General features: G+C 75.1%; 51 protein-coding genes and 1 pseudogene (1 of these 52 only partly in view). 30 read left to right on the top strand and 22 right to left on the bottom strand.

Annotated elements, in window-relative coordinates; all coding sequences use genetic code 11:
* Positions 1-119: 119 nt before the first annotated feature.
* Positions 120-2,321: an MMPL family transporter gene (locus ACQKM2_RS04055; RefSeq protein WP_427706325.1), complete on the bottom strand. Its 2,202-nt coding sequence runs from the start codon at positions 2,319-2,321 to the stop codon at positions 120-122.
* A 254-nt stretch (positions 2,322-2,575) separates the two neighbouring features.
* Between ACQKM2_RS04055 and ACQKM2_RS04060 the strand changes: the two genes are divergently transcribed.
* The 3 genes from ACQKM2_RS04060 to ACQKM2_RS04070 all read left to right on the top strand — a co-directional run bounded on the left by ACQKM2_RS04060 (position 2,576) and on the right by ACQKM2_RS04070 (position 4,774).
* Positions 2,576-3,757 (top strand): sensor histidine kinase, encoded by a 1,182-nt coding sequence (locus ACQKM2_RS04060; protein WP_427706327.1) that lies wholly within the window; start codon positions 2,576-2,578, stop codon positions 3,755-3,757.
* Positions 3,754-4,422: a response regulator gene (locus tag ACQKM2_RS04065; RefSeq protein WP_427706329.1), complete on the top strand. Its 669-nt coding sequence runs from the start codon at positions 3,754-3,756 to the stop codon at positions 4,420-4,422. Before ACQKM2_RS04060 ends, ACQKM2_RS04065 begins: the two co-directional genes overlap by 4 nt.
* 142 nt (positions 4,423-4,564) lie before the next feature.
* Positions 4,565-4,774 (top strand): hypothetical protein, encoded by a 210-nt coding sequence (locus ACQKM2_RS04070; protein WP_427706331.1) that lies wholly within the window; start codon positions 4,565-4,567, stop codon positions 4,772-4,774.
* Here the strand turns inward: ACQKM2_RS04070 and ligA are convergent.
* Positions 4,771-6,828 (bottom strand): NAD-dependent DNA ligase LigA, encoded by a 2,058-nt coding sequence (gene ligA / locus ACQKM2_RS04075; protein WP_427706333.1) that lies wholly within the window; start codon positions 6,826-6,828, stop codon positions 4,771-4,773. The genes ACQKM2_RS04070 and ligA overlap by 4 nt on opposite strands.
* Before the next feature lie 146 nt (positions 6,829-6,974).
* Between ligA and ACQKM2_RS04080 the strand changes: the two genes are divergently transcribed.
* Positions 6,975-7,328: a hypothetical protein gene (locus tag ACQKM2_RS04080; RefSeq protein ID WP_427706335.1), complete on the top strand. Its 354-nt coding sequence runs from the start codon at positions 6,975-6,977 to the stop codon at positions 7,326-7,328.
* A 34-nt stretch (positions 7,329-7,362) separates the two neighbouring features.
* Here ACQKM2_RS04080 and ACQKM2_RS04085 read toward each other — a convergent pair whose 3' ends face one another.
* Both ACQKM2_RS04085 and ACQKM2_RS04090 read right to left on the bottom strand, forming a co-directional pair.
* Positions 7,363-8,100: a hypothetical protein gene (locus tag ACQKM2_RS04085; protein WP_007268016.1), complete on the bottom strand. Its 738-nt coding sequence runs from the start codon at positions 8,098-8,100 to the stop codon at positions 7,363-7,365.
* 63 nt (positions 8,101-8,163) lie between these two features.
* Positions 8,164-9,471, bottom strand: a complete 1,308-nt coding sequence (locus ACQKM2_RS04090; RefSeq protein ID WP_427706337.1) for an MFS transporter — start codon at positions 9,469-9,471, stop codon at positions 8,164-8,166.
* A 113-nt stretch (positions 9,472-9,584) separates the two neighbouring features.
* Here ACQKM2_RS04090 and ACQKM2_RS04095 point away from each other — a divergent pair, with 113 nt between their 5' ends.
* From ACQKM2_RS04095 to ACQKM2_RS04105, 3 genes are all read left to right on the top strand, one after another.
* Positions 9,585-10,688: an AI-2E family transporter gene (locus ACQKM2_RS04095; RefSeq protein WP_427706339.1), complete on the top strand. Its 1,104-nt coding sequence runs from the start codon at positions 9,585-9,587 to the stop codon at positions 10,686-10,688.
* 59 nt (positions 10,689-10,747) lie between these two features.
* Complete coding sequence (locus ACQKM2_RS04100) at positions 10,748-10,993, top strand: DUF6158 family protein (protein WP_427706341.1); 246 nt, start codon at positions 10,748-10,750, stop codon at positions 10,991-10,993.
* Positions 10,994-11,253: 260 nt separating this feature from the next.
* The gene (locus ACQKM2_RS04105) at positions 11,254-12,765 is read left to right on the top strand and encodes an MFS transporter (RefSeq protein WP_427706343.1); all 1,512 of its coding nucleotides are present in this window, start codon (positions 11,254-11,256) and stop codon (positions 12,763-12,765) included.
* A gap of 31 nt (positions 12,766-12,796) precedes the next feature.
* On the opposite strand, the gene ACQKM2_RS04110 is transcribed toward ACQKM2_RS04105, so the two are convergent.
* Positions 12,797-14,155, bottom strand: coding sequence for a helix-turn-helix domain-containing protein (locus ACQKM2_RS04110; protein ID WP_427706345.1), 1,359 nt, complete (start codon positions 14,153-14,155; stop codon positions 12,797-12,799).
* A 174-nt stretch (positions 14,156-14,329) separates the two neighbouring features.
* Between ACQKM2_RS04110 and ACQKM2_RS04115 the strand changes: the two genes are divergently transcribed.
* Positions 14,330-15,676, top strand: coding sequence for a M64 family metallopeptidase (locus tag ACQKM2_RS04115; RefSeq protein WP_427706347.1), 1,347 nt, complete (start codon positions 14,330-14,332; stop codon positions 15,674-15,676).
* Between the two features lie 7 nt (positions 15,677-15,683).
* Here ACQKM2_RS04115 and ACQKM2_RS04120 read toward each other — a convergent pair whose 3' ends face one another.
* A complete protein-coding gene (locus tag ACQKM2_RS04120; RefSeq protein ID WP_427706349.1) occupies positions 15,684-17,360 on the bottom strand; it encodes a carboxylesterase/lipase family protein in 1,677 nt (558 codons plus the stop codon).
* Positions 17,361-17,603: 243 nt separating this feature from the next.
* On the opposite strand from ACQKM2_RS04120, the gene ACQKM2_RS04125 reads away from it, so the two are divergent.
* Positions 17,604-18,701 carry a hypothetical protein gene (locus tag ACQKM2_RS04125; RefSeq protein WP_427706351.1) on the top strand — a complete coding sequence of 366 codons (1,098 nt, stop codon included), beginning with the start codon at positions 17,604-17,606 and terminating at the stop codon, positions 18,699-18,701.
* A 159-nt stretch (positions 18,702-18,860) separates the two neighbouring features.
* A complete protein-coding gene (locus ACQKM2_RS04130) occupies positions 18,861-19,061 on the top strand; it encodes a hypothetical protein (protein WP_427706773.1) in 201 nt (66 codons plus the stop codon).
* Between the two features lie 23 nt (positions 19,062-19,084).
* Here the strand turns inward: ACQKM2_RS04130 and ACQKM2_RS04135 are convergent, their stop codons facing one another.
* From ACQKM2_RS04135 to ACQKM2_RS04150, 4 genes are all read right to left on the bottom strand, one after another.
* Entirely contained in the window at positions 19,085-19,492 is a 408-nt protein-coding gene (locus tag ACQKM2_RS04135) for a hypothetical protein (RefSeq protein WP_427706353.1), read from the bottom strand.
* A gap of 204 nt (positions 19,493-19,696) precedes the next feature.
* A complete protein-coding gene (locus ACQKM2_RS04140) occupies positions 19,697-20,719 on the bottom strand; it encodes a PHP domain-containing protein (protein WP_427706355.1) in 1,023 nt (340 codons plus the stop codon).
* 59 nt (positions 20,720-20,778) lie between these two features.
* Positions 20,779-21,543, bottom strand: coding sequence for a VOC family protein (locus ACQKM2_RS04145; RefSeq protein WP_427706775.1), 765 nt, complete (start codon positions 21,541-21,543; stop codon positions 20,779-20,781).
* A gap of 105 nt (positions 21,544-21,648) precedes the next feature.
* Positions 21,649-22,218: an HPP family protein gene (locus tag ACQKM2_RS04150; RefSeq protein WP_427706357.1), complete on the bottom strand. Its 570-nt coding sequence runs from the start codon at positions 22,216-22,218 to the stop codon at positions 21,649-21,651.
* A 326-nt stretch (positions 22,219-22,544) separates the two neighbouring features.
* Here ACQKM2_RS04150 and ACQKM2_RS04155 point away from each other — a divergent pair, with 326 nt between their 5' ends.
* From ACQKM2_RS04155 to ACQKM2_RS04170, 4 genes are all read left to right on the top strand, one after another.
* Complete coding sequence (locus ACQKM2_RS04155; protein ID WP_427706359.1) at positions 22,545-23,048, top strand: hypothetical protein; 504 nt, start codon at positions 22,545-22,547, stop codon at positions 23,046-23,048.
* Between the two features lie 292 nt (positions 23,049-23,340).
* Positions 23,341-24,306 (top strand): isopenicillin N synthase family dioxygenase, encoded by a 966-nt coding sequence (locus ACQKM2_RS04160; RefSeq protein WP_427706361.1) that lies wholly within the window; start codon positions 23,341-23,343, stop codon positions 24,304-24,306.
* Between the two features lie 70 nt (positions 24,307-24,376).
* A complete protein-coding gene (locus tag ACQKM2_RS04165) occupies positions 24,377-24,910 on the top strand; it encodes a GNAT family N-acetyltransferase (RefSeq protein WP_427706363.1) in 534 nt (177 codons plus the stop codon).
* 137 nt (positions 24,911-25,047) lie between these two features.
* On the top strand, positions 25,048-26,409 hold the full coding sequence (locus tag ACQKM2_RS04170; protein ID WP_427706365.1) for an FAD-dependent oxidoreductase: 1,362 nt from the start codon (positions 25,048-25,050) through the stop codon (positions 26,407-26,409).
* 49 nt (positions 26,410-26,458) lie between these two features.
* Here the strand turns inward: ACQKM2_RS04170 and ACQKM2_RS04175 are convergent, their stop codons facing one another.
* Entirely contained in the window at positions 26,459-26,920 is a 462-nt protein-coding gene (locus ACQKM2_RS04175; protein WP_427706367.1) for a hypothetical protein, read from the bottom strand.
* A 209-nt stretch (positions 26,921-27,129) separates the two neighbouring features.
* On the opposite strand from ACQKM2_RS04175, the pseudogene ACQKM2_RS04180 reads away from it, so the two are divergent.
* The 12 genes and pseudogenes from ACQKM2_RS04180 to ACQKM2_RS04235 all read left to right on the top strand — a co-directional run.
* Positions 27,130-27,801 (top strand): annotated as a pseudogene (locus tag ACQKM2_RS04180) (NADPH-dependent F420 reductase); the annotation flags it as partial.
* 169 nt (positions 27,802-27,970) lie between these two features.
* Positions 27,971-28,174: a cold-shock protein gene (locus ACQKM2_RS04185; RefSeq protein ID WP_007268031.1), complete on the top strand. Its 204-nt coding sequence runs from the start codon at positions 27,971-27,973 to the stop codon at positions 28,172-28,174.
* A gap of 127 nt (positions 28,175-28,301) precedes the next feature.
* Entirely contained in the window at positions 28,302-29,726 is a 1,425-nt protein-coding gene (locus ACQKM2_RS04190) for a VWA domain-containing protein (RefSeq protein ID WP_427706777.1), read from the top strand.
* Between the two features lie 107 nt (positions 29,727-29,833).
* Entirely contained in the window at positions 29,834-30,508 is a 675-nt protein-coding gene (locus ACQKM2_RS04195; RefSeq protein ID WP_427706369.1) for a hypothetical protein, read from the top strand.
* On the top strand, positions 30,505-30,876 hold the full coding sequence (locus tag ACQKM2_RS04200; protein ID WP_427706371.1) for a peptidase inhibitor family I36 protein: 372 nt from the start codon (positions 30,505-30,507) through the stop codon (positions 30,874-30,876). The genes ACQKM2_RS04195 and ACQKM2_RS04200 overlap by 4 nt, the downstream gene beginning before the upstream one ends.
* An 84-nt stretch (positions 30,877-30,960) precedes the next feature.
* Positions 30,961-31,563 carry a HutD/Ves family protein gene (locus tag ACQKM2_RS04205; RefSeq protein WP_427706373.1) on the top strand — a complete coding sequence of 201 codons (603 nt, stop codon included), beginning with the start codon at positions 30,961-30,963 and terminating at the stop codon, positions 31,561-31,563.
* 76 nt (positions 31,564-31,639) lie between these two features.
* Complete coding sequence (locus ACQKM2_RS04210) at positions 31,640-32,425, top strand: carbonic anhydrase (RefSeq protein WP_427706375.1); 786 nt, start codon at positions 31,640-31,642, stop codon at positions 32,423-32,425.
* 75 nt (positions 32,426-32,500) lie between these two features.
* A complete protein-coding gene (locus ACQKM2_RS04215) occupies positions 32,501-33,352 on the top strand; it encodes an RNA polymerase sigma-70 factor (protein ID WP_427706779.1) in 852 nt (283 codons plus the stop codon).
* Between the two features lie 132 nt (positions 33,353-33,484).
* On the top strand, positions 33,485-34,756 hold the full coding sequence (locus ACQKM2_RS04220; protein WP_427706377.1) for an SGNH/GDSL hydrolase family protein: 1,272 nt from the start codon (positions 33,485-33,487) through the stop codon (positions 34,754-34,756).
* Positions 34,757-34,891: 135 nt separating this feature from the next.
* Positions 34,892-35,851, top strand: coding sequence for a PLP-dependent cysteine synthase family protein (locus ACQKM2_RS04225; protein WP_427706379.1), 960 nt, complete (start codon positions 34,892-34,894; stop codon positions 35,849-35,851).
* A gap of 94 nt (positions 35,852-35,945) precedes the next feature.
* On the top strand, positions 35,946-38,504 hold the full coding sequence (locus tag ACQKM2_RS04230; RefSeq protein WP_427706381.1) for an ATP-grasp domain-containing protein: 2,559 nt from the start codon (positions 35,946-35,948) through the stop codon (positions 38,502-38,504).
* On the top strand, positions 38,501-39,763 hold the full coding sequence (locus tag ACQKM2_RS04235; protein WP_427706383.1) for an MFS transporter: 1,263 nt from the start codon (positions 38,501-38,503) through the stop codon (positions 39,761-39,763). The genes ACQKM2_RS04230 and ACQKM2_RS04235 overlap by 4 nt, the downstream gene beginning before the upstream one ends.
* 222 nt (positions 39,764-39,985) lie before the next feature.
* Here the strand turns inward: ACQKM2_RS04235 and ACQKM2_RS04240 are convergent, their stop codons facing one another.
* Positions 39,986-40,219 carry a DUF6296 family protein gene (locus tag ACQKM2_RS04240; RefSeq protein ID WP_427706385.1) on the bottom strand — a complete coding sequence of 78 codons (234 nt, stop codon included), beginning with the start codon at positions 40,217-40,219 and terminating at the stop codon, positions 39,986-39,988.
* A 99-nt stretch (positions 40,220-40,318) separates the two neighbouring features.
* On the opposite strand from ACQKM2_RS04240, the gene ACQKM2_RS04245 reads away from it, so the two are divergent.
* Positions 40,319-40,744 (top strand): MmpS family transport accessory protein, encoded by a 426-nt coding sequence (locus tag ACQKM2_RS04245; RefSeq protein WP_427706387.1) that lies wholly within the window; start codon positions 40,319-40,321, stop codon positions 40,742-40,744.
* Between the two features lie 11 nt (positions 40,745-40,755).
* Here ACQKM2_RS04245 and cynR read toward each other — a convergent pair whose 3' ends face one another.
* Complete coding sequence (cynR, locus tag ACQKM2_RS04250) at positions 40,756-41,661, bottom strand: transcriptional regulator CynR (RefSeq protein WP_427706389.1); 906 nt, start codon at positions 41,659-41,661, stop codon at positions 40,756-40,758.
* A 126-nt stretch (positions 41,662-41,787) separates the two neighbouring features.
* On the opposite strand from cynR, the gene ACQKM2_RS04255 reads away from it, so the two are divergent.
* Both ACQKM2_RS04255 and cynS read left to right on the top strand, forming a co-directional pair.
* Entirely contained in the window at positions 41,788-42,369 is a 582-nt protein-coding gene (locus ACQKM2_RS04255; protein ID WP_427706781.1) for a carbonic anhydrase, read from the top strand.
* 27 nt (positions 42,370-42,396) lie between these two features.
* A complete protein-coding gene (gene cynS / locus ACQKM2_RS04260; RefSeq protein WP_427706391.1) occupies positions 42,397-42,867 on the top strand; it encodes a cyanase in 471 nt (156 codons plus the stop codon).
* Between the two features lie 31 nt (positions 42,868-42,898).
* Here cynS and ACQKM2_RS04265 read toward each other — a convergent pair whose 3' ends face one another.
* Positions 42,899-44,152, bottom strand: a complete 1,254-nt coding sequence (locus ACQKM2_RS04265) for an amidohydrolase (protein WP_427706393.1) — start codon at positions 44,150-44,152, stop codon at positions 42,899-42,901.
* Between the two features lie 151 nt (positions 44,153-44,303).
* Here ACQKM2_RS04265 and ACQKM2_RS04270 point away from each other — a divergent pair, with 151 nt between their 5' ends.
* Positions 44,304-44,477 (top strand): thiazolylpeptide-type bacteriocin, encoded by a 174-nt coding sequence (locus ACQKM2_RS04270; RefSeq protein WP_007268044.1) that lies wholly within the window; start codon positions 44,304-44,306, stop codon positions 44,475-44,477.
* A 125-nt stretch (positions 44,478-44,602) separates the two neighbouring features.
* Here ACQKM2_RS04270 and ACQKM2_RS04275 read toward each other — a convergent pair whose 3' ends face one another.
* The 8 genes in view from ACQKM2_RS04275 to ACQKM2_RS04310 are tightly spaced (at most 49 nt apart) and all read right to left on the bottom strand, a layout consistent with a single transcriptional unit that may run on beyond the window.
* Entirely contained in the window at positions 44,603-46,576 is a 1,974-nt protein-coding gene (locus tag ACQKM2_RS04275) for a TOMM precursor leader peptide-binding protein (protein ID WP_427706396.1), read from the bottom strand.
* On the bottom strand, positions 46,573-47,328 hold the full coding sequence (locus tag ACQKM2_RS04280; RefSeq protein ID WP_427706398.1) for an ABC transporter permease: 756 nt from the start codon (positions 47,326-47,328) through the stop codon (positions 46,573-46,575). Before ACQKM2_RS04280 ends, ACQKM2_RS04275 begins: the two co-directional genes overlap by 4 nt.
* The gene (locus tag ACQKM2_RS04285; RefSeq protein WP_427706400.1) at positions 47,325-48,311 is read right to left on the bottom strand and encodes an ABC transporter ATP-binding protein; all 987 of its coding nucleotides are present in this window, start codon (positions 48,309-48,311) and stop codon (positions 47,325-47,327) included. Before ACQKM2_RS04285 ends, ACQKM2_RS04280 begins: the two co-directional genes overlap by 4 nt.
* 49 nt (positions 48,312-48,360) lie before the next feature.
* Positions 48,361-49,449 carry a peptidase M50 gene (locus ACQKM2_RS04290; RefSeq protein ID WP_427706783.1) on the bottom strand — a complete coding sequence of 363 codons (1,089 nt, stop codon included), beginning with the start codon at positions 49,447-49,449 and terminating at the stop codon, positions 48,361-48,363.
* A gap of 14 nt (positions 49,450-49,463) precedes the next feature.
* Positions 49,464-50,522 carry a lantibiotic dehydratase C-terminal domain-containing protein gene (locus ACQKM2_RS04295; RefSeq protein WP_427706403.1) on the bottom strand — a complete coding sequence of 353 codons (1,059 nt, stop codon included), beginning with the start codon at positions 50,520-50,522 and terminating at the stop codon, positions 49,464-49,466.
* Positions 50,510-53,284: a lantibiotic dehydratase gene (locus ACQKM2_RS04300; protein WP_427706405.1), complete on the bottom strand. Its 2,775-nt coding sequence runs from the start codon at positions 53,282-53,284 to the stop codon at positions 50,510-50,512. Before ACQKM2_RS04300 ends, ACQKM2_RS04295 begins: the two co-directional genes overlap by 13 nt.
* Before the next feature lie 30 nt (positions 53,285-53,314).
* Positions 53,315-54,865, bottom strand: coding sequence for a SagB family peptide dehydrogenase (locus ACQKM2_RS04305; protein WP_427706407.1), 1,551 nt, complete (start codon positions 54,863-54,865; stop codon positions 53,315-53,317).
* A gap of 27 nt (positions 54,866-54,892) precedes the next feature.
* A protein-coding gene (locus ACQKM2_RS04310) for a TOMM precursor leader peptide-binding protein (RefSeq protein WP_427706409.1) crosses the window boundary here: on the bottom strand, positions 54,893-55,130 show its 3' end. Its footprint extends 1,673 nt past the window's final position; only the last 238 of its 1,911 coding nucleotides appear in the window; its start codon lies off the right edge, out of view; the stop codon is at positions 54,893-54,895.

Below are 55,130 nucleotides of genomic sequence, written 5' to 3' on the forward strand. Positions count from 1 at the left end.
CGGGGGGGCCGGGCGGGCGCCCCCCCCCCCCGGGGGGGGCCGCCCCGCCCCCCCGCCGCGCGGCGGGGGGCGGCGCCCCCCCGGGGGCCCCCGGGCGCCCCGGCGTACGCGTACGCGGCTCAGCCCACCGGCATCCGGTCCGCTTCCGGCCGGGCGGCCCGCGGCTCTTCGCCGCGCACCCGCGGGCGCAGCGGCCACCACAGGGATCGGCCGAGCAGCGCGGCCAGCGCCGGCACCAGCACGGCCGACAGGACGAACGCGGACAGCAGGATCCCGACCGCCGTCGCGAAACCGGTCTGCTGGGTCCCGGCGTGCGGGCTCACGGCCAGGCTGCCGAAGGACGCGGCGAGCACCAGCCCGGCCGTCGCGATCGCCGGCGCGGTGTGCCGCACCGCGCGGGCCACCGCCGCGCGGGCCGGTCCGGGCCGTTCCATCTCCTCCCGCAGCCGGTCGCTGATCAGGATGTTGTAGTCGGTGCCCAGCGCCACCACGAACAGGAACAGCACCAGCGGCAGCGTGAAGTCCACGCCCGGCCGCCCCAGCCCGTGCTGGAAGACGAGGGCCGAGGCCCCCAGCGTGGCCGCGAAGCCGAGCCCGACCGCGAGCATCAGCACCACCGGCGCGAGCACGCTCCGCAGCAGCACCAGCAGGATCACCCCGATCAGCACCGCCGCCACCGGGAAGATGACCCTCAGGTCCTTGTCCACGGCCACCGCGATGTCCGCGAACACCGAGGCGGTGCCGCCGACATGGGCCTCGGTCCCGGCCGGCAGGTTCGCCCGGACCGCCGCCCGGACCGGCCCGGAGACCAGGTCGCGGGCCTCCTGCCCGCCGGACTCGGTGTTCAGCAGCAGGTCGATCCGCGCCGCCTTGCCGTCCCCGCTCAGCACCGTCGGCGCGACGCCGCCCACCCCGGGGACCCGGGCCAGGGCCCCGGCCAGCCCGGCCACCCGTCCCGCGTCCAGCTTCGTGCCGTCCTTCACGGCGACCAGCACGCTCGTCGGGTCCGAGACCCCGGCGGGCAGGGCGCGGGAGATCTCCTCGGCCGTCTCCACCGCCGCGGTCCGCTCGCCGCCCGCGCCGGACTGCCCGTAGTCCATGCGGATCCCGGCCAGACCCGCCGTCAGCGCGCCGAGCAGCACCAGCGAGGCGAGCACCAGCGCCACCGGGCGCCGGGCCGTCAGCCGGCCGAGCCGGCCCGCCGCACCCTCGCGGGGCGCCCGCCGCAGGGCGCGCGAGGGCCAGAACATCTTCCGGCCGGTCACGGCCAGCAGCGCCGGCATCAGGGTGAGGCTGCCCAGCAGCATCACCAGCACCGACACCGCGATCGCCGGGCCCAGCACCCGGAACTGGCCGAAGGAGGCGATCCCGAGGGTGGCGAACGCGGCCACGATCGTCAGCGCCGCCGAGGTGACGGCCGTGCCCACCCGGCCCGCGACCTCCGCGGCGGCCTCGCGCCCGCTCTGCGCCGGGTTCTGCCGCAGCTGCTCGCGGAAGCGGAACAGCAGGAAGAGGAAGTAGTCGATGCCGATGCCCATCAGCACCACGTTGATCAGACCGGGGGTGGAGGGGGCCAGCCGGATGCCGCTCGCCATCGACGCCATGACCACGGTCCCGGCCGCCGCACCGCCGATGACCGCCATCGCCAGCAGGGGCAGCAGCGCGGCGAACACGCTGCGGAACACCAGGACGTGGAGCAGCACGATCAGCCCCATGACCACCGCGCCGACCACCGTCGAGCGGGTCTTCTCCGCGTCCGCGGTGTCCACCGCGGCGGCGAGCCCGCCCGTGAACCCCGTCCGCATGCCCGCTTCCCCGAACGCGGCCCGCGCCCGCTCGCGGAACTCCTTGTAGGTGCTCTGCACCCCCGGGTCCTGCGGATTGCCCCTCAGCTCCACGGACAGCAGCCGGAAGGACCGGTCGGGGGCCGTCATCCCGGCGCCGATCCGGGGCGTCTGGGAGTGGTCCTCCATGAAGGGCGGATCGTCCTTCTTCTTCGGCATGACCACCCGCTGCCCGGCCAGCCGCCGCGACACCTCCTCGACCCGGCGCTCGTCGGGAGCGGTGAGCGCCGCCCCGTCGCCGCGGGCCACCAGGACCGTCAGCGGGTCGGAGTCCGGCCGGCCCCCGAAGCTCTCCTCGGCGATCCGCAGCGCGGCCGCCGAATCGTAGGAGGCGGGCAGGAAGCCGTCGTTTCCGGGCTGGGTGGCTCGGAAGACGAACACCTGGCCCAGGATCGTCAGCCCGATGCCCAGCACCGCCCACAGGGCGATCACCTTCCACGGGTTCCTGGTCGAGCATCCCGTCAGGGCGCGGATCACTGTTCTCCTCCGGTCTGTCCGTGCGGCCCGGCCCGGTTGGCCGTCCGGTCTCCAGACCATCAGCCGCCGGAACGGAAAACGTCCTGGTGGAGAAGGAGAACGCCGCCGGGACCACGGTCCGGGATCCGGTCCCGACCAGGACCCTGGTCCTGGTCGGGACCGGTCCCCGCGGCCGGTGTCAGCGGTCCGGCCCGATGGGAGAATGGACCCACGAGGACGGCCCCACGGCGGTCCGTGGGAGAGGGGCCGAGGGGATGGGCACGCGCGCCGAGAGGCTGACGTGGACGCGCAACGACGCACTGGTGGCGGTCGGCGCGGCCGCCGTGGACCTCACGGGCTTCGCCTTCGACACCCAGTTCCAGGGCACCTCGCTGGGGGTCACCGCCGCGTTCCTCGTCGTGGCCTCCGCGCTCGCCCTGCTGGCCCGGCGCCGCCACCCGGTGGCGACGCTCGCGGTCGTCCTGCTCCTGGGCGCGGTGGTGAACCTGACCACCACCGTCTCCCCGCACTTCGGACTCACCCCGGCCGTCGCCCTGTACTCGGCCGCGGTCGCCTGCCGGACCCCCGCGGTGGTGTGCGCCGCACTCCTGACACCGCCTCTGACCAGCCTGGGACAGGGCGGCCGGCTCCTCGACCCCGGCTACGGCCTCCTCGCCAACACGGCCGCGACCCTGCTCGTCGTCACCACCGGCCTCGTCGCCCGGCGCTGGCAGGCGGACGCCGAGGCCAAGCGGGCCCTGCTCGCCGAACGGGCGGTCGCCGACGAACGCCGCCGCATCGCACGGGAGCTGCACGACATCGTCGCCCACCACATCACCACCATGCAGCTGATGGCCGGCGGAGCCCGCGCCAACCTCGCCCACGACCCCGAGACCGCCCGCGAGGCACTGATGACCCTGGAGGCCTCCGGCCGGATGGCCCTCGGCGAGATGCGGCAGCTGCTCGACGTGCTGCGGGCCGGCGAGGAACCGGAGACCGCCGTCCCGGCCCCGCAGCCCGGAGCCGGGGACCTGGAACGGATCGTCGCCGAGTCCCGGGCCGCCGGGTCGGACACCGAACTCACCGTCAGCGGCCCCGCCCGCCCGCTGCCGCCCACCGTCGGCCTCACCGTGTTCCGCGTCGTCCAGGAGGCCCTGACCAACGCCCGCAAGCACGCCGGGAACGCCCCGGCCCGGGTACGGCTGGCCTACGGACCGGACGAGGTCGCCGTGGAGGTCTGCGACGAGGGCCCCGCCGACGGCGCCGCCCGGCGCCCGTACCGCGGCGGCGGGTACGGCCTGATCGGCATGCGGGAACGCGTCGCCCTGCACGGCGGCACCCTGGAGGCCGGACCCCGCGAGGAGGGCGGCTTCCGGGTCGCGGTCCGCCTCCCCGTACCGTCCGCCCCCGAAGCGCACCACCAGCCCCACCCGCAGCGAGAGGAACTCCGCCGATGATCCGCGTGCTGATCGCCGACGACCAGCCGTTGGTCCGGCGCGGCCTGGCCCTGATCCTGACCCCCGACCCCGGCATCGAGGTCGTCGGCGAGGCCGCCGACGGCGCCGAGGCCGTCGCCCTCGCGCAGGAGCTGCACCCCGACGTGGTGGTCATGGACATCCGCATGCCGGTCCTCGACGGAGTGGCCGCCACCGCACGGCTGGCCGAAGTCCGGCCCGCGACCCGGGTGCTCGCGCTGAGCACCTTCGACATGGACGAGTACGTGGTCGCCGCGCTGCGCGCCGGCGCCTGCGGGTTCCTGCCCAAGGACGTCTCCCCGGAAGAGCTGATCGCGGCCGTCCGCACCGTCCACACCGGCGAGGCCGCGGTCGCGCCGAGGCTCCTGACCCGGCTGCTCTCCACCTACGTACGGACCGTCCCGCGCGAGCCCCGGCCCGCCCCGGCGGCCCCCGACGGACTCACCCCGCGCGAGCTGGAGATCTGGCGGCTGCTCGCCCGGGGCCTGGACAACGCCGCGATAGCCGCCGAACTGGACATCAGCGTCTCCACCGTCAAGAACCACCTCACCGCCGTCTTCGGGAAGCTGGGCGTCCGCGACCGCGCCCAGGCGGTCATCGCCGCGTACGAGACGGGGCTGGTCGAGGCCGAGCGGAGGAGCGGTTGAGACCCAAGTGCCCGCAGACACCCGGAATTCCCCGGGCCCTCGCATCCCTGACCAGCCAGAACACTGGATGATCCGCCGGTGCGCGGGGGGCTTCCCGCATGGCACAGTGCCAGGAGCACAGCCGCCGGACCAGGGAGCCCCCATGCGTGAACCGCACACCGCGCCGCCGGTACTCGCCGCGCCGGCCTCCCCGCTGCCGGCCTGTCCGCGGTGCGCGGACGCGCCGGAACGGATCTCCTGGCGCCAGCGCCCGGGCGAACCGGTCGTCCTGGTCTTCGACCCCTGCGGCCACCGCTGGACGTCCCCCGCTCCGCCCGTCCTGGCCGTCACCCCCTTCCAACGCCCCTTCTAACGCGCTTCGAGCAGCGCGGCGATCCGCAGGGCGAACGCCTCCTCGCCGAGGATCTCGATCCCGGCGGCCTCGGCCTTGGCCACCTTGCTCCCCGCCTTCTCCCCGGCCACCAGCAGGGTCGTCCTCCCCGATATGGAGCTGGAGGACCGGCCGCCCGCCCGCTCGATGAGTTCGCGGACCCGGTCGCGGGTGTCGTACGCCGCCAGCGCGCCGGTCATCTTCCCGGTGACCACCACGTTCTGGCCGGCCAGCGGCCCCGCTTCGTCCCCGCCCGCCGGGACCGCGGCCGGAGCCTGCGGTTCCACCGGGCGGACGCCCGCCGCCGCCAGCTTGTCGATGACCGGGCCCAGTTCCGCGACCTGGGCCACGATCGCCGCCGCCTTCGTCTCCCCGACCAGCTCCACGGCCGTCATCGCCGCCGCGTCCGCCGCCCGGACCGCCTCCATCGTCCCGAAGTGGCGGGCGATCCGCCGGGACATGCCCCGCCCGGTCCCGACCACGCCCAGCGCACAGAACACCCGGGACAGCGGCAGCGCCTTCGCCGCCTCGATCCGCTCCGCCAGCTTCACGGCCCGCTTCCCGCTCCCTGCGGCCCGCTCCAGCGCCGCCAGGTCCAGGGCGAACAGGTCCGCCACGTCGCGCACCCCCTCCTCCTCGACCAGGGCCCGCACGTACCGCTCGCCCAGCCCGTCGATGTCGAGCTGGTCCCGGCCGGCGGCGTACAGGATCGCGGCGATCCGCCCGCAGTCGGCGGGCTGCGCGCACCGCCACCGCTCCTGCGAGCGGTCGATCTCCCCCTGGCAGCCGGGGCAGACCTCGGGCACGACGACCGGCCGCTCCGCCCCGGTCCGCAGCTCCACCACCGGCGCCTCCACCCGGGGGATCACGTCACCGGCCTTGTAGACCGTCACCGTGTCGCCGATCAGCAGGCCCCGGCGCGCGATGTCGGCGGGGTTGTGCAGGGTGGCGTGCCGCACCACGGAGCCGTCGACCTCCACCGGCTCCAGCACGGCGGTCGGCGCGAGCACGCCCGTACGGCCCACCGCCCAGGTCACGTCCAGCAGCCGGGTCCGCCGCTCCACGGCCGCCAGCTTGTACGCGGTCGCCCAGTGCGGGTGGCGGGAACCGGTGCCGGCCGCCGCCTGCTCGGCCAGCGAGTCCAGCTTGACGACGACCCCGTCGATCCCGAACGGCAGCCCGGCGCGCAGCCCCGCGATCCGGTCCACCTGCTGCTGCGCCCCGGCCGCGGTGGCCGCCACCGTCAGCCCGGCCGCCGTGTCCGCGGCCGTGCGGACACCGGCCGCCGCCACGTACGCCATGACCTCGGAGTGGGTGGTGCCGGGCAGGGCCGTACCGCCCTCCGTCTCCACCGCGCCGAAGGCCCAGAAGCTCATCTCCACCGTGTACGCGCGCCCCTTGGCCCGCAGCGTGCCCGCCGCGCCGTTGCGGGCGTTGGAGAAGGGGCCCGCCCCGTGTTCCGCGCGCATCCGGTTCGCCCGCTCGAACTGCTCCGCCGTCAGCAGCACCTCGCCGCGCACCTCGAAGGTGGCGTCCACGGCCAGCTCCAGGGGCAGCCCGACGATGGTGCCGATGGCGTGCGAGACGTCCTCGCCGCTGGTGCCGTCGCCCCGGGTGACGAGCCGGACCAGCCGGCCCGCGCGGTATCGGGCCGCCAGCGAGGCCCCGTCCAGCTTCGGCTCCACCGCGTACCCGCCGGTGACGGGCCCGCCCAGGCGCCTGACCAGCGAGGCCTCCCAGTCCAGCAGGTCCTGCGGGCCGAAGGCGTTGGCCAGCGAGAGCATCGCCGCCGTGTGCGCCACCTCCCCGCCCGCCACGGCCCCGCCCGCGACCTTGCCCGTGGGGGAGGCCGGGTCCACGTGGTCCGGGTAGGCGGCCTCGTACGCCTGGATCAGGGACACGAGCAGGTCGAACGAGGCGTCGTCGAGCGGGGAACCGCCCGAGCCGTAGTAGGCCGCGGAGGCCTTCACGGCGGTGGCGATGGCGTCGGCGTACTCGTCACGGTCGGCCAGTGCCGACGCGGTGGTGATCGTCATGCCGTGATCGTCGCGCACGGGTCTGACAACGGCGGGGTCCGGCCGTCCCCGGCGACCTCGTATCCTGCACCTGACCACACCTGTGATCAGTAACGATGAGCCGTGCCGCGCGACGGGCGCCGGCCGGCGGGAACGGGAGAACCCTGATGGACGTGCAGCACTTCGAGCGGATCACCGCGTTCATCGAGGCCCGGCTGACCCCGCTGTTCGACGCGGAGACCGGCAGCGAGCGCGGCTTCGCGATGGACGACACCTCCCGTGCCCTGCGCGCGCTGCGCAACAGCGTGCTGGAGGCCTCCGCCGTGAAGGGGCTCATCGCGACGCGGGAGACCGCCGAGCCGCTCCTGCGCAAGGTCATCGACCAGTCGGTGGAGCACCACTGGGACGTGCTGCGCGGCATCGCCCGCCAGTGGGAGGACCACGCGGACTTCCAGCGGGAGTTCAAGCGCCACGCGTGGGAGCTCGACGGGACCCCCGCCGCCGCCCCCGCCTCCGCCTGAGCCCGGACGCGCGGCGCGCCCGCACGCCGGCCGGCTACCGGCTGGGCGCGCCGCCGATCAGGTAGCCGACGCGGCGCTCCAGCCCGCCCCAGCGGCGGTCGTGCCGGTAGGCCCGCTTGATGGTGCGGGCCCGGGTCCTGGGGCGGTGCCCGTAGAAGCGGCGCGCCCACGGCGAGGCCGGGCGGGCCAGCCGTACCGCAGCGAACAGGGCGATCATCGGGACGACCATCCCGAACACCGCGAGCCGGGGCTTGCCCTTGAACAGGGCCACCGCCGCCAGCAGCAGGTTGAACAGCACGGTGGCGCCGAGGAACAGACGGTTCGCCTGCTGGTCCTCGGTCAGCCCGTCCACGCCCAGCGGCAGGAACCCGCACAGCAGCAGGCCGGCCAGGGCGGAGGTCATGACCACCACCTCGACGCTGAGGGTGCCCTCCTCGGTCCAGTAGACGTCGCTCAGGTGCAGGATCAGCGCGAACTCGTCCAGGACCAGGCCCGTCCCCATCCCGAACAGCACGGCCGCCACCCAGGACCCCCACCCCGTACGGCCGCCCGCGATCGCGGTGAACCCGCCGACGGTCATCAGGATCACCCCGGGGACGCAGTGGTGCACGTGCAGGCCGCCCGGGGTGACGTTGCGGAAGGGGCCCTTGCCGGCCCGGATCATCCGGGTGATGACCCGGGTCACCATGAAGGTCACCACGAAGGCCGACAGCGCCAGGAGCAGGGGCAGTTTCCCCGGCTCCAGGATGTTGCGGTACCACCAGTCGCCCATGCCGTCACCCTCCCGGCCCCGGCCGCCCCGCGCACCGCGAGCACCGCCGTTCGGGCGCCCGGGTCAGGCCTTCGCGCCCGCCGGGTCCGGCTGCGGGTCCTGTGCCTCCCGGGCGGCCCGGCGGCGCTGCGCGTCCTCGTCGGTGTCCGCGTCGTAGGAGATCAGCTTCGGCAGCAGCGCGGCCAGCAGCGCCACGGACGCCACGCATGCGAGCCCGCCGCTCCAGAACGCCGGCCGGGTGCCCGTCCAGCCCGCCATGGTGCCGGCCCGTACCTGACCGAGCTGCGGGCCGACGCTGTACGAGAGCACCTCGATGCCGGCGAGGCGGCCCCGCAGCTCCTCCGGGATCGTCTGGTTCCAGATCGTGGAGCGGCCCAGCCCGCTCAGCATGTCGCCGGCGCCCGCCGCCGCGAGGCACAGCAGCACCAGCCAGATGTCCGAGACCCAGCCGGCCGCCGCGATCGCGAGCCCCCAGGCGGCGGCCCCGAAGACCACCAGCAGTCCGTGCCGGCGCACCCCCGACACCCAGCCGCTGGTCATCCCCAGCACCAGCGAGCCCACGGCGCCCGCCGCGTACATCAGGCCCAGCGCCCACACGGCGTCCAGCTCGTCGGCCAGGAACGGGAAGATCGTGTTCGGGAAGGCGAAGAACATGGCCGCCAGGTCGACGGCGTACGTGCCCAGCAGCACCGGCCGGCTCCACGCGTACCGGGTGCCCTCGGCGATGCCCCGCAGCGAGGGCCGCTCGGCGCCCCCGGCCGGCGGCGCCGGGCTGAGCCGCGCGCACAGCACCACCGAGACGGCGAAGCCCGCGACGGTCACCGCGTACGCCGACGCGTAGCCGGCGTACGCCACGACCACACCGGCGAGCGCCGGACCGGCGATCGCCCCGAACTGGTAGCGCAGCGCGTTGAGCGCGGCGGCCGCGCTGAGCTGGTCGTGCGGCACGATCCGCGCCATCAGCGAGTCCAGTGCCGGACGCTGGAGGCCCGTCAGCGCCGACACCCCGGCCGCCACCACGTACAGCGGCCACAGCAGCGGGCCCGGCAGCAGCGAGTTCACCAGGAGCACCAGCGCGAGCAGCCCGAGCCCGGCCTCGGTCAGCAGGATCAGCCGGCGGCGGTCCACCGCGTCGGCCAGCGCCCCGCCGTACAGCCCGCAGACCACCAGCGGGACCAGCTCCACCGCGCCCATGGCACCGACCGCCAGCGGCGAGTCCGTCATGTGCTTGATCTGCAGCGGCAGCGCGATCATCGCCATGAAGGAGCCGAAGAAGGTGACCGTCCCCTGGAAGAACAGCAGCCGGAAGTCACGGCTGGAACGCCAGGGGGCCAGGTCGGGCAGTACGGAGGCCAAGCGGGATCTACTCACGGCCGACCATCCTGCGCGGCCGCCGGGCACCCGGGCAACGCATTTTCGCCCCGGACGGGTCAAAACGGCACCCGGCGCGTGGCAGCGGCCGCCGCCGGTGGCACCCATGGGTCATGCCGCCGGTGTCCCCGTTCCTGCGTACGGCCGCCGCCTACGCCTGGCGCCTGCTGGTCGTGGGCGTGGCGGTCTACGCCGTGTTCTCGCTGCTCGGCCGCTTCCACGAGATCGGCGTGGCGCTCTTCCTCGGCCTCGTGGTGACCGCCCTGCTGTCGCCGCCGACCCGGGGCCTGGCCCGGATCCTGCCCCGCTCCGCGGCCGTCGCGGTCACCCTCGTCAGCAGCACCGTCCTGCTGCTGGGCATCCTCGCGCTGGTCGGCGAAGCGGTGGCGGGGGAGAGCGCCACCCTGGTGCGGGAGTTCCGCGAGGGCCTCGCCAGCATCGAGAAGTGGCTGGAGCGCCCGCCCTTCCGGCTGGACCCGGGAGCGCTCACCGGCCTCCAGGCCAAGATCGGCGAATACCTGTCCACCCACCGCTCGACCCTGCTGAGCACGGCGGTGAGCGGAGCGGGCCACGTGGTGCAGGTGCTCGCCGTGCTGGCGCTCGCGGTGTTCTCCTCGGTCCTCTTCCTGCACGGCGGCGGCCGCCAGTGGGCGTGGTTCTGCGCCCAGCTGCCCGAGCGGGCGCGCGGCCGCACGGCCCTCGCCGGGAGCGCCGCCTGGCGCACGTTCACCGGGTACACGCACGGGATCGTGCTGGTCGCGGCGACCAACGCGGTGCTCGTCGGGGTGGCGCTGTACTTCCTCGGGGTGCCGCTCGCCCTCCCGCTGGCGCTGCTGGAGTTCTTCGCGGCCTTCGTGCCGCTGGTGGGGTCGCCCGTCGCCCTCGCGGTCGCCTCGGTGGTGGCGCTGGCGGCGCGGGGGCCGGTCATCGCGGCGGTGGTGGTCGCGCTGATCGTGGTGATCGGGCAGATCGAGGGGCACCTGCTGCACCCCCTGGTGATGAGCTGGGCCGTGCGCCTGCACCCGCTCGTGGTGGCGGTCTCGGTCATCGCCGGGGCCATCGCGGCCGGGGTGGTCGGCGCGGTGGTCGCGGTGCCGCTGGTCTCGGTGGCCTGGTCGGTCCACTGCGCGCTGCGCTCGGAGGCCGGCGGGCCCGGGGACGAACCGCGCCCGGAGCGGCCCCCGGAGCCCGAGCCGCGGCCCGGCCCGGACGGCTGATCCGCCCGCACGGCTGATCCGACCGGACGCGTCTACCGTGGGACGTGGAGGTGGTTGCCATGGCAGAGCACGCCGCCGGTGCGGCGGCGCGGAAGCTGGAGGACGGCCGGCTGCTCCGGGAGCTGGAGACCATCCACCGCACGCGCCACGAGACCCTGCTGCACGGCTCGGACGACGCGCTGGCCACGCACACCCAGCGGCTGAAGGAGCTGGAGGACGAGTACCTCCGCCGCCACCCGGACCGCGCCCGCACCGCGGGCCGTACCCGCTCGGGAGCCCGCGCCCGCACCCCGGGCGAGGGCTGAGGCCCCCCCGGGGCGAGGACTGGGGCCGCCCCCCCCCGCACGTTGGTCCGCCCCGCGAATGCGCGGGGCGGCATTGGGCTTGTGCCCGGGGGCGGCCGGGTGAAACCCGGGGAACGGCCGACTCCCCCTGCCCACCGGACGAGGACCCTCCTATGAGTCTTCGTTGCTCCGAGTGAGACATCCTTGTATCATTCGGGGCGACGGAGACTCATTCTGGTGCCCGAAGGCGCCCCCTCGAACGGAATCCCATGCACACCCCCATGCGGGACCCTCGCCGCTGGATCGTCCTCGCGATCCTCTCCGGCAGCCTCCTGCTCATCTCGATGGACACCACGATCCTCAACGTGGCCTTCCCCTCGCTCGTCGCCGACCTCCAGCCCGGAGCCGTGCAGCAGCTGTGGATCATCGACGTCTACGCCCTCGCGCTGTCCGGACTGCTCGTCACCGCCGGAGCCCTCGGCGACCGCTGGGGCCGCAAGCGGCTGCTGATGGCGGGCTTCGGCATCTTCTCCGCCGCCTCCCTGATCGCCGTGTTCTCCACCGAGGCCTGGCACGTGATCGCCGCCCGCGCCCTCCTCGGCGTCGGCGGCGCGGCGATCATGCCGGCCACCCTCTCGATCCTGCGCAGCGTCTTCACCGACGCCAGGGAACGCGCCTTCGCCCTCGCCGTCTGGGCCGCCGTGTTCGGCGGCGGCATGGCCTTCGGCCCCGTCGTCGGCGGCCTCCTCGTCCAGGACCACGGCTGGCACTCCGCCTTCCTCCTGAACCTCCCCGTCGCCGCCGTGATCGTCGCGGCCGGCCTGCGCTACCTGCCCGAATCGCGCGCCCCGCGCGGCGACGGCGCCTGGGACTGGTGGGGCGTCGGACAGTCCGTCGTCGGCATGCTCGCCCTCGCGGGCGGCATCAAGCAGCTCGGCAAGAGCGGCATCGCCGACCCGCTGCCCTGGGCCCTGCTCGCCCTCGCCGCCGTCGCGCTCACCGTCTTCGTCCGCCGCCAGCTGCGCCTGGACAACCCGCTGCTCCAGGTGCGGCTGTTCGCCAAGCCAGCCTTCAGCGTCGCCGCCACCGCGATCTTCCTGCCGATGGTCGGCATGGGCGCGGTCCTCTTCCTCGTCACCCAGTGGTTCCAGTACGGCCAGGGCTACACCCCGCTGGAGGCCGGACTGCGCCTGCTGCCCGCCCCGCTGGCGCTGATCTGCGCCTCGATGGTGGCCCCGGCCCTGATGCAGCGCCACCCCATCCGGCACGTGCTGGGCGCCGGACTCGTGGTCCTCGCGGCCGGCATGGCGATGCCCTGGACCGTCCAGCAGTTCACCGAGCCCGGCTACCCGGCCTTCGCGGCGGGCCTGACCGTCATGGGCCTCGGCGCCGGCATCGCCACCACCGTGGCCTCCGTCACCCTGGTCTCCGCCGCCCCCGCCGACCAGGTCTCCAGCGCGGCCGCCATCGAGGAGACCTGCTACGAACTGGGCTCCGCCATGGGCGTCGCCATCCTCGGCAGCACTGCCGCCGCGCTCTACCGGGGCAACCTGCCGGTGCTCGACCTGGACGGCCCCGCCGCGAGCGCCGTACGGGACTCGGTCGGCGAGGCGGCGCACACCGCCGAACGGCTCGGCGGCGCCGTCGGCCAGGCCCTCATGGAGACCGCCACGCACGCCTACACCCTGGCGATCACCCCGGCGTTCCTGCTGGCCGGCGCCCTCGCCGTCACCGCCGCGGCCACCACGTGGGCGCTGATCCCGCGCGACCTCCGGCCCACCGAGAACCACTGACCTCCGGCCCGCTCCCGGCGCCGCCCCCGCCTCAGCGCGGCGGCGCCGGGAGCGGCGCCGTGTACGCCGGGGCCGCCGGCGCCGGGCCCAGGGTGGTCGTGCCCGGCGCCGCGCGGTGTCCGAGCCCGGTGCGGTAGGCGTTCATCGCCGCCTCCGTACGCCCCTCCCGGCGCAGCAGGTCGCCCAGCAGCCGGCACAGGTCCGCCAGGTCCCCGCCCGCCCCGCTGCGCTCCAGCAGCGCCAGCGCCCGTACGTAGTGCTCCTCGGCCGCCTCGGCGTCCCCGCGCTCCTCGGCGATCAGCCCCAGCAGCCGGTGCGCGCCGCCCGCGTGCACCGCGCCCGGGCCCGAACCCTCCTCCAGCAGCCCCGAGACCAGCCCCGCGGCCTCCTCGCACCGGCCCAGGCGGCGCAGCACATCGGCCAGCTCCACCTCCACCTGCGCGGTGTACAGCGCCGCCCGCCGAGCCGCCAGCATCTCCCGGGCGATCCGCAACTCCCGCTCCGCCGCCGCCAGTTCCCCGTGCTGCGCCTGGACGTAGCCGCGCATCCAGTGGCAGTGCGCCAGATCGGTCCGCAGCCTCAGCTGCCGGTAGACCGCCTGGGCCTTCGCGAGCGAGGCGTCGGCGTCGGCCACCCGGCCCTCGGTCAGGAAGGTCCGCGCCACCTGCCGGTGCATCCCCGCCACCAGCGCCGGATCCCCGACCTGCGGAGCCAGCGCCAGCGCCAGCTCCGCCGCGTGGGCCGCGCGGGCGTGGGCCCCCATGTCGATGTACGGGCCGATGACCGCCGAGTACAGCAGCACCAGCGCCTCCGGGTCCCCGAGCCCGCCCGCGTTCAGCGCGTCGATCGCCGACTCCAGCAGGTAGCAGGCGTACCGCAGCTCCCCGGCCAGCAGGTGGGCGACCGCCCGGCCCCGGACCGCCCGGGCCCTGCGGGGCAGCGGCTGGTCCGCCAGCAGCAGCTCCGCCGCCTCGAAGTGCCGTGCCGCGTCCGCCAGCTCCCCGGCCTCCAGCGCGCAGTCGCCGAGCCCGAGCAGCGCCTCTGCCCGCTCGTCGGCCAGCTCCAGCCGCTCGGCCTCGGCCAGCAGCCGCCGGAACTGCGCCGCGGCCTCCCGCGCCGGGCCGGTGGCCAGGACGCGCTGGGCGTCGGTCAGGGCGAACCGCAGCTCGGTGGCCAGGTGGGCCGGACGGCCCGTGGCGAGTTCCTCGTACGAGGTGCCGAGCCGCCCGGCGAGGAAGCGCAGCGCGGTCTCGGAGGGGCGCACCTTGCCCGACTCCAGGGTGGACACGTACGCCGGGGTGTAGGCGGGCTCCGCCAACTGCCGCTGGGTCAGCCCGCGTTCGGCGCGCAGCCGCTGCACCCGGCGTCCGATCTCGGCCGGCTCGTCCATGAAATCCCCCATGAAATCCCCTGTTGTCACCCTGGTCGCACCAACTCCCCAGTATCGAACCGGAGTCGGCCATTGCGCACCCTCCGGCGCGCCGCCTAGTTTAAGCAGCCGGTTCAGCAGAGTTAATCGAATGCTTAACACCCTGCCCGACTCCTTTTCCCCACGGAGGACTTCATGAGGCGAACCGTCCGGCCGACCCTGCGCACGGCGCTCGCCGCGGCCTGCGCGAGCGCCGCGCTGCTGGCCGCCGCGACCGCCCCCGCGGCAGCCGCCGACCCGCCCCGCCCGGCCGGCGTGCGCGTCGAGATACCCGGGCCGGAACACGGCGGCGACGCCGGATCCGGCCACGCCCTGGTACCCGCCGCCGGGCGGGCCAAGGCCGCGCCCCGCCTCTCCGAGGCCGCGCGCGCCGCCGACGGCCAGGTCACCAAGATGATCGACAACGGCCCCGTCGCGGACCGGCTCGACGTGGTCGTCGTCGGCGACGGCTACACCGCCGGCGAACTGGACCGCTTCCACGCGGACGCCCGCGCCAAATGGGCCGAGATCACCGCCGTCGAGCCCTACACGACCTACCGCGACCTCTTCAACGTCTGGACCGTCGACGCGGTCTCCGCCCAGTCCGGGGTCTCCGGCGACCCCGGCCCCGACACCGTCCGGGACACCGCGCTCGGCTCGTACTTCTGGTGCGAGTCCATCGAGCGGCTGCTCTGCGTGGACCAGCCCAAGGTGGACGCGTACGTCGCCAGGGCACCCGCCGCCGACCTGGTCGTCGTCCTCGCCAACAGCGCCAAGTACGGCGGCGCGGGATACAACGAACCCAGCCCCACCCTCGGCTACGAGGGCATCTCCACCGCCTCCGCCGGCCACCCCAAGTCAGGGCAGGTCGCCATCCACGAGACCGGCCACTCCCTCGGCAAGCTCGCCGACGAGTACTTCTACCCCGGCGTCCCCGGCTACGAGAAGTACACCGGCACCGAGCCCGGCGACCCCAACACCTCCACCCTCGACGCCACCCGGATGGCGGCGGAGCGGGCCAAGTGGTACCGCTGGCTCGGCGAGACCTCGCCCGACGGCGGCACCGTCGGCGCGTACGAGGGCGGCGGCTACTACGTCACGGGCCTCTACCGGCCCACCGACAACTCCCTGATGCGGGTCCTCGGCAAGCCCTTCAACCTCCCCGGGGTCGAGGCGATGACCACCGGCTTCCACCGGCACGCCCGCCTGGCCACCCCGCTCACCCCCACCGGCCGCACCCTGCGGCTGCCGCACACCGCCAAGGCGGCCGTCCCCCGCCTCCACGGCCCCGACGGACGGCAGTTGGACGTCCGCTGGTACCTCGACGGCCGCGAGCTCAAGCGGTTCGCGGGCCGCACCGAGGTCCGGGTCGCCGAACTGTGGCTGCTCGACCTGCGCGGCCACAAGCTGTCGGTGGGCGTCACCGACCGCACCCCCTCGGTCCGCGACCCCGAGGCCGCCCGCGCCCTGACCTCCACGCTCACCTGGGACGTCCGGCTCTGACGCCCCTTCACCGGGCAGACGGCTTCGCGAAGTCGAGCCCGTCCCACAGGGCGCAGTGGTGCTCCGCCGCCGCGTCGACCGGGCGGATCCCGCCCGGTCCCGGCGCCAGCTCCAGCACCGACGGTCCCCCGCCCGGCGCGAACCGGGGCCAGGCGGGGGCGCCGGGCGCGTCCGGCGCCCCGGTGCGGGCGAAACGCGTCCAGTAGCCCGCCATCCGCCCGGCCAGGGCCCGCTGCGGCTCCGCCAGCGCGACGGTCGTGAACAGGTAGGGCAGTTCGAAACCGTGCGCCGCGCCGAACGGGAAGCCGGCGAGCTCCGGCAGCCCGGTGAAGTTCGGCGCCCCCCGGTCGGCGAACAGGTACTGGTACGCCGGCACGTGCCGGGCCAGCGCCCGCCCGTCCCGCAGCGTCGGGCAGGTGAAGGAGGCGTCCGAGAGCAGTGCGGCCCACGCCAGCGCGGGCGTCGTGAAACCGTCCGGCGGGTACGCCGCCCCCACCTCGGCGGCCGCCGGGCCGAAGGAGGCCCGCAACCGCGCCCGGTAGCCCTCCTCGCCGCCCACCGGATACGCCGTCAGCGTCTGCGCGAGGAAGAGCCGCATCTCGTCGAGGTTGTCCCCCTGCACCACCGGCACCCGGTGGAACCGCCCCGCCGCCAGCGCCCGGGACGGCTCCAGCGGCAGCAGGGCGTTGCCGTACGCGACCCCCGAGAACCGCTCCATCAGCTCCGCCGTCAGCAGCCGGCCCGTGTCCAGGGCGCGCAGGCAGTCCAGCACCCGGCCCTCCGGCCGGCCGCCGCACCCGAGGGAGGACGCCGCGGTCCTGCCGGCCGCGACCGTACGCTCCTCGGGCACGAAGGGCTCGTACGTCCCCACCGACGGCAGCACCGAGTACGGCGGCATCGTCGTCGAACACGACCCGCTCTGCACGACCGCCCGGTGGAACAGGCCCGCCGAGGCGGGGGAGACCAGGTGCGCGCAGACGCTGAGCCCGCCCGCCGACTCCCCGAAGACGGTGACCCGCCCCGGATCACCGCCGAACCCGGCGGCGTTGGCCCGCACCCAGCGCAGGGCCGCCTGCTGGTCGGCCAGCCCGAAGTCGGGCGCGCCGCCGAGCTCCGGGTGGCCGAAGAAGCCGAAGACGCCGAGCCGGTAGTTGACCGTCACCACCACCACGTCGCCCGCCGCCACCAGCGGCTGCGGCCGGTACGCGTCCCCCGAGCCGAAGCGGAAGCCGCCGCCGTGGAACCACACCATCACCGGCCGCGCCCGCCCCGGGCCTGCCGGGGCGGTCACGTTCAGGAACAGGCAGTCCTCCGAGCCCTCCGGCCCGCCCGGCCCGAGCGCCGGCAGCTGCGCGCAGCGCGCGCCCGGCGCCCCGGCGTCGAGCACCTCCGCCCGGTGCGGCGCGGGCCGCGGCGGACGCCAGCGCAGCGGGCCGGTCGGCGCCGCCGCGTACGGGATTCCCTCGAACGTGTCGTACCCCCCGTGCGCGCGCCCCCGTACGGGGCCCTCGGCGGTCCGTACGACCGGGCGCTCGCCGTCCCCGGCCACCGCCACGGCGGCGGGCGGCCCCGAACCGGCGGCGCAGGGCATCAGCAGGACCAGCGCGGGCAACAGCGCGCGCAGCAGTCCGCGCTGGAGCCCGCGCTGGACGCGCCCGCTGCGGACGGGACGGGGATCCGGCATGGCCGCGGCCCTCCTCGACGAGTCGGTCAGGCCACTGTGCGCGCCCCCGTCACCCCCGGCCGGCCTCCGCCGCGGCGTGTCCGGCGCGGTGGTGCGGACACGCCGGGGAGCACCCCGTTTGCCCGCCCCGAATGGCGCAGTCGTGGCCGGTGCCGCTGAATGTAACAAAGCGTGCGATTCCCATGACGCACGATGACCGGCGCGCGATGCCGTAGACCCGCGCGTCGGCGAACGGAGCTTTCCATGAATGACCCCAGCACCCTCGCGGCGACGGACCACGGCGACCGCGACGGGCTCCCCGCCACCCCGGACCCCACCGACGGACCCGCCACCCCCGCGCCCCCCACCCCCGACGCCGCCCCGGACCCGCCGTCCGCCGGCCCGGCCCCCGCCGCACCGGATCCCGGAGCCGGCCCCGAACCGCACCCCGCCCCGCACCCCGAGCCGGTCCGCACCCTGCTGGAGACGGCGGCCACCTGCCGGCCCGTCGAGGAGGTCACCGCGCTGGTCAGCCTCCTCAAGGAGAGCGGCCGGCTCGACAGCCCGGGGCACGACGCGCTCCGCGCGGCCGCCGTCACCCGGCCCGTGGACGACGTCCGCCACATGGTCGCCCTGCTGGGCGAACACCCCCTGGAGGAGGCCGAGGCGGACATCACCCTGAGGGCCGCGGCCGTCGGCCGGCCCATCGAGGACGTCGCCCTGCTGGCCAGCATCCTCGGCCCCGACGGCACCCCCCGCACGGACCGGCCCCCCGCACCCGCGGCCCAGCCGCCGCCACCGCAGGACCCGCCGGCGGCGGCCCCCGCGCCGGAGCCGGTGCGGGCCCCCGCCCCGCCGGTGCCGGTGCCGGTGCCCGTGGCCGTCGCCGCGACCGCACCGCCCGTGGTGGCCCGGATCCCGGCCGAGGAGGACTGGCCGGCCGCCGAGCCGGACCGGGTCCCCGCCGCCCCGGCGAGGGGCGCGCTGGGCCACGTACTGCGCTGGCCGACCGCCGCCGCACTGCTGCTGTGCGGGGTCCTCCACCTCCCCGGCAACCCGGCCCGGCCCCCGGCGCCGGAGACCCTGGCCGCGCTCGCGGTGTCCCTGCTCTGCCTGGCCCTCGGAGCCCTGCTCGCCGTACGCGACACCCCGGCGGTCTGGCGGGTCGCGGCGGTGGCCGCGCTCGCCGTGGTCACCCTGCACGTCGTGGGCGGCCTGGTGCTCTTCGACCCGCTCGACGGCGCCCTCGGCGGCCCCTACGCGTGGTCCGGGGCCACCGCCGTGCTCTGCGCGGGCGCCGCGGCCGTCCTGGCCGGCCTGGCCCTCACCTACCGCCGCCCACCCGCCGGAACAGGAGACTGACCCGCCCGGACCCGCCAGACGGGGCCCCGGCCGCTCACCGCGCGGCCGGGGCCCCGTGCCGTTCGGGCACGTGCGCCTGACGCGGCCTGTCGTTCAGGGGCCCTGGCGTGGCCCCATGACGATCAATCAGGAACCTGGACGGCGAGCGGCCGTGGTGCTCTGCGCGACGGCGGCGCTGATGGGACCGGGTGTCCCGGCCGGAGCGTCGGCCGCGCCGTCCCCGCGGCCCAGGTCCACGTCGGCAACTTCGACTCGGACACCCTGTCGGGCATCGACACCGCCCCCGCCCGCGTGACGGACACGGTGGCCGTGGGCGACGGACCGACCGGCGTGGCGGCGGCACCGCGGAAGAAGCCCTGACCACCCGGTCGAACCGGCAGGCCCTAGGGGCGGGCGTCCATGCGGTGGATCAGCCGTCCGTCGGGGCCGAAGACGTCGATGAAGTAGCCCTTCCTGAAGGACGCCCCCTCCTTCGTCGTCAGGTGAGCGGTGACCGAGGTGTTCTGCCGGCGGAAGATCGCGTCCTCCTGATCCGCGTTGCGCGTCCGGATCACCACCCGGGGCACGCCTTCCGGCCCGTCCTCGATCTGGATCCCGTACACGTCCGGGTCCCCGCCGGCCTCCCGGTAGCGCTCGGCCAGGGCCGCGGCGTCCTGGGGAGCGGCCGTGGCCGTCGCCGTCGGGCCCGGCATGACCTGCTTTCGGGGTTCCTCCGTGCAGCCCACCAGCAGCACGGCTCCCGCCACCGCCGTCACTGCCGCGCGGGCGCCCCGCCGTAATGTGTGCCCCATCGCCAACTCCCTTGATGGATAAGGAATCCGACGACCCTACGCGAGGCCGCCGCGCCGCGGAGCCCGGCCGGGCCGGGGGTCGGCACCGCAACACCGATCGGCCGGACACATGTGTTCATGGGGACGCCGCCGTGGGGTGCCAAGCAAGACGGCGGGCATGTCCTCGGCCGCCGCCGCGCGACCCCTCCCGGTCCCGTCCTCCCCCTAGGACCGGGTCCAGGCGAGCAGCCGCTCGGCGGGCCAGGTGTTGACCACCCGGTCCGGTGGCACCCCGCACTCCGCCGCCCGTGCGCAGCCCAGGATCTGCCAGTCCAGCTGGCCCGGGGCGTGGGCGTCGGTGTCGACCGCGAAGAGGGCGCCCGCCGCGACGGCCGTCCGCAGCAGCCGCCGGGGCGGGTCGAGGCGCTCCGGGCGGCTGTTGACCTCCACGGCCGTGCCCGACTCCGCGCAGGCCGCGAAGACGGCCTCGGCGTCGAACACCGACTCGGGGCGCGTCCGGCCCGTGACCAGCCGGCCCGTGCAGTGCCCGAGGACGTCCAGCAGCGGATTGCGCACCGCCTTGAGCAGCCGGCGCGTCATCGCGGGCGACTCCATCCGCAGCTTCGAGTGGACGGAGCCCACCACCAGGTCCAGCCGGTCCAGCAGCTCCGGCTCCTGGTCGAGCGAGCCGTCGAGGAGGATGTCGCACTCGATGCCGGTGAGCAGCCGGAACGGGGCCCACCGCGCGTTCAGCTCCGCCACCACCCGCAGCTGCTCGCGCAGCCGCTCCGGTGACAGCCCCCGGGCGACCTTCAGGCTCGGCGAGTGGTCCGTCAGCACCGCCCACTCGTGCCCCAGCTCCGCCGCGGCCCGCCCCATCGCCTCGATCGGGCTCCCCCCGTCGGACCAGTCCGAGTGCAGGTGGCAGTCCCCGCGCAGGGCTGCGCGCAGGGCGGTGGCGGCCGGCGAGGGGGGCGGGCCCGGCGGCACCGCCGCGGCCTCCTCCTCCAGGGCGCCCAGGTACTCGGGGATCCGGCCGGCCAGCGCCTCGCGCACCACCTTGGCGGTCTTGGGGCCGATGCCCCTGACCGCCTCCAGGGAGCCGGCCGCGGCGCGCTCGGCGGTTTCCCGTGCGCCCAGGTGCGCCACGGCCGCCGCCGCCGTACGGAAGGCCCGCACCCGGTAGGGCGGTGCCTGCGCGCGCTCCAGCAGGAACGCGATCCGGTCCAGTGCCGCCACCGGGTCCATGGCGTACCTCCTCCCGGACCCAGTCTCCCCGCGGGGCCCGGGACCGGCGAGCGGACCCGTCAGCGCGGGCCGTCCTCCCGCGCGGCGGGCGGTCCCGCCCGCTCCGTCAGGGTGAACAGGGCGCCGTCCGGGTCGCGGAGCAGCAGGGAGCGCTCGGTGCCGTCCGAGGTGACCACCGACACGGCGCGCCCGCCGAGGTCGAGTGCCGACTCCACGGCCGAGTCCAGGTCCGCCACCCGGAAGTGCACGTGCCAGCGGGGCCGCGTGTGCGGGGCGTAGGCGCCCTGCTCCACCGGGCCGCTGTCCAGCCGGGCCACCGGATCCCCGCCCTGCCGCAGCACGACCCGCTCCTCCTCGTACGCGACCTCGCAGCACCCCTCGCGCCCGGTGGCCCACTCCAGCACCTCGCCGTAGAACAGCGCGGCGTCGAAGGCGTTCCGGGTCCGCAGCTCCAGCCAGGCCGGGGCCGGTCCCACGCCCACGCGCCAGCCCGAGGAGACGGGCCCCTGCCAGACACCGAAGACCGCGCCGTCCGGGTCGGCGACCAGCGCGGCCCGCCCGCCCCCGGGGAAGGAGACCGGGCCCACCGCGACCGTGCCGACGCGCTCGCGGATCCGGGCGGCCGCCACGTCCACGTCGTCGACCGCGAAGTACGGGGTCCAGGCCACCGCCACCGCCAGGTCCGTGGCCAGCGCCCCGATCCCGGCGACCGGTACGCCGTCCAGCACGGCCACCGAGAAGGCCGAGCCCAGCCGGGCCCGGCGGAAGCTCCACCCCACGACGGCCGCGTAGAAGCGCTGGGACGCCTCCAGGTCGCGGGCCATCAGACTCACCCAGCAGGGGGCCCCGAAGACGTCCTTCGCAGAAATTTCCACACCACAAGGAGTAGCGTCCGCGGCCCCTCGCCGCAGCGCAGGCGCGCCCGCAGGTCACCACCAGTACGCGGGGTACCTCGGGGCGGTGCGGCGGATGCGGGAACCGGCGTAGCCGGTGAGGACCAGCAGCACGGTCGACCCGAACAGCAGCGGGACGAACCGGGCGGGCTCCGGGCTCTGGAGCACGGTCACCACGGCCGTGGCCACCGCCGGGGAGTGCGGGGTGCGGGCCAGTGTCAGCAGGGCCAGGGTGAGCCCGGCCGCCAGGGCCGCCGCCCAGGCGCTGCTGCCCGCCAGGGCCAGGACCGCGAAACCGGCGGCGGCGCCGATCAGGTGCCCGATGACCACCCCGCGCGGCTGGGCCAGCGGCAGGGTGGGGGCGCTGTGCACCAGCGCGGCGCTCGCGGCCAGCGGCGGTATCAGCACCGGCTCGTGGATCATCGCGCCGATCCCGACCAGGCCCAGCAGGACCGTGGTGGCGGCGCTGACGCTGTGGACGGCGGCGGCCGTGCTCGGCCGGGCGGGGGCCCGGGGCGTGATCAGGCGCCTGCGCGGGGAGGGGACGGAGGCGGGGGCAGGGGCGTCGCCGGGGGCGTCGGCGACGGTGGTGGTGCTGGGGTGCATGCGGGGGCGGGTTTCCGGTACGGGCGGGGCAGGGAGGCAGGAGCGGCCGCGCCCGGACGGTGATCGGCCGTCGGCCGGGCCCGGGCCGTGTCTTTCGGATCAGGGGTGTCCGCGGACGCCCCGTCGCGCCCGATCCGGGTGAGGACGGCGCAATCCGGACACGACCCTATCGCCCGGGCCCGCGGGCGGCGCCGCCGGGGTGTGGCCGGGGTGTGACGGGAGGGACTGCGGGCAGTCGGAGCACAAACAGCGGATCGGCCGGAAACGGTCGCCCGTGATCGTGTATGACTGCGGAGGCACGAGCTTGCGGCAGGGAAGGACCAGCCATGACGACGCACCCCCACCTCGCCGGGATCCTCACGGACCTCGACGCGGTGATCGCCGAAGCCCCCGCCGACGCGACCGGCGCCCTGTGGCGGCTGACCGGAACCGGGCGCGGTCTGGACGCCAACCTGATCCGGCTGCGTCCGGGAACGGTCATCGCGGAACACGCGGAGCCCGCCCTCGACGTCCTGCTCGTCGTCGTGGAGGGCGGCGGCCGGATCGACACCGAGGACGGACCGCACCGGCTGCGCCCGCACACCGCCTGCTGGCTCGCGCGCGGTGCCCGGCGCTCCCTGACCGCCGGCCCGCAGGGGCTGGCGTACCTCACCGTCCACACCCGGCGCCCCGGCCTCGGCATCGGCACCGGCACCTCCGTCCGGGCGGAGGGCGCCGAGGGCGGGGAGACGGCGTGCCTGCTGCACCGGGTCTGCCCCGACTGCGGCCGCCTCGCCACGGAGTCCGGCGCCCGCTTCTGCAGCCGCTGCGGCACCGCCCTCCCGGACTGACCCCATGGGCGGCGCCGGCCCGGGCCGCCCCTTCCGGACCACGCGGCCCCGTTCGGCGGCCGCGGACACCCCCTGCCCCCTGGGGCCTGTCTGACAATTCCCGCCGGGGCCGGCCCGCCCGGCACGCACGATCGCCGCACGGCCGAAACGCCCAAGTAGCTCCGCTACGAGGGCGCCCCGGCCGCACGCCGATCGCACGCACCGAACGACCCGGCCTGATCCGGCGGGAATTGTCAGACAGGCCCTACGCTCGGAGCGGACACCCGGCCCCCTTCCCGTAAGGCAGGTCCCCATGCCCAGCACCCAGGTTCCCGTCATCGACCTCGGGCCGTGGCGCTCCGGCGACCCCGCCGCCCGTGCCCGGACCGCCGCCCGCGTCGACGAGGCGCTCAAGGCGGCCGGCTTCCTGCTGGTCACCGGGCACGGGGTCGACCCGGGGCTGCCCTCCCGGATCCGGGAGGCCGCCCGCACCTTCTTCAGGCTGCCGCCGGAGGCGAAGCAGCCGTACGCCGTGAGCGTCGGCGGGCGCGGCTGGCTCGGTCCCGGCGCGGAGGCCAACAGCTACGCGGAGGGGACGGCCTCGCCGCCCGACCTGAAGGAGTCCTGGTCCTGGGCGGCCGAGGATCCGACGGGGGTGCCCTCGGTGGACGCCGAGTGGTTCCGGCCCAACACCTGGCCCGCCGAGGTGCCGGCGCTGCGGCCGCCGGTGGCCGAGTACCTGGCCGCGATGCGGGACCTCTCGGACGAACTGCTGGAGCTGCTGGCCGTCGCCCTGGAGCTGCCCGAGGACCACTTCACCCGCCACACCGGCCACCCCACCTGGGGGTTCAACGTCAACTGGTACCCGGGCACCGAGGTGACCGGCGAACCGCTGCCCGGGCAGTTCCGGATCGGGCCGCACACCGATTTCGGGACGGTGACCGTCCTGGACCGCGAGCCGGGCGCGGGCGGCCTGCAGATCCACACCGACGAGGGGGGCTGGCAGGACGCCCCCTGGGACCCGGCGGCGCTCACCGTCAACATCGGAGACCTGCTGGCCCGCTGGACCGGGGACCGCTGGCGGGCCGGCCGCCACCGGGTGCTGCCGCCGCCCGCCCACGCCCCGGCCGAGGAACTGATGTCGCTGGTCTACTTCTACGAGTGCGACGCGCACACCCGCGTCGAGTCCCTGCCCGCCCCCGTCGGCAGGGTGGCGCACGAGCCGGTCGATTCGCACGTCTACCTGCGGGCGAAGCTGGACGCCATCACGGTGCCCTGAGGGCGGCCTCCCCAGCGGTCCGGGCGGGCCCGATTACCCCTGGTCGGACCGCGTTCGGCAGGATGTGGGCATGACCGAGATCCGCACCCCCCGCCTCCTCCTCCGCCGCTGGACCGACGACGACCTCGTCCCCCTCTCGGAGATCAACGCAGACCCGGACGTGATGCGCTGGACCGGCGACGGCTCCGCACTCGACCTGGAGCAGACCGCCGAAGCCATCGAGCGCTGGGAGGAGGAGTGGGACGACGAGGGCTTCGGCCTGTTCGCCGTCGAGCTCCTCGCCTCCGGCGAGCTGATCGGAGCCGTCGGCCTGTCCGCCGCCGACGAGCTGCCCGAGACGCGGCACCAGGTGCAGATCAGCTGGCGCCTGGGCCGGCCCTTCTGGGGCCAGGGCTACGCCTCCGAAGCGGCCCAGGCGGCCCTGGAGTTCGCCCTCCAGGACCGGGGCCTCGACCGTGTCGTCGCCGTCAACCGGGTCGGCAACGAGGAGTCCGCGAACGTGATCCGCAAGCTCGGCATGGGGAGCGACGGGGAGACCTCCGACCCGGAGACCGGGGCCCGGGTCACCCTCCACAGCATCGACCTCACCGAGTACGAGGCCTGATCCACCCCCAAGCAGGACTTTGGAGAGCCATAAGATCCGATTATGGGGTCATAACCCGGGGGCGGGTGCCGGGTTAGGGTGGCCTTAGTTTAGGGTTTCCTTGATCAGTCAGATTGTCGGTCGAAGGGAACCCAGTCATGCCTCGCTCTCTGCGGGTAGCAATCGTCGGTGCCGGCCCCGCCGGTATTTACGCGGCCGACGCGCTGCTGAAGTCCGAGGCGGCGGCCGACCCCGGTGTCTCCATCGACCTCTTCGAGCGGATGCCCGCACCCTTCGGCCTGATCCGCTACGGGGTGGCCCCGGACCACCCGCGGATCAAGGGCATCATCACCGCCCTCCACCAGGTGCTCGACAAGCCGCAGGTCCGCCTCTTCGGCAACGTCGACTACCCGGGCGACATCTCGCTGGACGAGCTGCACTCCTTCTACGACGCCGTCGTCTTCTCCACCGGCGCCACCGCGGACCGCGCGCTCGGCATCCCGGGCGTCGACCTCGACGGCTCCTACGGTGCGGCCGACTTCGTCTCCTGGTACGACGGCCACCCGGACGTGCCCCGCACCTGGCCCCTGGAGGCCGAGAAGGTCGCCGTCCTCGGCGTCGGCAACGTCGCCCTCGACGTCGCCCGCATCCTCGCGAAGACCGCCGACGAGCTGCTCCCGACCGAGATCCCGCCGAACGTCCACGAAGGCCTCAAGGCGAACAAGGCCCTGGAGGTCCACGTCTTCGGCCGCCGCGGCCCGGCCCAGGCGAAGTTCAGCCCGATGGAGCTGCGCGAGCTCGACCACTCGCCGAACATCGAGGTCATCGTCAACCCCGAGGACATCGACTACGACGAGGGCTCGATCGCCGAGCGGCGCAAGAACAAGCAGACCGACATGGTCGCCAAGACCCTGGAGAACTGGGCGATCCGCGACACCGGCGACCGCCCCCACAAGCTGTTCCTGCACTTCTTCGAGTCGCCGTCCGAGATCCTCGGCGAGGACGGCAAGGTCGTCGGCCTGCGCACCGAGCGCACCGAGCTGGACGGCACGGGCAACGTCAAGGGCACCGGCCGGTTCACCGACTGGGACGTCCAGTCCGTCTACCGGGCCGTCGGCTACCTCTCCGACGAGCTGCCCAAGCTGCCCTGGGACGTGGAGTCCGGCACGGTGCCCGACGAGGGCGGCCGCGTCATCGAGAACGGCGGGCACCTCGCCTCGACGTACGTCACCGGCTGGATCCGGCGCGGCCCGATCGGTCTGATCGGCCACACCAAGGGCGACGCGAACGAGACCGTCGCCAACCTGCTGGCCGACCACGCCGAGGGGCGCCTGCTGACCCCCGCCACCCCCGAGCCGGAGGCGGTCGAGGCCTTCCTCGCCGAGCGGCGGGTCCGCTACACGACCTGGGACGGCTGGTACAAGCTCGACGCCGCCGAGAAGGCGCTGGGCGAGCCGCAGGGCCGCGAGCGCGTGAAGATCGTGGAGCGCGAGGAGATGCTCGGCGCCAGCGGCGCCTGAGACCACGGGTGGGGCCCGCCGTCGGCGGGCCCCACCGGCGCGTCCGGGGTCAGTCCCGGATCGCGGTGATCTTCCTGGTCGCCAGGTCGGCCTGGACGTGGACCGTGGTGGTGGTGTTCGCGCTCCAGGTCAGCGTGACCGCGGCGTTGGTCTTGCCCATCCCGCTGTCCACCGACGTCACCTTCCACTTGAGCGGCACGTTCTGGGCGCGCAGCACCCCGTCGGCGTGGTTGGCGTCCTCCCACTGCCGCAGCTCCCGCCGGAGGGGCTCGGAGAGGTAGAACTCGCGCAGCCGGTCGGCCGTGGCGCCGTCCCCGTCGTAGACCGCGTCGATGTACGAGCCGTAGAAGTCGGCGATGCGGGTGAACGCCCCCTCCGGGCTGCCGGAGACGGACGGCGGCGCGGCCGCGGTCGCGGAGGTCCCGGCGGCGACGGCCAGGGACAGGGCGGCCGCCCCCGCGGCGGCGGTGAGGGCGATGGAGGTGACGCGCTTGGTCGGGAGCTGGAGCATGGGTCGTTGCCTTTCCCCGGGATCGCGTGCCGGTACGGTTCCCGGCTGCCCTGGATGACGGGCTCAGAACGCCAGTCGGTTCTACTTGTCCCGGAAATGGCAAGATTTCGCCCGTGCGGGCGATCCGTTCCGCCGCGTCCCCGTGACGGCGGAATGCGGCGCCCCGGCGGGAGGTTGCGACGGACGCGACATCCGACTCCGTACGCACTGGAGGGCTCATGAAGATCGGCATCATCGGCGCCGGCAACATCGGCGGCAACCTCACCCGCCGGCTCGCCTCGCTCGGGCACCAGGTCTCCGTCGCCAACTCCCGGGGCCCGCAGACGCTCGCCGCCCTCGCCGAGGAGACCGGCGCCACCCCCGTCACCGTCGCCGAGGCGGCGCGCGACGCCGAGATCGTGGTGGTCACCATCCCCTTCAAGAACGTCCCCGACCTGCCCGCCGGACTCTTCGACGGGGCGGCCGACGGCTTCACCGTCATCGACACCGGCAACTACTACCCGAAGCACCGCGACGGCCGGATCGCCGGCGTCGAGGACGAGGGCCTGACCGAGAGCCGCTGGACCGAACGCCACCTGGGACACCCGGTGGTGAAGGCCTTCAACGGCACCTACGCGGCGGACATCATCGACCGGCCGCGGCCCGCCGGGCACCCCGAGCGGATCGCGCTCCCCGTCGCCGGCGACGACAAGGCGGCCAAGGAGACGGTCCGCGCCCTCATCGACGAGCTCGGCTTCGACACCGTCGACGCGGGCGGCCTCGACGAGTCCTGGCGGCAGCAGCCCGACACCCCCGTCTACGGGCTGCGCGGTGACGTCGAGGCCGTGACCCGGGCCCTGGCCGAGGCCTCACCCGTCCGCACGGACGAGTTCCGCGGCTGATGCCCGTACACCCGATCGACGTAACGCTCCGCATTTATGCAGTGCCCTTGTGCTACGGTCCTGGCAGTTGCAGGTGTGGTTCCCACGGATCTTCGGACGGGGTCAATCATCACGGCGACGCCGGGCCCGCACAGTGCGGTTCCGGGTACGGCCCCGAAGGAGAATCGATATGGCGTCCGGCACCGTGAAGTGGTTCAACGCGGAAAAGGGCTTCGGCTTCATCGAGCAGGACGGCGGCGGCGCCGACGTGTTCGCCCACTACTCGAACATCGCCACCCAGGGCTACCGCGAGCTCCAGGAGGGCCAGAAGGTGAACTTCGACGTCACCCAGGGCCAGAAGGGCCCGCAGGCCGAGAACATCGTGCCCGCCTGAGCCTCCGACCGGCTTCCCCGCGCCGCCGGGGTCCGCACCTGTGGGTGCGGACCCCGGCGGCGTGCGTTCCGGGCCGATTCGGGCCCGGGGAGCGGGCCCAGCGGGCAGACTGTCCGGCGTGACGACAATGAGCAAAGGCGCCAACCTCCCGGTCGCCGCACCCTCCGTCAGAGCCGTGCTGGGCTGGGCGCCCGGGCCGGGAGTGCCCGACGTGGACGCCTCCGCGCTGCTGCTGGCCGGCACCGGACGGGTCCGCTCCGACGGGGACTTCGTCTTCTACAACCAGCCGCGCCACGCCTCCGGGGCCGTACGCCACCTGGGCAAGCGGCCGGGCGCGGACACCCTCGACGTGGACCTCGCCGCCCTGGAGGGCGACGTCGAGCGGGTCGTGCTCTGCGCCTCCGCCGACGGCGGCACTTTCGGCCGGGTCCCGGGACTGCACCTGTGCCTGCTCGACGCCGCGTCCGGGGCGGAACTGGCCCGCTTCGACATGGAGGCCGGGCCGGAGACCGCCTTCGTGAGCGGCGAGCTCTACCGGCGGGCCGGGGCCTGGAAGTTCCGGGCCGTCGGCCAGGGGTACGCGAGCGGGCTCGCCGGACTCGCCACCGACTACGGCATCACCGTGGACGACGCCCCGCCGCCCGCGCCCGCCGCCGCGCCGGCTCCGCCGCCGGCCGCCGCTCCCGCTCCCGTTCACGCGCCGGCTCCGGCTCCCGCTCCCCGGCCGGTCCCCGCGCCCGCCCCCGCGCCCGCCGCCGCCCCGCCGGCCGGTGAGGCGGTGGTACGGCTGGTCAAGGGCGAGGAGTGGCTCCCCGAGGAGATGCGGGGGCGGCTGTCGCTGCGCAAGAAGCAGGTCGCCGTCAGCCTGAGCAAGGCCGGCGCCCAGGGCGTCACGGCCCGCGTGGTCCTCGTCCTCGACGCCTCCGGATCGATGAGCACCCTGTACGCGCGCGGCACCGTCGCGAGCGTGGTGGAGCGGATGGCGGCCGTCGCCGCACAACTCGACGACGACGGCGAGATGCAGGCCTGGACCTTCGCCACCAACCCGGCCCGGCTGCCGGACCTCGCCGTCGGCGACCTGCCCGAGTGGCTGCGCCTGCACGTGCGCGTCGGCCAGATGAGCCTCTTCGGCCGCAAGAAGCCGCCCAAGGGCCTGGTGGCCGGCCAGGTGGACATGCGGCACGTCGGCTTCCAGAACGAGGAGCAGAAGGTCATCGCCGAGGTGCGGGACTTCGTACGCTCGCACCCGGTACCGGCCCCCACCCTGGTCCTGTTCTTCTCCGACGGCGGCGTGTACCGCAACGACGAGATCGAGCGGGAGCTGCGGGCGGCCGTGGAGGAGCCGGTGTTCTGGCAGTTCGTCGGGCTGGGCCGGGCCGGCTTCGGTGTGCTGGAGCGGTTCGACACCATGCCCGGGCGGCGCGTCGACAACGTCGGCTTCTTCGCCGTCGACGACATCGACGGCGTCTCGGACCAGGACCTGTACGACCGGCTCCTGTCGGAGTTCCCCTCCTGGCTGCGGGCGGCCCGGCAGGCGGGCATCCTGCGCTGACCGACGGGGAGCAGCAACGTTTCCCCGGGTGAAAGGTGCGGCCGGCCGGGTGACGCGGAGCCCCCCGGCCTGTCGCCCGGGGGGCTCCGGCGACTAGACACCTGGGCGTGATCAAGGAACTCCCCGGATCCCGGACGCGCCGCCGCTTACCCGGCTCCGGACACCCCCCGGCCCCCGCCGCCGCCCCGGCCCGCGCGCCTGCCCCGGCCCGGGCGTCAGCGGCGGTCCGCGCGTCCGCTCCGGCCCGGGCGTTCGCGGTCGCCTGCGGTGTTCTCGCGGGCTGTGCGGTCCTGGCGGGCTGCGCCGCGGAGGCGGCCGCCCCGGGTCCCGGTGCCGGGCCCGATCCCGATGAGCTGATCAAGGCCGCCACGCAGCGCCTCACCGACGCGTGCCTGACCCGGCAGGGACTCGTACCGCCCCGCGCCGGGCCGGGCCGCCCGCGCGACGCCGGCGACCGGCGGGTCAGCGCGGCCCTGTTCGGCGCGGGCCCGGCGGAACTGTCCCTCGCGCTCCCCACCGGCCACGTCGTACGCGCCCACACCGACGGCTGCCTCGCCGCCGCGCAGCAGCGGCTCTACGGGGACCAGCCGGGCTGGTTCCGCGCCTCGGTCGTCGTCAACAACCTCCGGCCCGAAGCCGACCACACCCACCGGGACCTCGCCGAGGTGCGGGCCCGCCACCGCGCCGAGATCGCCGACTGGGAGCGGCTGCGCGCCCGCGCCGCCACCGAAGCCACGACCGTGCTCACCTCACCACCACCGAAGGGAAACCCGCCCGCATGAAGCGCTTCACCACCCTCCTCGCGACCGCCCTGGTCGCCACCGCCGGGATCCTCGCCACCTCGGCCGCCGCCGAGGCGGCGGAGTGCCGCAGCGGCTACTTCTGCGTCTGGACGCACGCCAACTTCGACGGCATGAAGATCGAGCACAGCGGCGACGACTCCTGGTGGGAGGGCGACATGTTCAAGCAGGACTCCTCCTGGGCCAACCACGGCGTCTCCGGCCCGGGCGTGCCCGACCACGTGAAGGTGTACGAGGGCCGCGAGCACCTGGGCCGGGTGACGCTCTGTCTGGCCCCCGGCCAGGAGGTCGGCTACAACGCCGGCGCCAACGACCAGGGCGGCTCCCACACCTGGTCCACGGGCTGCTGAGGCACCCCGGATAGGCTCGGTCCCCGCCGCCCGGGTCCGTACCGCCCGCCGGGCGGTACGGACCCGAAGGAAGGGAACACCACCATGCCCGGCCCCGCCGAGATCCGGATCCTGCGCGCCGCCGACCGGACGGCCGCACCGTGGAAGAACGGCGGGGGCGTCACCCGCGAGATCGCGGCCGGGCCCGAGGGCGCGGGCACCGCCGACTTCGCCTGGCGGGTCAGCCTCGCCGAGGTGGAGGCCGACGGCCCCTTCTCGGACTTCCCCGGCGTGGACCGGATCCTCACCCTGGCCGAGGGGGCGGGCATGGACCTCACGGTCGGCGGCGCCCGGCGGCTCGTCGACGAGCGGTACGCGCCGCAGCACTTCCCCGGGGACCGGGCGACCGACTGCCGGCTGCTGGGCGGCCCCGTCGTCAACTTCAACGTGATGTACCACCGAGACCGGGTCCGGGCCCGCACCGCCGTCGTACGGGGCGAACTCGCCCTCACCGCGCTGCCGGACGAGACCCTGGTCGTCGTGGCCCTGGAGGGTCCGGCGGCGCTCCACCGCCCGGGGTTCCCCGGCGCCCGCACCGGGCTGGGCCCCTACGACGCCGTCCTGCTGCGGGAGTTCCCGGCCTGTGTGATCCGTACCGAGGGACGGGTGGCCGTTGTGGGAATGCACCCCACCGCCAGTATGGATTGAGCCACCGGCAGATACATTCGAGTCAATAAAATTACATGCATTGGTCAAGGAACGGTAAAGCCGGGTACCGTCGCGCATGCTTTCGAACATACGCACTTCGAACATTTCTTCCGAGACCGCTTCCCCCAACACCGCCGTGCGCGGGGCGGGTTCGCCGAGCCGGCGCTCCCTGCTGCGCACCGCCGTGGCCGGCACCGCGACCGCGGGATCCGTCCTCGCCCTGGGCTCCGCCTTCCCCGCTTCCGCGGCCCCGCCCGCGCCGGCCACCGGGTCCCGTCCCAAGACCCCCGAGCAGGCCCTGCGCGAGCTCGCCGCTGGCAACCGGCGCTGGCGCACGTACCGCCAGGAGCACCCCAACGAGTCGCCGTCGACCCGGCTGAGGCTCGCCAAGGGGCAGAGCCCCTTCGCCGTCGTCCTCGGCTGCGTGGACTCCCGGGTCCCGCCGGAGCTCGTCTTCGACCAGGGCCTGGGAGACCTGCTGACCGTCCGCTCGGCGGGCGAGGTGCTGGACGAGGCGGTGCTCGGCAGCATCGCCTACGGCGTCCTGGAGCTCAAGATCCCGCTGGTGCTGGTCCTCGGCCACCAGTCCTGCGGCGCCGTCGGCGCGGCCGTCCACGCCGACGAGACCGGTGAACGGCTGCCCGCGCACATCCAGTACCTGGCCGACCAGATCAGCCCCGCGATCGACCGGAGCCAGCACGGCGACGCCCGCGTCCGCGCCACCATCGACGCCCACGCCCGCCGCACCCGAGACCGGCTCGCCGCCGAACCGGACCTGGCCCGCGCCGTCTCCGCCGGGAAGCTCGCCATCGCGGCGGCCCGCTACGACCTGCACGACCAGCGGGTGAGCACCCTGAACTGACCTGGGGCGGGGGAGGAGTGGTACGTTCCGCCGTACGCCGGGCAGAATCGAACGGTGATCACGACCGAACACGTCATGGACCCCTTCGACGAGCACCGGCGGCTGCTGTTCGCCACCGCCTACCGCATGCTGGGGACCGTCAGCGACGCCGAGGACATCGTCCAGGACGCCTGGCTGACCTGGAACAAGGCCGACCGCTCGGAGGTCCGCCATCCCAAGGCGTACCTCGTGCGCACGGTCACCAACCTCTCCCTGAACCGGCTCACCTCCGCCCGCGCCACGCGGGAGGAGTACGTCGGTCCCTGGCTGCCGGAGCCCCTGCTCACCGAGCCCGACGTGGCGCAGGAGCAGGAGCTCGCCGAGAGCGTCTCCACGGCGATGCTGGTCGTCCTGGAGACGCTGGGCCCCGCGGAGCGCGCCGTGTTCGTGCTGCGCGAGGTCTTCGGCTACTCCCACGCCGAGATCGCCGGCTTCCTCGACCGCCCGGAGCCGGCGGTCCGGCAGATCTCCCACCGGGCCCGCAAGCACGTCGCGGAGCGCCGCCACCGCTACGACTCCGACACCGCGCAGCGCGAGCAGATCACGCGGCGCTTCCTGAAGGCCTGCGCCGGCGGGGACCTGAACGACGTCCTGGAGATGCTCGCCCCCGACGTCACCGCCTGGTCCGACGGCGGCGGCAAGGTCACCGCCGGCCGCCGCCCGCTGTACGGCGCGGACCACGTCGGCCGCTTCCTGATCGGGGTGCTGGCCAAGCCGGCCATGGCCGGGATCACCGTCGTCCCGGCGGTCATCAACGGCGAGCTGAGCGTCCTCGCCCTCGCCGGGGGCGAGCCGATCGGCTCGCTCACCTACGACCTGGAGGGCGGCCTGATGCGCAACATCCGCATCCAGGTCAACCCCGACAAGCTGGCCGGCCTGCGCCGCTGACGGGCCGTCGACACCCCGGGCCGGGCCGCCGCACCGCACCCCGCGGGCGGCCCGCCCAGGGGTGTGACCGGCCCCACACGCCATGACCCGCCCCGCCCGTCACATCCGCGGGGCGGGCCGGGTCAGAGGGGTATGAACACCAAGAAGACCGCCCTCGCCGTCCCGCTCGCCGCCGCCCTCCTGGCCGTCGCCGGCACCACCACCGCCGGCGCCGTCCCCGCCGCGGCGCACACCCCCTGGAACAGCGCCTGGGGCGCCTCCCCGCAGGCCCCCACCCACACCGACTGGTTCCCCAACTGGTCCGAGGAGGGCTTCCGCAACCAGTCGGTGCGCCAGGTCGTCCGGGCCGGCGCCGAGGGCTCCGAACTGCGCGTACGGCTCACCAACGCCTACGGGAAGACCCCGCTGCGGCTCACCGGCGCGACCGTCGCCCGCAGCGCCGGCGGAGCCGCCGTCCAGCCGGGCTCCGTACGCACGCTGCGCTTCGGCGGCGCCGGCACGGCGAACGTCCCGGCGGGCGCAACGCTCGCGAGCGACCCGGTCGCCCTCCCCGTCAAGGCCTTCGAACAGCTCACCGTCACCCTCTGGTTCCAGGGCCCCACCGGTCCCGCCACGTTCCACAACGTGGCCATGGGCACCTCCTACCGGGCCGACGGCGACCACCTCCGGGACACCGCGGGCGACGCCTTCTCGGCCCCGGGCAACCAGAGCTGGTCCTGGTACCACCTGGCCGGGATCGACGTGAAGGGCGGCGGCCCGGCCGGCGCCCGCCGAGCGGTCGTCACCTTCGGCGACTCCCTCTCGGACGGCTTCGGCGCCACCCCCGGCGCCGACCGCCGCTACCCCGACGCCCTCGCGGAGCGCCTCGCGGGCCAGGGCCGGCCCCGCGCCGTCCTGAACGCGGGGATCGCCGGGAACAAGGTCCTGAACGACTCGCCCTGCTTCGGCGAGAGCGCCCTGCACCGCTTCCGCCGCGACGCGCTCGGCCGGCCGGACACCGGCACGGTGATCGTCCTCCAGGGCACCAACGACATCATCCAGCCCGACATGCCCCAGGACCGCTGCACGGCCGGCCCCCGCGCCACCGCGCAGGAGATCATCGCCGGCCACCGGCAGCTGATCCGCGAGGCCCACCAGCGCGGGGTCCGGATCCTCGGCGGCACCCTCCCGCCCTACGGCGACGCCCAGTACTGGAACCCGGCTGCGGAGGCCGTCCGGAACGAGGTCAACGCGTGGATCCGCACCAGCGGGTCCTACGACGGCGTCGTGGACTTCGACCGGGCCGTCGCCGACCCGGAACACCCGCAGAAGCTCAAAGCGGAACTCGCCTTCGCCGACCGCCTCCACCTGAACGACGCGGGCTACAAGGCGATGGCCGAGGCGGTGGACCCCGGCGCCCTGTGACCTGCCCGGTCCACGGACGCACGGGGCGCGCGAGCGGTACTCGAGCGGTGTTCGAGCCGGGCACCAATCGCGCGCCACCGGGTCTGGCTACTGTGCAGACACCCACCGCACGTCCAGCACCAAAGGGGTAGGCACGTGAACCACGCGCGCACAACCCGCCGCATCGCGGCATCGTTAGAGGACCTCGTCGGCGGCACCCCGCTGTTCCGGCTGCAGCTCGACGGACTGCCCGAGACGACCCGGGTCCTCGCCAAACTGGAAGCGGCCAACCCGCTGTCCAGCATCAAGGACCGGGCCGCCCTCTTCATGCTGAGAGCCGCCGAGCAGTCGGGAGCCCTCCGGCCCGGCGCCACCGTCATCGAGTCCACCTCCGGCAACACCGGCATCGCCCTGGCGGCCCTCGCCGCCGCCCGCGGCTACCGCTGCCTGATCGTGCTCCCCTCCAACGCCTCGCGCGAACGCGTCCTGACCCTGCGGATGCTGGGCGCCGACGTCGAGTTCACCGACCACGCCCTCGGCTTCGCCGCCTGCGTCGAGCACGCCGAGCGCCTGCACGCCGAGATGCCGGGCTCCTGGTACGCGGGCCAGCACCGCAACCCCGACAACGCCCGCGCCCACTACGAGACCACCGGCCCCGAGATCTGGCACGACTGCGACGGCCGGGTCGACTACCTGGTGTGCGGGATCGGCACCGGCGGCACCCTCACCGGCACCGCCCGCTACCTGCGCGAGCGCAACCCCGACCTGAAGGTGGTCGCCGTCGAGCCGGCGGGCTCCGCGCTGCTCTCCGGCGGCGAGGCCGGCCCGCACGCCATCCCCGGCCTCAACGGCGGCTTCATCAGCCCCGTCACCGACATCCACCTCATCGACGAGGTGATCGCCGTCCAGGACGCCGACGCGGCCGCCACCACGCGCGCCATCGCCGCCCGCTCCGGACTCCTCGTCGGGATCTCCGCCGGCGCCGCCGCGTACGGCTGCCTCGAACTCGCCCGCCGCCACGACCTGTCGCACGCGGTCGTGGCGACCGTCTTCCCCGACAGCGGCGAGCGCTACCTCAGCTGGTGGCCCCAGGAGGACCCCGCCGGCCGGGGGTGAGCCGGCCCCGCCCCACCCGCTCCGCCCCACCCCCCGTTCCCCACCCGAGTACGAGTCCGAACATCCCTGCGGCCGCAGGGGGAGAAGAGAGCTGATGAACCCCGAGCGCACCCTGCTGCTGGTCGGTGCGACCGACGAGACCGTGCGGAAGGCCCACGACCTCGGACTGAGCGTGCTGCTGCTGCAGCACCCCACCAAGGTCAGCGAGGAGCAGAACCGGCTCGCCGCGGCCGTCGAGGTGGTGGACTTCACCGAGTGGGAGCAGATCGAACCCCTGGTCCGGGCCTGGCACGAGAGCCCCGGCTTCGCCGCGGCCGTCTCCCTCACCGAGCCGGGACTGGAGAACGCGGGCCGGATCAACGACCTGTACGGGCTCGGGGGGACCGGCTACGAGGTCACCGCCCGCATCCGCGACAAGGCCGCCATGCGCCGCTACGTCGCCGAGCACGACCCCGAACACGCCGTCGGCGCACGGTCCCTGAAGGCCCGTGAGGACCTGGACGCCTTCGGGGCCCAGTACGGCTTCCCGTTCATCGTCAAGCCCGTCGACGCCACCGCCAGCATCGGCGTCATGCGCGTCGAGGGGCCCGAGGACGCCGACCGGGTCTGGGCCGAGGTCAGCCGGCTCTCCGGCACCCGCACCGACCGGGTCTCCTCCCTGTTCGTCCTGAAGGACTTCCTGATGGAGGAGTTCCTCGACGGACCCGAGTTCAGCGTCGAGTCCTTCAGCTTCGGCGGCCGCCACGTCATCGTCACCGTCACCGAGAAGTTCACCGCCGACGGCCACTTCGCCGAGCTCGGCCACGCCGTCCCGGCCCGGCTGTCCGACGCCGACGACGAGGCGATACGCGCGGGGATACGCGGCTTCCTCGACGTGATGGGCCTGCGCGACGGCGTCTGCCACACCGAGGTCCGCCTCACCGCCAAGGGCCCGCGCGTCATCGAGGGCCACAACCGGATCGGCGGCGACTCCATCCCCGAGCTGGTGCGCAGCGCCTTCGGCGTCGACCTGGTCACCCTCGCCGTCGGCCACCCCTTCGGCCTCGTCGAGGAGCTCCCCGACCGGCCGCGGGCGAACGGCGGCGCCAGCGTCCGCGCCCTGATCGGCACCCCCGGCACCCGCGTCGAGTCCGTCGCCGGGATCGAGGAGGCGCGCGCCGCCGAGGGCGTCATCTCCGTCACCCCCAGCGCCAAGCCGGGCGACGAGGTGCGGGTCCTGAAGGACAACTGGGACCGGCTCGGCCTGATCGCCGTCGCCGCCGAGGACACCTCCGCGGCGATCCGCCGCGGCGCCGAGGTGATCCGCGAGCACATCCGCATCACCCTCGCCGGCCCGGACGGGGAGACCGTCCTCGCGCAGCCGTCCGAGATCGCCCCGCGCGAGAACCTGCTGATCCTGCACCGCAACCCGCTGGAGCCGTTCCCGTACCGCTCCTGGCTGCCCGGCCACACCGGCGACATCGTCGTCCTCGCCGCCCGCGACAAGATCGAACTCGCGGGTGAGAAGGTGCCGGACGGCGACCTCGGCTACACCCGCCTGGAGATCTTCGACGACTTCGACGCGGAGGAGGTCGACGCCCGCGCCGCCGAACTCGTCGCCGAACACGGCATCACCGGCGTGACGGCCCTGCACGAGGCCGACATGCTGCGCGCCGCGCGGCTGCGCGAGCGCTTCGGCCTGCGCGGCGCCTGGCACGACGACGTGGTGCCGTTCCGCGACAAGGCGCTGATGAAGACCCGCGCGCAGGCGTCCGGCATCGACGTCGCGGCCTGGGTCCAGGCCCGCACCGCCGACCAGGCGCGCGAGTTCGCCGCCGCCGAGGGCTTCCCCGTCGTCTTCAAGGAGCGCAGCGGATTCAACGCGATCGGCCTGCGCATCCTGCACGACGAGGCCTCCTTCGAGGAGTGCCTGACGGAGGTGTACGCCGGCGGCGAGCGCGACGACGTCCTGCTGGAGGACTTCGTCCCCGGCCGCATGTGCCACGTCGACGGCGTGGTGCGCGACGGTCGGGTCGCGATGGCCTGGCCCTCGCAGTACCAGTACGACCTGTCCTCCTTCGCCTCCGACCCGGGCCCGCGCATCGACCTCACCCTCGACGAGGACGACCCGGTCACCGCGCGCCTGCTCGACCTCGCCGAGCGGGTCGTCGCCTCGCTGGCCCCCGAGGGCTCCCGGCTGCGCGACCACGCCTTCCACATGGAGGTCTTCCACACCCCGGACGACCGCCTCGTGCTGTGCGAGATCGCCTGCCGTCCCGGCGGCGCCAAGATCCGCGAGGTCTTCCACAGCCTGTTCGGCGTGCACCTCGGCGGGTACGCCGTGCGCGCCGACGCGGGCCACGAGCTCCACCCCGCCGTCCGCCGGGGCGGCGACACCGCGGACCTGCCGAAGCCCCGTCACATGGCGGGGCAGCTGCTGATGATGAAGCGGCCCGGCCTGGTGCGCGAGCTGCCCCCGGTCCCCGGCCACGACTGGCTCGACGGGTTCTGGCTCTACGCCGAGGAGGGCCAGGTCATCGCCCCGGCCTCCGGCTCCTCCGACTTCCTCGCGGCCGCGGTGGGCACCGGCCCGACCCGCGCGGAGGTCGAGCGCAGGCTGCGCGAGCTGGGCGAGTGGGTGCGCGAGCACAGCGTGATCGGCGACGCGTCATGACGGGGGGCCGCCTGTCCGCGAAGACGCGGTACATGCTGGGCATGGTCGTCGACGCCACCGGCGCCGGCATGTACCTGCCCCTGTCCCTGCTCTACTTCCACCACGTGACGGGGCTCCCGCTGACCCAGGTGGGCACCCTGATGACGGCCGCCGCCGTGATCGGCCTGGTCAGCAACCCGGCGGCGGGCGTCCTCATCGACCGGTTCGGCGCCAAGGCCGTCGTCACCGGCGGGTACCTGCTGCGGGCCGCGGGCTTCTGCACGTACCCGCTGGTGGACAACGGCTACACGATGTTCGCCGTGATCCTGCTGGTCGCGCTGGGCGACACCTCGTACCCGCCCGCGATCCAGTCGTTCATCGCCGAGTTCGTCCAGGGCACGGAGCGGGACAAGCTGCTCGCCGCGCAGCGCAGCCTGCGCAACGCCGGTCTGGGCGTGGGCGGTCTGGTCGCCGGCGGGGTCCTGGCCCTCGGCAGCGACGCGTTCTACTACGTGATCGTGATCGGCACCGCCGCCGGGTACCTGCTCGCGGCCGCCTGCTTCGGCTCGATCCCGATCGCGAAGTCGGCCGCCCCGGCCGCCCGGACCTCCCGCAAGGGCGGCTACCGGCTGGTGGCCCGCAACCGGCCGTTCCTCGCCCTGACCCTGCTCAACGTGCCGACGGCGTTCGGCTACACGGTGCTCGCCATCGGCATCCCGGCGTACGTCACCCAGGACCTGGGCGCGTCCACCTCGCTCGTGGGCGTCCTGTACGCCGTCAACACGGTCGGGATCGCGCTGCTCCAGATCCCGGTCACCCGGGCGCTCGTCGCCTACCGCCGCTCACGCGCGGTGGCCCTGGGCGCGGCGGTGTTCGCCTCGTCGTTCCTGGTGTTCGCCGTGCTCGCCGCGGTGGGCGACAAGACCGCCATCCTGATCGGCATCTTCGCGGCGACGGCCCTGTTCACGGCCGGCGAGCTGATGCACGGGGCGACGGCGTCGGCCCTGTGCGCGCAGGCCGCGCCGGAGGAGACGCGGGGCCGCCACCTCGCCGTGTACCAGCTCTCCTGGGCGGTGCCGAGCGCGCTGGCCCCGGCCGTCCTGACGGCCCTGCTCACCCTGTCGCCGCTGGCGATGTGGCTGGTGCTCGCGGCGGGGGCGACGGTCTCGGCCCTGGGCGTCCTGCGCCTGGAGCCGAGGCTGCCGGAGGAGGCGGTGTACCCGCGGCCGCGGCCGGTGCCGGAGGGCAGGGTCCTGCCCGCCGAGCCCGCGGCGGCCTGACCGCCCGGGGGCCCGCCCCCGTACGGAGCCCCCCGCCGGACCGCGTCACCGCGGCCCGGCGGGGGGCTCGTGCGTACCCGGGGGATTCAGGAGGGGGTGCCCGAGGGCTCCGGGTGCGCGGACGGTGCCGGGCGTCGCAGCGCCTTGCAGGCGGCGGGTACGGGCGCAGGCGCGAGCGCCGGGGGGACGCGTTCCCACCGTCGGCGCACAGCCGCGGCCGGTTCAGGAATCGGGCAGCCGGCGCGCCCCGGTGGGGTGGGCGAGGGCCTGTCCGCCGCCGGAGGCGAGCATGCGCACCTCGTCCCGGTCGCTGATCTCCGCGCGGACGATGCCGGACGCGTCGGCGTACACCGGGTGGCCGCCCGGGCCCGACAGCTCCGTACGCTCCACGACCACCGTGTCCCGGCCGGTCCCGTCGGTGCCGGGAAACGTCAGCTCGTACCGTCGGACGCTCATGTGTCCATCGTGGGCCGTACCCCGCCGGGACGCCTTTTGACTTTACCTTTACTTTGCGATTGTGTACGGGGTGTCCGCTTGCCTCGCCGAAGGAACCCCGTGAAGACCCACCGCCTCGCCCGTACCGGCGCCCTCGCCGCCACCCTCCTGCTCGCCGTGACGGCCTGCTCCGCAGCCGACGCCGTCGACGGAGCCGTCGACCAGGTCGACAAGGCGGTCGACGAGAAGTACGAGGTGACGTACGAGGTCACCGGCAAGGGGGCCGCCTCCATCAGCTTCGCCGCCGGAGCCGGTACCGCGACGGAGCCGCAGCACGAGACGGTCGACGCCCCCTCCCTGCCCTGGGTCAAGACCGTCACCCTGCGCGGCATCATGCCGCCCACCGTCCTCCCGGTCGCGGCGGCCGGCTCCGAGGGGCAGATCACCTGCAAGATCACCTACAAGGGCAAGGTCATCGCCGAACAGACCGGCGAGGCCCTCACCACGGCCGGCGGCTGCGTGGCCGTCTCGCCCGCCGCGGGCTGACCCCGGGGAGCTCAGTCCCCCCGCTCCGCCGCCCCGCGGGCCGCCGTGGCCTCCCGGGCCAGCGCCGTGAAGGCGCGGGCGGCGGCGCTCTGGTAGGCGGTGTCCCGGCGGAGCAGGACGACCGTGCGGGGAGGCGGGGGAGGGAGCAGCGGGACGCGGGTCAGGCCCGGCTGCTCCCGGGCCACGGCGTCCGGCAGGACCGTGGCGAGCCCGGTCCGGCGCACCAGCTCGGTCAGTGCCTGGACGGAGTCCGCCTCGACCGCCACGCGCGGCCGCACCCCCTGCGCCGCGCAGTACGCGTCCACGTGCCGCCGCGTCGCGAAGTCCCCGTTCAACAGCGCCAGCGGACGGTCCGCCAGCCCCGCCGCCGGCACCGGACCCTCCGGCACCGGCAGCGCGGAGGAGGCCACCAGGCCCAGGGTCTCGGTGAACAGGGCGGTGGCCGCGATCCCCGGCGGGTGCGGCCCGGCGAACGCGATCCCGAGGTCGGTGCCGTCGGCCAGCAGGGCCGACTCCATGCGGTCCTGGGCCATCTCCCGCACCTCCACGGTGATGCCGGGGTGCGCCTCGTGCAGGGCGGCGAGCAGCGGACCGAGCAGGTACGCGGTGAAGGTGGGGGTCAGGGCGAGCCGCAGATGGCCGCGCGAGAGGTCGCCGACGTCGTGCACGGCCCGCTCGGCGGCCGCCAGGTCGCGCAGCGCCCGGCGCGCGTGGTGCGCGTACGCCTCGCCCGCGTCGGTGAGCCGCACCGCACGGCCGCCCCGGTCCAGCAGCCGCACGCCCACCGTCCGCTCCAGCTGCTTGATCTGCTGCGACAGGGTCGGCTGGGAGATGTGCAGCTCCTCCGCGGCGCGCGTGAAGCTGTGGTGCTCGGCGACCGCGAGCAGATAGCGCAAGTGGCGCAGTTCGAGAGCCATGGAGACGACTATAGATGCCATCGATAGGTCTCATGGTTTACCGCTCTTGGACACTATGGGTGCAGGTCGTGCAGGGTTGAACCCGTCAGCCCCCACCGGGGTGGATCCCAGAGAACGGGAGTGACCGTGCACGACCTCATCGAGGGCGTCGACCGTTTCCGGCGCGACGTCTTCCCCGCCAAGGCGGACCTGTTCGCCCGCCTGGCCCGCACCCACCGGCCCGCGACGCTGTTCATCGGCTGCTCCGACGCCCGCGTGGTGCCGGAGCTGATCACCCAGAGCGAGCCGGGCGAACTGTTCGTCGTCCGCACCGCTGGCAACCTCGTCCCCGCACACGGCCCCGGCCCCGACGCGGTCGCCGCCGCCGTCGAGTACGCCGTCGCCGTCCTGCGGGTCGGCGGGATCGTGGTCTGCGGGCACTCCGGCTGCGGGGCGATGACCGCCCTCGCCGAAGGCCACGACCTCAGCGCCGCACCGGCCGTGGCCGGCTGGCTCCGCCACGCGGACGCGTCGGTGGCCCGCGCCGCGCGCGGCGGCGGAGTGGACGCGCTGGTCCGGGAGAACGTACGCGCCCAGCTGGCCAACCTCGCCACGCACCCCCCGGTGGCCCGCGCCCTCGCCGAAGGGTCCCTCGCCCTGCGCGGCTGGATCTACGACATCCCCACCGGATCCGTCGAGGAACTCGACGCCCCCGCCCTCACCGCCTGACATCCCGCCCGCCGAAAGGAACTCCCCGTGACCCACGCCCAGTTCGCCCCCGCCGTCCGCGAGCGGATCGCCGCCGACGCCGTCGAGGCCAAGACCCGCAAGAACCTCACCTGGCAGCAGATCGCCGACGTCACCGGCCTCTCCGTGGCCTTCGTCACCGCCGCCGTCCTCGGCCAGCACCCGCTGCCCGAGCCCGCGGCGAAGGCCGTCGCCGAACTCCTCGGCCTGGACGAGGACGCCGCGATGTGGCTGCAGACCATCCCCACCCGCGGCACCGGGACCGGCACGCCGCCCACCGACCCGACCGTCTACCGCTTCCACGAGATGCTCCAGGTCTACGGCACCACCCTCAAGGCCCTCGTCCACGAGCAGTTCGGCGACGGCATCATCAGCGCCATCAACTTCAGGCTCGACGTCAAGAAGGTCGCCGACCCCGACGGCGGCGAGCGCGCCGTCATCACCCTCGACGGCAAGTACCTCCCGACCAGGCCCTTCTGAGTCATCGTCAACAGACAGCGGGCGCTGAGTACTAGGCCAGGCAGGCCAGGGCCGCCGACGTCAGCGCCTCCACCCCGGCCGGGAGGGCCGTGCGGACGTCCGGGGCGAAGTCCGGGGCGTGGTTGGCGGGGAGGCCCGCCAGCTTCGCCGCCGCGCCCTCCCCGGGCGCCGCCGCCCAGGCGGCCGGCCCGATCACCCCCAGCATCCAGTACGCCAGCCGCACCCCCCGCGCCCCGTGCAGGGACCGCCCCGCGTCGCCGAACAGCCCGAAGTCCTCCGTGGCCAGCGACGGCGGCCACATCGCCACCCGCTCCGCCCCCAGCCGCGCCGTGTGCGCCGCCCGCACCGCGGCCGTCGTGGCCGGATCGGGGTGCGTGACGGGCGACGAGCCCTCGCGGACGATCTCCGGCTCCCGGGGACAGCCCGAGGCGGCGCACTCGGCGCGCACGATCCGCTCGACCGCCTCCGCCGCCCGGGCGAGCGCCGCCTCCCCGGCCGCCCGTACGGTGATGCCCAGCTCCGCCCGGTCGGGGACCACGTTGGGCCGCTCGCCGGCCCGCAGCGAGCCCACCGTCACCGCCACCTGCTCCGACGGCGCCGCCTCCCGGGCCACCACCGTCTGCAGCCGCGTCACCACGTGGGCCGCCGTCACCACCGGGTCCACCGTCAGGTGCGGGGCGCCCGCGTGCCCGCCGCGCCCGTGCACGACGACCCGGAAGGTCACGCTCCCGGCGGTCATCGGCCCGTACCCGTGGGCGACCATCCCGGCGGGCAGCGGGGCGGCGTGCTGCGCGAGCACCGCGTCCGGGCGGCCGACGCGCTCGTACAGCCCGTCGGCGAGCATCGCCCGCGCCCCCTCCAGGGTCTCCTCCGCCGGCTGGCCCACCACCACCAGCGTGCCCCGCCAGGCCCCGGCGGCGGCCCCCGCCAGCAGCGAGGCGGTGCCGGCGGCCGCCGCCAGGTGCAGGTCGTGCCCGCACGCGTGCGCCGCCGGGCCCTCGCTCGCGTACGGCAGCCCCGTCGCCTCCCGCACCGGCAGCGCGTCCAGCTCGGCGCGCAGCACCACCGTCGGCCCCTCACCCCGGCGCAGCACCCCGGCCACCCCGTGCCCGCCGATCCCGCGCGCCGTCTCGTACCCGGCGGACTCCAGCCAGTCCGCGAACCGGGCGGCGGTCCGCTCCTCCTCGCCCGACAGCTCGGGGTGGCGGTGCAGGTCCAGGTACAGCGTCGTCAACGGCCGCAGCAGCGGCGGGAGTCCGGGGAGCCCGGGCGCGGAGGCGGTCATGGCGACCATGCTCGGCCACCGGCCCCGGACGGGACTGTCAGGGCGCTGACACTTTCTGTCAGAGGAGTGTCAGGAGATGAACAGGTGACGTGAAGGCGGCGCGGGTTCTCCTGGAAGGGCCCCACAGGGAAACCAACCGAAGGAGAGTCCCATGGAGAAGTCGCCGCTCGCCTCGCTCGCCGACGAGATCCTGGAGCTGGAGTCGGAGACCTTCGAGATCTCGGACTACTCGGACGCCAGCGAGGTCGTGCTCGCCGGCTCCACGAGCTGCAGCTCCACCTCGACCTGTTCGTCCACCACCAGCACCACCTCCTGCAGCGCCTGACACCCCGGCGCCGCAGCCGAGGACACCGGATGCCCCGGACCCCGCAGGAAGGGGTCCGGGGCATCCGGCGTGGTACGCGGGCGACGGCGCGCCGGGCCCCGTGGCGCCCCCGGGGCCCTGCACGGTCAGGGGAACGGATGCGGCACCAGACGGACCTCCGCGTCCGCCAGCGGGGCGTCGCGCAGCCCCGCCCGCACCGCCGCCGTCCGCAGCCGCGGCATGTACGGGGCCCGCTGGCGCGACCAGCCGAAGTCGATCGGCAGCAGCCCCGGCACGACGGCGCAGACCGTGCTCAGCCCCATCCGGCGCTGCTCCGGCGTGGTCTGGTCGACGACGATCACGTCGTGCCCGGCGTCCGTCAACTCCCGCACGCACAGCAGCAGGTCGTCCCGCAGGTCGCCGGTCCGCGGCCGCCCGCCGGCCTCCCAGCCCGCGTACAGCTCCGCCATCGTCCGCACCCCGAGCGGCTCCCGGTAGCTCCGCGCGTGCGGGGCCATCGCCGGCAGCCCGTACAGCTGCGCGTGGTCCTTCAGGTGCAGCACCTTCCCGAAGTCCCGGCTCATCGCCTCCAGTTCGCCCCGCCGCTCGGCCACCTGCCGGGGCAGGTGCGGGATGTAGGTGAGCACCTCCGACAGCGCCGCCTCCACCGCCGACGCCGGATCCAGCGCCGCGCCCGCGCCGAACGAGTACAGCCCCGGCCCGCCGTCCCGGCGCACCGCCAGCCCCGTCACCACCGGCACCGCCAGGTCGATCCGGTTGTCGAAGGCGTGCACGTCGTACCCCTGCAGGGCCGCCCGGTCCACCATCATCCGCACCGCCGGCCCCGGTACGGAGTCCAGGTCGATCTCCGTCAGCCGCTGCCCGCCGTACCAGGCCAGCAGGAACGCGTCCCGCTCGATCAGCTCCAGCAGCGCCCCGAGCAGCGCCTCCTCCGGGCAGCCGCCGATGGCACAGCCGTTGGAGCACTCGAAGACGAAGTTGTCGGCGGCCAGGCCCGCGCTGTAGTACGCCAGCCGGGCCGGCACCAGCACCGGCCGGTCGTCGCGCAGCGAGTGCCCGTACACCCACGGGATGGGCCGCTCGGGGTCGAAGGGAGACACCAGCGGGTCGTCCCGGTAGGTCTCGGGCGGGTAGAACCCGCACTCCGCCGGGTTCAGGGCCCGGTCGCCCAGCTCCGCGTAGGAGGCGGTGAGCGCCTCGGCGCCGGTGCGCCGGTGGGTGCCCGCGTACCGCTCCAGCCCCTCCAGGAAGGCCAGGTCCCGGCTGGCGGAGAAGCTGTTGGCCTGCCCGCTCCAGGTGACGTCCGTCAGCCCCGCGTAGCCGCGCATGAAGACGCTGCCCGCGACCGGGGCGGTGGTCGGCGAGGTCACGTTGATCCAGGTGCCCCCGCCCAGCACCCCGGTCACCGGATTGGCCAGCGCCTCCCGCGGCACCGGGTACGAGGAGGCCTTCCGCAGCCGCTGCGCGCCCGGGTCCGGCTTGGGCCGCGACGCGGGGGCGAAGGGGGCCGGCGCGGCGGCGGCCCGCGGCCCGCAGTCCGGGCACAGCGGGTCGGCGGCCAGCGGGTACGTGCGCACCTGGAGGGTCTCCAGGTCCAGCCGGGACACCTGCGGCAGCGCCCGGTCGGCGGCGACCGCGCCCGGGGCCCGCGCCTCACCGCCCGCCACGGCGGCGTGCAGCGCCACGACCGCGTCCCGTACGTAGGGCGACAGCCGCGGCCACCGGGCCGAGACGGGGGTTCGCGGCCCGGTCCCGGTCTCCAGCGCGTCCCGTTCGCTCCTGCTGCGCAGCCGCTGCCAGCGCATCGCGAGGCACTGCCCGCAGGCGGGGGCGGAGCCGTCGCCGCCCCAGGGCCCCACCAGCACCGCCTGCGCGCCCAGGTGGACGGTGGCGGCCGGGCGGACCCCGGCGAACGGGTCGCCGCTACGCGGCCCCAGGGCGTCGTGCACCCCGAGCGTGACCACGTACGGCGCGGCCGAGCCAGGGGCGGCGGCAGCGGCCAGGGCCTCCTCCAGCCGGCGGCGGGCCTCCTCCAGCGCGGTGCCGTCGGTGGCCTCGGCCGCGGCCGCCCGTACGGTCTCCGTGGCGGTGCCGGTCATGACTGGTCGCTCCAGCGGAAGGTCTTCAGCCCGATCGCGCCGAACAGGAGGGCGAAGCCGGCCAGGGCCGCGCAGCCGATGCCGATCGCGGCGAGGGAGCCGGAGCCGGTGAGGGCCCCGGAGGCGGCGTCGTTGAGGTAGCGCAGCGGCAGTACCCGCGAGACCGTGCGCAGCCAGGACGGCATCATGTCGAGCGGCAGGAAGGAGCCCGACAGGAACGCCATCGGCACCATCATGCAGTTGGCGATGGCGGCGACGGCCTCGGGCGTCTTCGCGTAGTTCCCGACGATCACCCCGATGGCCATGAAGGCGGTGATGCCGAGGACCAGCGCGGGCAGCACCAGCGGCCACCGCCCGTCCAGTTCGAGCCCGAACCCGGGGAGCATGGCGACCGCGACGAACACCGCCGCCTGCACCACGCCGACCACCAGGGCCAGTACGTAGCGCGAGGCCAGCACCGTCGTCAGCGGCGTCGGGCTGAGCCGGATCAGCCGCAGCAGGTCGTCGCGGCGCCACTGCATCAGCGTGAACGCGATCCCGAACACGGCTGCGTTGGCGACGCCCCAGGACATCACGCCGGGCGCGATGTACGAGATGTACGGGCGGCCGCTCTGCTCCACGTCCTGGCCGCTGAAGATCAGGCCGAAGACGACGAGGAACAGCAGCGGGAAGGCGAAGGTGAAGAACAGGGTGGCCTTGTCACGGACCTGGGCCCGGTAGCCGGCTGCGGTCAGTGCCGTGTAGGCGCTCATGCGCGGGACTCCAGGGTGTGTGCGGGGGAGTCGCCCCCGGCGGGGGAGGCGTCGGCGGCCGTGGCGCGGCCGGTCAGCTCCAGGTAGACGTCCTCCAGGGTGGCCGTACGGGTGATCACCCCGTCGAGCCCGGTGAGCGCGTCGAGGGCCTGGAGCACCTTGCCGGGGACCGAGGTCTCCAGCACCAGCGAGCCGCCCTGCTCGCCGACCCGGTCCACGCCGTCCAGCGCGGCGGCCTCGGCCGGGCCGATCCGCCCCTCGGGGACCAGCAGCCGGGTCCGGGACCCGGCGGAGGTGATCAGCCGGTGCGGGGAGTCCAGCGCGGCGATCCGGCCGCCGACGAGGATGGCCACCCGGTCGCACAGGGCCTCGGCCTCGTCGAGGTGGTGGGTGGTGTAGACGATGGTGCGGCCCTCGCCCTTCAGGGCGCGCAGCACCTGCCACAGGTCGCGGCGGGCCTGCGGGTCCAGCGCGGCGGTCGGCTCGTCGAGGAAGATCAGCTCGGGGTCGTGGACCAGCGCCGAGGCGATGGCGAGCCGCTGCCGCTGGCCCCCGGACAGGTTCTCCACGAGCACGTCGCGCTGCTCGGTCAGCCCGACCAGCGCCAGTGAGCGGTCCGCGGCGGCCGCGTCCTTGCGGTACAGCCCGGCGACGGTGACGAGGTGCTCGCGCGCGGTCTGCCGGACGAAGAACGCCGAGGCCTGGGTCTGCACGCCGATCCGGGGCAGCAGCGCCGTGTTGCGCGGCCAGGGGCTGTGCCCGAGGACCTCGACGGTGCCCGAGTCGGCCCGGCGCAGGCCCTCGACGATCTCGATGAAGGTGGTCTTGCCCGCCCCGTTGGGGCCGAGGAGTCCGAAGAACTCGCCGCGGCGCACGTCGAGGGAGAGCCCGTCCACGGCCTGGCGGTCCCCGTAGCGCTTGCGGACCTCCCAGACGGCGACGGCCACGGGCGCGTCGGGCGGCGGAGTGCGGTCAGTTGTCATGGGCGTGCGGTTCCCTCGGTGTCGGAATCGGGTGGGGACGGAGAAGGGTTCAGGGGCCGGCGGCGAGCACGACGGCGGCCGCCAGGAGCCCGGCCAGGAGCAGGACCAGCACGGCCGAGCCGATCCCGTAGCCGAGGTACAGCCGCCGGGCCCGTACCGGGTAGGCGGCCGCCGCGGCCTTGTCCCGCATCCGCAGCCGCAGGTACGCGGAGCTGGCGGGCGCCAGCCGGGTCACGCGCAGCGCGTGCCCGAGCAGGGTGTAGCCGTCGAGCGGCGGCAGCGGGACGAGGTTGACCAGGGCCTGCGCGCTGCCGAGCAGCAGCAGCGCGCCGAGCACCCGGCGGGTGGGGTCGCCCGCGGGCAGCGCCGCCCACCAGGCGCAGAACGGCAGCAGGAACAGCAGGTTGGCGAAGGCGCCCGCGCCGGCCACGGCCAGCTGGTCGCGGCGGCGCGGCAGGTAGCGGTAGTTGTCGACCCGGCAGTACATGATCACCATCGGCAGCCGCCAGCGCAGCCCGATCTCCCCGACGGTGCCGCCGACGTGCCGGGCGGCTATCCCGTGCGCGAACTCGTGCAGGGCCGTGCTCAGCCACAGCAGCGAGGCCACGGCCAGCAGCGGCGCCGGACGCGTCGCCAGCCACCACAGGTCGGCGAGGAGCGCGCCCGCCGAAGCCGCCAGCCACACCTCCATGGCCAGGAACACCAGCAGCAGCGCCCCCAGCACCGCCGGCCGCAGCACCGGCCGCAGGACGCGGTGCAGCCGGGCCGTCGTGGCGTCGGCGTCCGCGACCAGCCGCAGGGTGCCGCGCAGCAGGGTCCCGGTCCGCTGCGGTCCGGGGCCCTCCTCCGGCTCCGGGGCCGGGCCGCCGGCCAGCAGCCGCCGGGTGCCGAGCAGCCCGAGCAGCTGCTGCCAGTTCCGCTCGCCCAGCCGGCGCCCGAAGGCCCGCCCGTACGCCTCGCCGATCTCCGCCAGGCTGCGCGAGCCGTCGAGCCGCGAGACGAGGAAGTACTCCTTCGGCCCGATCTCGAACGCCGCCCCGGACACCGGGTCCTTGACCAGGTGCACCACGGCCGGGCCGTTCAGCAGCGGCGGCGACAGCAGGACCCCGGCCCGCAGCGCGGGCCGGTGGTCGAGCATCCCGGAGGGCGCGGTCACGGCACGACCGCCCCGGCGCCCTCGGCCGCGCCCTCGCGCAGCACCCGGCCCAGCAGGTGCGAGAGGTAGGCCTCGTCCCGGATCGTCACGTGCAGCCGGTTGTTGGTCATGTGCATGTACGGGGAGAGCAGCAGCGGCAGCGCCGCCGCCGGATCGGTCACCTTCTCGTCCCGGCTCCCGTCCCAGGACCGGAACACCAGCTCCCCGCCCGCCGCCAGCGCCTGCGCGCGGGCGCGCAGCTCCCGGCAGTGCTCCGCCCAGCCGGCCAGGAAGCCCGGCAGCCGGCCCGTCTCCCCGGAGCCCAGTGCCTCCAGCACGGCCTCGAACCGCCGCCCCAGACCCGGGCCGGTCTGCTCGTACGTGCGGTCGTACTCGGTCGAGCCGATGAAGCCGGTGCCCGGGAACGCCCGGTGCCAGAACCGGTAGTAGCTGTCGAGGTAGTTGCCGAGCTCCTCCCGGTCGGGCAGGAACACCCCGGCCATCACCATCATCAGCTGCGCCGAGGTGCCCAGCAGCACCGTCCGCAGGTGCAGGTTCATCGAGCCCAGCGCCTCCATGACGAGGTCGCTGGAGTGCGCGAAGTGCCACTCCGCGAGTTCCACCCCGGCCGGGCCGCCGTACTTGCCGTACTCCGGCTCGTACGGCTCGTACGAGAACGAGTTGTTGGGCCGCAGGTTCATCCGGCCGTCCTCGCCCATGAACGCGGCCCGGTCCCCGTCCGGGAACTCGATGTCGAACAGGGTGTTGTAGAACTCGTTGAGGAAGCCCGAGTCCACCTCGTACAGCGCCGGCCGGGCCTTGAGGAACGCCGACACCGCCTCCTCGGCCCGGCGGCGCACCTCCGGCTCCGCCTCCGGGCCCGCCGGCCGCAGCCGCAGCCGGACGTGGGGGCCCTCCAGCCAGTAGTTGATGAAGAAGTGCCCCGCCAACAGCCCGTCCGCCGTCAGGGAGGCGATCAGCGGCCGCACGCACTGCACCAGCAGCGGCTGCGGGTTGGCGGCGTAGAACACGTGCATGGCCTGCCACGCGCCACGCGTCGGGGTCAGCTCTGACATGCGGGTGCGCCCTCCTCGGTCCGGACGGTCGTGGTGAAGGTCTCGACGGCGAGCTCGGCGACGTGCCCGCCGCGCGCCGAACGGACGTGCAGTCCGCCGGGGTCCGGGAGCATCTCCCGGAAGACGACCCGGCGGTCCCCCTCGCGCAGCAGCGGCTCGAACGCCGCCAGGGACAGCAGGCTGGAGAAGTCCACGTACTGCGGCTTCGCCCCCAGCGCGGACGGGCCCGCCGACACCGTCGCGAACACCCGCTCCGGCAGCCCGTGCGCCCGCCGCCAGCGCTGCCACTCCAGGAAGTCCCGGGCCTCCCGCGCCCCGCGCGCGGGCAGTTCGCCCGCCGTGGCCGTCCAGCTGCGCCGGCTCAGCACCAGGTCCCCGTGCACCACCCGCGGACGCGTCGTCACCCCGGCGTGCGGGACGCCCTCCGGCACCCCCGCCCAGACGTCCAGCGGGGACATCGAGGACGGCGACAGCAGCAGCAGGGTGCGCGGTACGGCGGGCAGCGCCAGCGGCACCAGGTACCCCAGGTAGACCGGGATCACCTCCAGGCCCAGCCGCCGCGACCGCAGCACCACGCGGCCGGTCTCCGGCACGTGCTCCGCGTACAGGTCGTCCAGGCGCAGCAGCCGCTCCTCGGGCAGGGTCCCGCTCTCGCCCGGGCAGACGATCTCGTACTCGGTGAGCCGCCCGTGCAGGTTCAGGTTGGTGGTCACCGCCCCGCCCGTCACCTCCGCGAACACCGCCCCGGGCGGGGTGACGGCGGCGGCCGTCGCGCGCAGCTCGCCGTCCAGCCCGGCCGGCTCCGGGTAGAGGTGCGTGAACCGGCTGAACGGGAAGGAGAGCCCGCCGTACGAGCGGTTGAGGACGGTCAGCTCCGCACCCGTCTCCGGGTCCCGCGCGAGCTGGAGGTGGTGGCAGCGCGGCGCGAAGCCGGGCACCACCGGCTCCAGTTCGGCCGCGACGGCCTCCACGTCCTGCCCGGACAGCCGCAGTTCGCCGCCGCCCGCGCCGCCCTCCTCGTACGCCGCCCAGTGCGCCCGCATCCGGCCGGTGAAGGCCCGCCGCGCCGCGTCCAGCGCCCGGATCCCCGGCAGGCCCAGCCAGTTCTCCTCCGGCACGTACTCGCCGCGCGCGTCGAAGGGGGTGCGGCGCGCCGTGAACGACAGGTACTGGTCGAAGAAGTCCTCGTGGAAGTCGTGCACCAGCCCCAGCAGGTCCTCGCAGCGCCCGCCCGGGCCGTAGCGGGCCGTGAAGAAGCCCTCGAAGGTGATCCGCTGGGCCGCCGTCAGGTCGAAGGCCGGCAGGATCCGCTCGACCGAGCGCAGCGACCCGCCGCCCGCGCCCGGCTCCGCCCAGGCCGGGGGAGCCGCCGCCAGGTCGCGGCCCGCGCTGGTGTCCTCGTACACCAGCGTCTGCGGCAGCGGCGCGTCCGCCGGCGCGCCCAGCTCCTCCTGGGCCCGGCGCAGCGCGGCGCGCAGGGCCGACAGCAGCTCGCGGCGCTCGGCGCGGCCGGCGAGGGGATAGCGCTCCAGCAGCCGGGCGGGCTCCTCCAGGAGCGCGGCCAGCTCGTCGGCCCAGGGCCGCTCCAGGCCGGACAGGGCCCGCTGGAAGGACCGTACGGGGTCCCCGCTGTGCACCTCGGTGTCCAGGCACGGGACCCGGACCATGCCGAGCTGCAGCAGGGCCCCGATGTACGCCTCGCACTCCTCGGGCGTCGCGTCGTGCTCGGCGGCCAGCCAGTCGGCCAGCTCGTGGTGGCGCGGCTCGGGCTCGCCGCCCTCCTCCGCAGCCCGGTCGGCCCGGTCGGCGAAGAGGGCGAGCAGCCGGTCCAGGGTGCCGCTGCGGCGCAGGAAGAACAGCCGGTCCTTGACCGCGTCGAAGGTGACGGCGGCCGTGTCGTCGCCGGCCGTCACCGAGCGCCGCACGTACCGGATCCGGTCGTCCTCCCGGCCCCAGCCCGGGGCCGGGCGCAGCGGCAGGTCCCGGCGCCGCACCGGGTCGGCGAGGACCAGCTCGGCGAGGCGCGCCAGCACCACCACGTTCAGCCGGACGTGACTGCTCCAGGCGTCCTCCACCCGGACGCCGTCCGCCCCCGCCCCCGGGGTGAACCGGCCCGTCGCCACCCCGGTGAAGGTGCTGAAGGGGCTGGTCTTGCAGGCGGTGCGGTAGAGGTACGAGAGCACCGAGCGCTCGGCCTTGCGCGCCCGGCCCCCCGGCTCCCCGCCCCCGGCGGTCGCGGCCAGGTACGCGTCGAGCTGCCCCTCCAGCACCGGCGAGGCCAGCAGCAGCCCGTGCCGCAGCCGGTCGTCCTCCAGCAGGGCGCGCAGCGCGGCCCGGCCCCGGCCCAGATCGGCGGCGAGCAGCGGCTCCCCCTCGGCGAGCAGCTTCTCCAGCTCGCGGGTCCGCTCCAGCCAGAGCGCCAGCCGCTCGCCCGCCTCCTCGCCCAGGCCGGCCACCGCCCGCAGAGCGGCCCCGGCGTCGGCGGGCACGCGCCCGTTGTGGATCCGGCGGCGCAGCCCCAGCAGTTCGCGCCGGAGCGCCGCGCCCGGCCCGCCCGGCTCCGGGTCGGTCGCGCCGACCGCCCGGTGCAGCACCTCGCTCAGCCACTGAGCGTCCGCCCGCAGCGCCTCCTCGGCCGCGAGCACGTCGGCCGCCCAGCGCCCGGTGTCCGCGCAGCGCAGCGCGTCGGCCGCGGCCAGCGGCAGGCCGGCGACGCGCAGCATGAAGCGCTCGCCGGTGTGCCATCCGGTGGTGGATTCCATCCTGTGTCCCCTGCGTCTCTCGTGGCCCGGTCAGGCGATCTCGTGGCGGAAGTCGGCGGGCCGCGGCCGCTCGTGGCCGAGCAGCATGATCAGCAGCGGTGCCTCGTCGGTGTCCGCCAGCCCCAGCCGCTCGGCGTACGAGACGTTGTCGAAGCCCAGCGCCACGCCCGCGCCGAGGCCGTGCGCGGCGGCGGTGGTGTAGAAGGTCTGCGCGATCGCGCCGACGGCCGCCCCCATCAGCCGGTAGCCCCGGTCGCCGACCGCGTCGAGGACGGCGGTGGTCCGCACCGTCGGCACCAGCACGGCGCCCGCCTGCTCCAGGTTGTAGTTGGACAGGAAGTAGTTCGCCTGGAGGAACGGCCCGGGCGGGCCCGGCACCACCAGCCGCAGCGCGTGCTCCGCCGGGTCGTAGGCGTAGCTGCCCGGCTCGATCCCCTCGACGTGGTTGACGAAGGCGTACAGGGAGGTCAGCGGCGGCCCGTCGGGCCGCTCCGCCTCACTGCCGGGCCGGGTCGCCGCGCACTCCGCCAGCGCCGCCGCCAGCTGCTCCGCCGTCACCGCCCGGGTGGCGTCGAACCGGCCGAAGCTGCTGCGCCGGGCCCGCAGCGCGGCCGCCTCCCCCATCGGGGGCGCCGCCGGGGCGGGCAGGGGGACGGGCTCCCCGCCCCGCGGCGGGTACGCGGCGGCCGCGTCGAGCGCGCCGGGCGCCGGACGGTCCCCGGCCCGGCCCAGGGTGGCCCCGTGGATCCGCTCCAGCGTCTCGAAGGCCAGCACGGTGCGGGACCGCTCCGCGTCCCGGTGCCGCACCCCGGCACCCGCCGACGGGGCCCCGGCGGCGGATCCGGCCGCACCGCCCTCCCACTCCAGGGGGAGCACCGCGAAGACGCCCTCCTCCTCCGGGGCCACGCCCAGCAGCCCGGCCAGGCGCTCCTCGTCGAACCAGAGCGCGGGCGCGATCCGCAGCCCGTACGCCCGGGCCCACAGCCGCCAGGTCTGCACCAGCGCGCCCACGTCCATGCTGACCGCGTGGAAGGAGAAGCTGTTGTACTTGAAGGAGTTCTGCCAGTACTTGACGCTCAGCACCAGGTACTGCGAGGAGCCCTCGCCCGGACCGAGCCCCAGCGCCCGGCGCACGTCACCGGTGACGTCGCCGGCCAGCAGCCGGCGCAGCCCGTGCTGGTGCGGGGCGTAGTGGTACAGGCCCGGGGTGAGCGGACCGCCCGCGCCGGCCGCCCAGTACACGCCGACCGGGTAGAGCCCGCCGCCGGAGGCCGTGCCCCGCGACCAGTTGGCCTGCGTGTAGTGGGGGAGCGCCGCCAGGTCGGTGTTGGCCTGAACGCCCAGGCGCCGGCCGGTCAGCCCGTACGACTCCTGGAGCATCCCGGACAGCAGCGGCAGGCTGAACCCCGGCGCGGGGCGCGGCCCGCCGGCCGCCGGATCCGGCAGCGGCAGGGTCTCCGCGCCGGGGTAGTACTTCGCCTTGCGGGGGCGGTCGGCCCAGTCGGGCACGAAGTCGACGGGCTCCATGGGCACCCGGCCCCGGTACAGGATGGCGCTGGCGTAGTCATGGGCGTAGCCCACGGGTCCTCCTCGGTTCGTGCGGCCGGGTCAGGGGAAGGGGTGCGGGGCCGGGTTGAGGTCGGCGGGCTCCAGGTCGCGGTCGCGCAGCCCCGCCTCGCGCAGGGCGGTGCGCATGCGCGGCATGCCCAGGGCGCGCTGCCGCGACCAGCCGAAGTCGATCGGCAGCAGCCCCGGCACCAGAACGCTCACGGTGTGCAGGCCCAGCGCCCGCTGCTCCGGCAGGGTCTGGTCGACCACCACCACGTCGAAGCCCCCGGCGGCGACG

It is taken from the genome of Streptomyces sp. NPDC004126 (genome assembly GCF_050275515.1).
Classification (GTDB): Bacteria; Actinomycetota; Actinomycetes; order Streptomycetales; family Streptomycetaceae; genus Streptomyces.

What these genes read in the sequence shown, in the direction of transcription:
- ACQKM2_RS04085 (WP_007268016.1), bottom strand. Translation starts at nt 8,100, where the DNA reads ATGGGCGACTGGTGGTACCGCAACATCCTGGAGCCGGGGAAACTGCCC.
- ACQKM2_RS04105 (WP_427706343.1), top strand. Translation starts at nt 11,254, where the DNA reads ATGCGGGACCCTCGCCGCTGGATCGTCCTCGCGATCCTCTCCGGCAGC.
- ACQKM2_RS04300 (WP_427706405.1), bottom strand. Translation starts at nt 53,284, where the DNA reads ATGGAATCCACCACCGGATGGCACACCGGCGAGCGCTTCATGCTGCGC.
- ACQKM2_RS04290 (WP_427706783.1), bottom strand. Translation starts at nt 49,449, where the DNA reads ATGCTCGACCACCGGCCCGCGCTGCGGGCCGGGGTCCTGCTGTCGCCG.
- ACQKM2_RS04240 (WP_427706385.1), bottom strand. Translation starts at nt 40,219, where the DNA reads ATGAGCGTCCGACGGTACGAGCTGACGTTTCCCGGCACCGACGGGACC.
- ACQKM2_RS04065 (WP_427706329.1), top strand. Translation starts at nt 3,754, where the DNA reads ATGATCCGCGTGCTGATCGCCGACGACCAGCCGTTGGTCCGGCGCGGC.
- cynR (WP_427706389.1), bottom strand. Translation starts at nt 41,661, where the DNA reads ATGGCTCTCGAACTGCGCCACTTGCGCTATCTGCTCGCGGTCGCCGAG.
- ACQKM2_RS04115 (WP_427706347.1), top strand. Translation starts at nt 14,330, where the DNA reads ATGAGGCGAACCGTCCGGCCGACCCTGCGCACGGCGCTCGCCGCGGCC.
- ACQKM2_RS04150 (WP_427706357.1), bottom strand. Translation starts at nt 22,218, where the DNA reads ATGCACCCCAGCACCACCACCGTCGCCGACGCCCCCGGCGACGCCCCT.
- ACQKM2_RS04060 (WP_427706327.1), top strand. Translation starts at nt 2,576, where the DNA reads ATGGGCACGCGCGCCGAGAGGCTGACGTGGACGCGCAACGACGCACTG.
- ACQKM2_RS04270 (WP_007268044.1), top strand. Translation starts at nt 44,304, where the DNA reads ATGGAGAAGTCGCCGCTCGCCTCGCTCGCCGACGAGATCCTGGAGCTG.
- ACQKM2_RS04295 (WP_427706403.1), bottom strand. Translation starts at nt 50,522, where the DNA reads ATGTCAGAGCTGACCCCGACGCGTGGCGCGTGGCAGGCCATGCACGTG.
- ACQKM2_RS04230 (WP_427706381.1), top strand. Translation starts at nt 35,946, where the DNA reads ATGAACCCCGAGCGCACCCTGCTGCTGGTCGGTGCGACCGACGAGACC.
- ACQKM2_RS04190 (WP_427706777.1), top strand. Translation starts at nt 28,302, where the DNA reads ATGAGCAAAGGCGCCAACCTCCCGGTCGCCGCACCCTCCGTCAGAGCC.
- ACQKM2_RS04135 (WP_427706353.1), bottom strand. Translation starts at nt 19,492, where the DNA reads ATGGGGCACACATTACGGCGGGGCGCCCGCGCGGCAGTGACGGCGGTG.
- ACQKM2_RS04110 (WP_427706345.1), bottom strand. Translation starts at nt 14,155, where the DNA reads ATGGACGAGCCGGCCGAGATCGGACGCCGGGTGCAGCGGCTGCGCGCC.
- ACQKM2_RS04285 (WP_427706400.1), bottom strand. Translation starts at nt 48,311, where the DNA reads ATGACAACTGACCGCACTCCGCCGCCCGACGCGCCCGTGGCCGTCGCC.
- ACQKM2_RS04125 (WP_427706351.1), top strand. Translation starts at nt 17,604, where the DNA reads ATGAATGACCCCAGCACCCTCGCGGCGACGGACCACGGCGACCGCGAC.
- ACQKM2_RS04220 (WP_427706377.1), top strand. Translation starts at nt 33,485, where the DNA reads ATGAACACCAAGAAGACCGCCCTCGCCGTCCCGCTCGCCGCCGCCCTC.
- ACQKM2_RS04200 (WP_427706371.1), top strand. Translation starts at nt 30,505, where the DNA reads ATGAAGCGCTTCACCACCCTCCTCGCGACCGCCCTGGTCGCCACCGCC.
- ACQKM2_RS04165 (WP_427706363.1), top strand. Translation starts at nt 24,377, where the DNA reads ATGACCGAGATCCGCACCCCCCGCCTCCTCCTCCGCCGCTGGACCGAC.
- ACQKM2_RS04265 (WP_427706393.1), bottom strand. Translation starts at nt 44,152, where the DNA reads ATGACCGCCTCCGCGCCCGGGCTCCCCGGACTCCCGCCGCTGCTGCGG.
- ACQKM2_RS04080 (WP_427706335.1), top strand. Translation starts at nt 6,975, where the DNA reads ATGGACGTGCAGCACTTCGAGCGGATCACCGCGTTCATCGAGGCCCGG.
- ACQKM2_RS04185 (WP_007268031.1), top strand. Translation starts at nt 27,971, where the DNA reads ATGGCGTCCGGCACCGTGAAGTGGTTCAACGCGGAAAAGGGCTTCGGC.
- ACQKM2_RS04235 (WP_427706383.1), top strand. Translation starts at nt 38,501, where the DNA reads ATGACGGGGGGCCGCCTGTCCGCGAAGACGCGGTACATGCTGGGCATG.
- ACQKM2_RS04175 (WP_427706367.1), bottom strand. Translation starts at nt 26,920, where the DNA reads ATGCTCCAGCTCCCGACCAAGCGCGTCACCTCCATCGCCCTCACCGCC.
- ACQKM2_RS04170 (WP_427706365.1), top strand. Translation starts at nt 25,048, where the DNA reads ATGCCTCGCTCTCTGCGGGTAGCAATCGTCGGTGCCGGCCCCGCCGGT.
- ligA (WP_427706333.1), bottom strand. Translation starts at nt 6,828, where the DNA reads ATGACGATCACCACCGCGTCGGCACTGGCCGACCGTGACGAGTACGCC.
- ACQKM2_RS04145 (WP_427706775.1), bottom strand. Translation starts at nt 21,543, where the DNA reads ATGGCCCGCGACCTGGAGGCGTCCCAGCGCTTCTACGCGGCCGTCGTG.
- ACQKM2_RS04120 (WP_427706349.1), bottom strand. Translation starts at nt 17,360, where the DNA reads ATGCCGGATCCCCGTCCCGTCCGCAGCGGGCGCGTCCAGCGCGGGCTC.
- ACQKM2_RS04070 (WP_427706331.1), top strand. Translation starts at nt 4,565, where the DNA reads ATGCGTGAACCGCACACCGCGCCGCCGGTACTCGCCGCGCCGGCCTCC.
- ACQKM2_RS04140 (WP_427706355.1), bottom strand. Translation starts at nt 20,719, where the DNA reads ATGGACCCGGTGGCGGCACTGGACCGGATCGCGTTCCTGCTGGAGCGC.
- ACQKM2_RS04210 (WP_427706375.1), top strand. Translation starts at nt 31,640, where the DNA reads ATGCTTTCGAACATACGCACTTCGAACATTTCTTCCGAGACCGCTTCC.
- ACQKM2_RS04205 (WP_427706373.1), top strand. Translation starts at nt 30,961, where the DNA reads ATGCCCGGCCCCGCCGAGATCCGGATCCTGCGCGCCGCCGACCGGACG.
- ACQKM2_RS04160 (WP_427706361.1), top strand. Translation starts at nt 23,341, where the DNA reads ATGCCCAGCACCCAGGTTCCCGTCATCGACCTCGGGCCGTGGCGCTCC.
- ACQKM2_RS04100 (WP_427706341.1), top strand. Translation starts at nt 10,748, where the DNA reads ATGGCAGAGCACGCCGCCGGTGCGGCGGCGCGGAAGCTGGAGGACGGC.
- ACQKM2_RS04215 (WP_427706779.1), top strand. Translation starts at nt 32,501, where the DNA reads ATGGACCCCTTCGACGAGCACCGGCGGCTGCTGTTCGCCACCGCCTAC.
- ACQKM2_RS04280 (WP_427706398.1), bottom strand. Translation starts at nt 47,328, where the DNA reads ATGAGCGCCTACACGGCACTGACCGCAGCCGGCTACCGGGCCCAGGTC.
- ACQKM2_RS04095 (WP_427706339.1), top strand. Translation starts at nt 9,585, where the DNA reads ATGCCGCCGGTGTCCCCGTTCCTGCGTACGGCCGCCGCCTACGCCTGG.
- ACQKM2_RS04155 (WP_427706359.1), top strand. Translation starts at nt 22,545, where the DNA reads ATGACGACGCACCCCCACCTCGCCGGGATCCTCACGGACCTCGACGCG.
- ACQKM2_RS04275 (WP_427706396.1), bottom strand. Translation starts at nt 46,576, where the DNA reads ATGACCGGCACCGCCACGGAGACCGTACGGGCGGCCGCGGCCGAGGCC.